Raw genomic sequence first — 40,963 nt, forward strand, 5'->3', positions numbered from 1 at the left:
GGCAGGGGGCTGCGCCCGGGGCACGGCGTCGCAAAACGCTTGGGAAGAGGTCGCAATAGTTCATATGGCGCTTCAGCGATCCGGCGCGCGCCCGCGTCGCAAATGGCGTCGCTTGCCGATGCGGCGAGCGTGGCGCCACGATGCGCGAAATGGCAGGTAATTTAGCAAATCCGCACGTAGATGCCCCCACATTGAAGCTTAGGTTGAAGCTTAAGGACCTATGGAGGGCGCATGGAAGGATTTGGTACGTCCGTATCCGGCTGCTAGAATGACCCTACCTTTGCGCTCCCGTCAGACGGGAGCACGACCGACACGAGCGCTTCCGCGCATGCGGTGCGCACCGTTAAGGAGATGTAACCTATGGTGCACCTTAAACGCAGCCTCTTCGCCATTCCCACCTTGGGACTCGGTCTCGCGCTCACTGCGGGCCTGTGCCCCGCACCGGCGGTGGCAGAGACTTCGGCCGAGCTACAGCAGCAGCTCGATAGCGTGTCGGAGCAGCTGTATTCCCTGTACTCTGCGGCTGAGCAGGCCGGTAACGACCTCGCTACCGTTACCTCGAACCTGAACGACACCAAGGCGCAGATCGAGCAGACCACCGCGGATATCGCCGAGGAGGAGGCCCAGCTCGCCGCCTATCAGGATGAGCTGGGCGAGCTCGTGAGCACCCAGTACAAATCGGGTGGCAGCACGAGCATCGTCACGCTGCTTCTCAGTTCGGGAAGCTTCACCGACCTCATTTCCAACCTGCACTACGCCGACAAGGCCGCCCAGCACAAGCAGGGCGTCATCACGGCCGCGCGCGAGCTCAAGGACTCCCTCGAGCAGAATCGTCAGGCGCTCGAGGAGCAGAAATCCGAGCAGGAGAAGCTCGTTGCCGATCAGCAGGTGAAGACCGAGGCCGCCCAGGCTGCGGCCAATGAGGCCCAGGGGTACTACAACCAGCTCTCCGATGAGCTGAAGGAGCAGATCGCTGCCGAGGAGGAGGCGGCCCGTCAGGCTGCCGAGGCCCGTGCGGCCGAGCTCGCCGCGCAGCAGGCTGCCCAGCAGGCGGCTGAGCAGCAGGAGCAGCAGGCCTCCGGCGGCGATGCATCCGGCGCGACCGACAGCGGCGACACGTCCACCACGACGGAGGAGGACACCTCATCCGACACGTCTGACGAGGTCGAGCAGCCGAGCCATGACACAGGCGCCAGCGATGATGACGTGGACGACACGCCTGCCGGCGGCGGCTCGAATGTGAGCCCGAGCGGTCCCACCGCATCGGCGAGCAACCTCGTGGCCCGCGCCCAGTCGGTTATCGGCTCGGGCTATTCCTACACCGGCTACAACTGGACCGGCTCCACGAGCTCCTCGTGGTTCACATGCTCCGGTCTCGTCGACTACGCGCTCGGCCTGCCGTCATGGTCCAACAGCCCCGAGTCGCTCTACGGCAAGGTGGCCTATATCACGACCGACGTCAGCCAGCTGCAGTACGGCGACCTCGTGTTCTTCGCGTCCGGCGGTCGCTGGTGCGGCCATGTGGGCATCTACATCGGCGGCGGCGAGATGATCGACTCGATTCCGGGCTCCGGCGTCGGTTACCGTACGCTCGACTACATCGGCGGCTTCATCGGCGGCGGCCCCATCGTCTAGCGGGTTGCACGCGCAGGGCTGCTCATGCGGGTATGCGCCCGCGCACTGAACGGTTCGACGGCCCCAGGGCATTGCGCTCTGGGGCCGTCTGGTATTGAGGGAGGGCGATTGCTGTGGCCCGCAAGGAGAAGGTGGCCAAGACGAATGCGATGCGCGAGCTCGAGCGCGCCGGCATCCCGTTCGAGGTGCGTACCTACGAGGTGGATGAAAACGACCTGTCGGGCATCCATGTGTCCGAGCAGCTGGGTGAAGATCCCGGCCAGGGGTTCAAGACGCTTGTGACCCAGGCGCCCGACGGCACGCACGTGGTGTGCTGCATTCCGGTGGCCGCAGAGCTCGACCTCAAGGCCGCGGCGCGCGCCGCCGGCTGCAAGGCGCTCTCGATGCTGCATGTCCGCGACCTGCTTCCCGCGACGGGCTATATCCGCGGCGGCTGCTCGCCGGTGGGCATGAAGAAGAAGTTCCCGACGCTGATCGATGAGCGTTGCATGCACTACGACCAGATCTTTATCTCCGGTGGTAAGCGGGGCATACAATTGATGCTCGCCCCGCGCGACCTGATCGACCACACGGGGGCGACCGTTGCCTCCATCTGTGCGGAAAGGGCGTGAGATGCGCATGACTGACGAGGAGTACCCGAGCCGTCCCGCCGGCGCTCACTTCAAGGCGGCTCCCGATACGGTCCCGGCGCCCGTTCCGACGCCTGCCCATGCGGCGACCCCGGCGTCCGAAGGCGAGGCACCGCTCGCGACCGCGTCTTCGTCGGCCGCAGCGGCGCCGGCCCATGCGGCGGCTGCCGGCGCGCACGCGGCGACGCCCGATCCCGTCGAGGTGCCGTCTTTCGCCCGCGCTACGGCCCCCGTGTCCGATGCGGCGCCGGCACCGGTTGCCCCGTCTGCGCCTGCTGCTTCGAATCCGCAGGCAGGTGCTCCTACCCGGCTTCCCGCGCCAGATGAGACCACGGCGTTTCTCATCTCTGCCGGCGTGGACCCGGCGCGCTTGGCCGCACCCGGCCGCCAGGCGCCGGTCCCGCACCCGTCGGCGGACGAGACGGCGGCCTTCATGGTCGCCGCCCAGTATGACTCCGTGTCGTTTGCGGGCTATACGTCCGTGCGCCCCGACGAGACCGCGCAGTTCGCGCTGACCGAGGCCCAGGCGACCGACGGGTGGGACGCCGACCCCTTCGACGCGGCGCCGGTGGCACCCATCGAGACCGAGCGCGAGGAGGCATTCGTCCCCGCCGCCATCACGGTCGATGACGCTGAGCAGATCGGGCAGATCGAGGAGGTCGAGGAGCTCGAGGAAGCGAGCGCCGAGGACGTCGGCAAGTCGGCCGCGCTCATGAGCGGTCTGGTCATCGTGAGCCGCATCACCGGCTTCTTCCGCACCTGGGCGCAAGCCTATGGCATGGGCACGACGCTCGTGGCGAGCGCCTTCACGGTGGCGAACAACCTGCCCAACGCCCTCTACGAGCTCGTGATGGGTGGCATGCTCGTCACGGCGTTTCTTCCGGTCTACGTTTCGACGAAGAAGAAGGCGGGCCGCGCCGGCGCGTGCGCCTACGCGTCGAACCTGCTGTCGCTCGTGACGCTGCTCATGGGCGCGCTGTCGGTCATATCGTTTATCTTCGCCGGGCAGATCATTTGGACGCAGGCGTTCAACGCGTCGTCGGAGTTCGACTTCGACCTCGCCACGTACTTCTTCCGGTTCTTCGCCATCGAGATCGTGCTGTACGCGCTCTCGTCGGTCATATCGAGCATCCTGAACGCCGAGCGCGACTACTTCTGGTCGACGGCGGCGCCCATCGCCAACAACATCGTCATCACGGTGGCGTTTTTCCTCTACGGCATGCTTGCCGATACGAACCCGACCGCAGCCATCCTCGTGCTGGCCATCTCGAACCCGCTCGGCGTACTCGTGCAGGTGCTCATGCAGGTGCCCTCGCTGAAGCGGCACGGCGTGCATCTGACCCCGCGCATCGACATCCACGACCCGCTCATCCGCGAGACGCTCTCCATCGGTATCCCGACGCTCGTCGTGACCGTCGTGTCGTTTGCCACGACCTCGGTGCAGAGCAGCTGCGCGCTGTCGGTCAACCCGAGCGGCGCCTCGATCACCTATTACGCGCGCATCTGGTACATCCTGCCGTACTCGGTGTTCGCGATCCCCATCACGACGGCCATGTTCACCGAGCTCTCGTCGTTCGTGGCGGGCGGCAAGCTCAAGGAGTTCGTGCGCGGCCTTGCGAACGGCTCGGGCCAGATCCTGTTCCTGCTCATCCCGTTCGCGCTCTACCTCATCGTCTTCTCGCCCTGCCTGTCGAACATCCTGCGCGGCGGCCAGATGTCGGCCGAGGACGTGGATATCCTGGCGACCTACATCGCCTGGTTGTCCATCTCGCTGCCCGGATACGGCCTGTGCACCTATCTGCAGAAGGCGTGCTCGAGCCTGCGCAAGATGAAGCTGTTCGCCGTGGCCGAATGCATCGCCGGCGCCATCCAGATCGCCATCTGCCTCGTGTTCACGCCGATTTTCGGCTTCAACGTCGTCGGCTTCAGCTCGACGTTCTTCTTCGTGTCGATTGACGCGGTGACCCTGTTGTTCCTGCGCCATGAGCTCGGGCACATCGGCTTCAAGTCGATGGCGGTCTCGGGCGTCCGCGCGCTGGCCCTCGGTGCCGCCGGCGCCGCCGTGGGCGCAGCGATCCTGTTCGCCCTGCAGACGTTCGCGGGCCCGCTGGGGGGTGGCGGCATGCTGCGCGCACTGCTGTACGCCTTCGCCGGCGGCATCCCCGCGCTCATCGTCACCTTCGGCATCGCCATCAAGCTGAACCTGCCCGAGGTGTCGTTCATCCGCTCGATGCTCGGGCGCTTTCTGCCCGCCCGCGGCTAGATTGAGGAGTTGATCGTCCATGAACCGCAGCCCTGAGGAGCGCCGCGTCGCCGAGATCATGGCCGAGCGTACCGGCACGTGCGCCGATGACTGGTACCTGGTCTATCGCGCCCGCCACGGCATGCTCGTGGCGCTCGAAGCCGTCCGCGAGGAGCTGGGGGAGGGCCACGTGGTGACGCAGCTGCTCACCTGCTGCACCGCCGTCGATCCCATCCTGGCCGCGGGTCTCGAGCCGGTCTATGCGGAGATCTCGCGCTGTGCCGCCTCGATCTGCCCGGAGAAGCTCGAGATGCCCGCGAGGACCCGGGCGGTCATGCTGCAGCACACCTACGGCATCGTGGACGAGCGCGACAGCGCCCTGCTTGCCGAGAAGGCGCATGCCGCGGGGGCGCTTGTGATCGAGGACTGCGCCCACGGTCTGGGGCGCATGGCGCGCACGGCGGGTGGGCGCGCCGTGGCCGATATCTCGGTGCATTCGTTCGGCGTCGAGAAGATGCTGCATACGCAGTTCGGCGGTGCGATCTGGGTGAACCCGGACGCTTCGTTTGCCTCGGTGCGCTCGCGCATCCGACAGCGCATGGAGGCGCTGCCCGTCGCAGGCTCTCACCTGACGTCGCTTACGCGCACGTTCGTGTTCTGGAACCGCGTGTACAACCACCTGCCGCACGGCATGGCGCGCGCCCTGCGCCAGACGCTCACGGCCGTGGGGCTGTTCGAGCCCGCGGTCTCAGACGAGGAGCGCCGCGGCGCGGTCTCGCATGAGCCCCTGCGCCCGAGCTCCGAGATCTGCCAGCGCGTGATCGATGCGTTCGCGGCGCTCGATGGCGATATGCGCACGCGCGCCGAGGCGACGGCGACCTACGCCGCCGAGCTTGCGGACGTGCCCGGCGTCGAGCTGTTCAGCAGCGGCTGCACCGATCCCGCCCAGCCCCTGCTGAAGTTCCCCATCCTCGTCGGCGACCGGCAGACGGCCGACCGCATCACCGAAGAGGTGTGCGCGGCGGGTTACTACACCTCCACGTGGTACCGCCCCTACTTAGGCCCGGGCGTGCTCGACGAGGCGGCTTACCGGGTGCCCGCCGACACGCGCTCGATTCCCTCGTGCATGAGGATCATCGACACGGTGGCGACCCTGCCGACCGATCAGGGCGAGGCGGGTGCGCGCGCGGTGGCCGCCATCGTGCGCCGCGTGGTCTCTTCATAGATTGGCGCGCCCAGGCGTCGCCCGCACGGGCTTGCGATACCATTGACTGCTGGTATATGAGAGGTGGGGGTACCGCGTGCGGGCACGGATGCGCCCGGTTGCCGGCGGGTCCCCTGAGGCCGGATACGAGAGATGAGGAGCGCGACGCGATGCAGGTTCACGAGCTCTCGCGCACGGAATATGAGATCGGCATCGGCGGTCTCGACGTCAACGTGCCCATCGAGCAGCTGCCGGTGTGGCAGGACTATGAGGCGACGATCCCCGGACGCTCGCCATGGGGCTTCGCCGTCATCTGCGAGGGCGACGATATGCTCGCGTTCGTGTCGTTCGTGCAGTACGAGACGCACGGCTACCGCTATCTGCGCGCGCACCACGGGCCGGTGTGGACGGTCGAGCCGACGCCCGAGCTGGAAGCCGCGGCGCTCGATGAGCTCGCGGCGTTCGTGCGCAAGCGCGATAGGCATCAGGTCTTCATGCGCCTGGCGGTCAAGCACGAGCTGCCCATCACGAGTCCCTGCCTGTCGACGCTGCCCTACGACACCACCGTCATCATCGACACCACGGGCGGCGATGAGGCCATTCTCTCCCGCATGAAGCAGCGCGGCCGCCGCGACGTGCGCAAGGCGCTGCGCGAGTGCGAGCTGACGTTTTCCGATGAGACCGAGCGCGCCATCGAGTCGTTCGACGAGTACTACGAGATCATGGTCGAGACCGCCGAGCGCGATGGCTTCACGCCCTCGCCCGCCGAGGACTACCGCAACATGCTGCGCATCCTCGGGCACGACCACTGCCGCCTGTTCGCCGGGCGCGACGGCGACCGCGTGATCACCTGGACCATCGCCACCATCTCCGGCACGCGCGCCACGCGCTACTACGGCGCCTCCCGCTCCGGCGCGGCGCGCAACCTCGCGACCGACCGCCTGATCTACTTTGAGTGCTGCGAGCTCGGGCGCGCCGGCATCACCGAGTACGACCAGATGGGCATCGGCAGCGAGTTCCAGCCCGCGACGATGGGCCTCAACACGTTCAAGACGAAGTTCGCCAAGGACGGCGTGCGCATGATCGCACCCGACCGCGACGTTTCCATCAAGAAGGCGTTCTACCGCGCGCTCCAGACGGCGAAGTCACTCCGCGCGCGCCTCCGCTCCGCCCGACACGACCAGTAGGGGTATCCACCATGACGGCTCACTCCCGTACCATTTCCGCATCTGAGCTCTCCGACCGCCTGGCTCCCGTGGCGCTCGGCGGCGAGATCATGTCCTATTCTTTCGCCCGCTGCTTCTATGAGGCGTACGGGGTGAAGACGATCGTCGTCTCCGCCGTCGACGTGCGCGTGACGTCGTCGAGCCGTCTCACCGACTATCGCGTGGTGCCGGCGATGGGCGAGGGCGAGGACGCCATCATGGACTACCTGCGGCACCTGGGCGCTGAGCTCGCCGCCGCGGGCAAGGTCCCCATCATCTTCGGCAGCGCCGACTGGCATGCCCGCATCCTCTCCTCCCACAAGGAGGAGCTCTCGCAGTGGTTCGCCGTGCCCTACAACGATTTCGAGCTGCTCGACGAGATTACGCAGAAGGAGCGTTTCTACGAGATCTGCGAGGAGCTCGGCATCGACTATCCCCGTACCTGGACGTTCGACTGCGCCGATTCCAACGTGGAGATCGACGCCGACGCCTTCACCTATCCGCTGATCGCGAAGCCCTCGAACTCCGCGCGCTACGACCTCATGGACTTCCCCGGCAAGGAGAAGGTCTATGAGGTGAAGAGCGCCGAGGAGCTCACGCGCGTCTTCGACCTGCTGCGCGGCGCCGGCTACGATCGCGAGCTCGTCGTGCAGGATTTCATCCCGGGCGATGACGCCGCCATCCGTTCGCTCACGACGTTTTCCGACGCCACGGGTGAGGTCCGCGTCGTGTCGGGCGGCCGCGTCGTTCTGCAGGACCACTCGCCGGCTCGCATCGGCAACCCCATGTGCATCCTGCCGGAGCGCGTGGAGCCCATCATCGAGGCGGCGAAGCGCTTCTGCGCCCATGTGGGCTACCGCGGATTCGGCAACTTCGACATCAAGTACGACGCGCGCGACGGCAAATACAAGTTCTTCGAGATCAACACCCGTCCGGGGCGCAATACCTACTACGTGGCCCAGGGCGGCGCGAACATCGCCAAGCTGCTCGTGGACGAGTACATCCTGGAGGCGAAGATTCCCTACCAGGAGGCCTACGGCGACGTGCTCTACACCTGCGTGCCCGCGCGCGTGATCGAGCGCTCCGTGCCCGACCCGGCCCTGCGCGAGCAGGTGCTGGCGATGTACCGCGCGCACAAGACGGACTACCCGTATGACTGGCGCGGCGACACGCTCGCGCACAAGCTGTGGGCTTGGGTCACCTACCTGCACCAGATCGAGAAGTTCAAGCGCTACGTGGGCGACGTGCGTCGCGAGGACGCACGTTAGGCATGGCGCGCCCGCTGTCCCCCGAGGGGCTTCCCACATCGAGCGTCACGGTGTCGCCCTTCGACACCCGCGCCGCCGCGGCCCATGTCGCGCAGGCAGGGGAGGGCGGCGCCCTCTCGATTGCCGACCAGGTGGCGCAGGTGCCCACGAGCCCGGGGTGCTACCTGTGGAAGGACGCCGAGGGCACCGTCATCTACGTGGGCAAGGCCAAGAACCTGCGCGCCCGCATGAAACAGTACGTGCAGCTGTCCGATGACCGCGAGAAGATCCCGCTCATGATGCAGATCGTGGCGAGCTTCGACTACATCGTCGTCGACTCCGAGCACGAGGCGCTCGTGCTCGAGCGCAACCTTATCGGGCAGTACCATCCCTATTTCAACGTCGACTACAAGGACGACAAGAGCTATCCCTATATCGCCGTCACGCACGCCGACCTGTTTCCCGCCATCAAGTACACGCGCGAGAAGCACAAGCCCGGCACGCGCTACTTCGGCCCCTACACCGACGCGCGCGCCGCGCGCGAGATGATCGACACGCTGCGCAAGGTCACGCCGATCTGCTCGGCGACCTGTGCGGAGTGGAAGCGCGTGCGCCGGCTGCTCGCCAAGCGCCCCGACGATGCCGACATCATCGGGCTGGTGTGCGCGCAGAAGGGCCGGCCCTGCTTCGACTATCACGTGGGCCGCGGCCCGGGCGTGTGCGCGGGCATGATCTCGCCGGACGAGTACGCCGCCAACGCGCGCCGCGTGGAGCGCTTCTTGTCCGGGCAGCGCCGCGAGCTGGTGGGCGAGCTGAAAGACGAGATGGCCGAGGCCGCCGCCGACCTCGACTTCGAGCGCGCCGGCCGCATCAAGCGGCGCCTCGAGGTGATCGATGGGCTCGACGACCGCCAGCAGGTGGTGTTCCCCACGAGCGTGGACATCGACCTTGTCGGCTTCTACCGCGAGGAGACCATCGCGGGCGCCTGCGTGTTCGTGGTGCGCGAGGGCCGCACGGTCCGCACCTGCGAGTTTATTTTGGACAAGGGCCTCGACGTGCCCGAGGAGGAGCTCACCGCCGGGTTCGTCAAGCGCTACTACGACGAGACGGCAGACATCCCCGCCGAGGTCGATGCGGCTTGCGAGCTGGAGGACGCCGAGCTCATCGGCGAGTGGCTGACCGAGAAGCGCGGGCGCAAGTGCACGCTGCACCGTCCGCAGCGCGGCGAGAAGCGCCATCTGCTCGTGACGTGCGAGCGCAACGCCCGCCATGCCCTCATGCGCTACATGATGCGCACGGGCTACGCCGACGACCGCACGAACCAGGCGCTGCTGCAGCTGGAGAGCGCGCTTGCCCTCGACGCGCCGCCGATGCGCATCGAGTGCTTCGACATTTCGACCATCCACGGTCGCTTCACGGTGGCCTCGATGGTCGTGTTCACGAACGGCAAGCCCGACAAGAGCCAGTACCGCCGCTTCAAGATCAAGACGCCGCTTACCGAGGCGAACGACTTCGTGTCCATGTCCGAGGTGCTCGGGCGCCGCTATGCGCCGGAGCGCATGGCCGACGAGCGCTTCGGCAGCCGCCCGGACCTGCTCGTGGTCGACGGCGGCAAGCCGCAGCTGACGGCGGCCATGCGGCAGCTCGAGCAACTCGGGCTCGACATCCCGGTCTGTGGCCTTGCAAAGGCCGACGAGGAGGTGTTCGTCCCCTGGGATGACACGCCGGTCGTGCTGCCGAACGGATCGGCCTCGCTCTATCTCATCAAGCAGGTGCGCGATGAGTCGCACCGCTTCGCCATCACGTTCCACCGCGAGCTGCGCGACCGCGCCATGACGGTGTCGGTGCTCGACGAGGTGGAGGGCGTAGGTCCCACGCGCAAGCGCGCCATCATGCGGCACTTCGGCTCCATGAAGAAGCTCCGCGCCGCGAGCGTGGAGGAGATCGCCGCCGTCAAGGGCGTGCCCGCGCAGGTGGCGCAAGCCGTCTACGACACGCTGCGCGCTTGGGAGGCCGAGCGCGCGCGGGCGCAGGGAGACGACGAGGCGTAGCGGGTGCGCCGAGCATGGGGCGCGCTGCCGGGGACGCGCGGGAGCAGCGGATGCCGGCGATATCCGAAAAGGAGCGCATCGGGAAGATGCCGTCGTGCCGGCGCTGCAAGCTTTTGGCGGCGGGGTTCTCGGGCGCCGCGCGCCAGCGGTCGTTTGCCGCCCGCCGGGCGCTCATGTACGCCGGTTTTAGGTCAGCCTGCGCGCGGCTTCGCGGCAAAGGCACGCGCAGACCGCAATCGGCGCAGGTAGCACGGGGCGCGCGGCTCCGCCGTTGGGCCCCGGGTTTCGGGCAGGAACCTAAAAGCGTCCTGCAGGAGCAGGTGCCGGGCGCGCACCCTCCTCGGTCCTTGCGGATAAGTCGAACAGCGATCCGTCCGACGGTTGTTCGGGTATCGAGCGAGAAGAGCGCGTGATGATATGTTTCTCCGTTACTCGCACTTCGGGTTCAAGCGCGTTTTTCGGCAGACGGGTGGGGGTATATCGAACCGAGCGCGAGAGGGTGCAGGCCGAAAAGGTTTAGACCAGTACCAGCGCGTCATCATTGCCATGGCGCTCACCCGCAACCCCTCGCTCGTCATCTGCGACGAGCCCACGACGGCGCTCGAGGCGCAAAGAGCCTGTCATATAACCCCGTCCCCGATGGAGACAGCCCGGCGCGGGTATACTGAGGTGCGTGGCCGAAGACGCCGCAGAAAGAGGGTTCCCATGAGCGACAGCACCAGCAACTCCATGACCGCAGCCGAGCTCGCCGACCGCGTGCCGGACATCGTCATCATCACGGGCCTGTCCGGCTCGGGCCGCACGCAGGCCATGCACGTGTTCGAGGACATGGGCTACTTCTGCATCGACAACCTGCCGCCCCGCCTCATCCTACAGCTCGCGGAGCTCGTGGGCATCAACGCGGGCATCGGCCGCCATCTCGCGGTGACGTGCGACCTGCGCAGCCAGGGGCTGTTCGACGAACTGCTCGATGCGATCCAGGAGCTGCGCGCCCACGAGATGAGCTGCAAGATCGTCTTCCTTGAGGCCTCCGACGAGGTCCTCATCCGCCGCTACAGCGAAAACCGCCGCCGCCATCCGCTCGCCATGGCCGGCGAGACCACGGCCGACGCCATCCAGCGCGAGCGCGTCCAGCTCGCGAGCGTCCGCGACCGCGCCGACATGATCATCGACACGAGCCGCATGCGCACCACGGCGCTGCGCACCCGCCTGCGCCATGCGTTCTCCGAGCTCACCGACCAGCAGCTCATGGAGGTGCAGGTCTTCTCGTTCGGCTTCAAGCACGGCATGCCCGTCGAGGCCGACCTCATGATTGACGTGCGCTTCCTGCCGAACCCCTTCTACGACCCCGAGATGCGCACGATGACGGGCCTGGATGAGAAGGTCGCGCGCTTCGTGTTGGACAACCCCAAGACGAAAGAGTTCCTGGACGCGTGGTTCCGCCTGCTCGACGCGGTGATGCCCGGCTACGTGGCCGAGGGCAAGCCGCAGCTGTCCATCGCCATCGGGTGCACGGGCGGCCAGCACAGAAGCGTGGCCATCGCCGAGGCCACGGCGCGCTACCTGGAGCGCCAGCAGTACCACGTGACCATCTCGCATCGCGACCTGCCGCGCGCGAACCGCACGGCGACGGGCGAGGCGCACTGAGCGGCTTCGCCTGCCATGTGGAAATGGGGCGGCTCGAGGCCCTGCGTGCCGGCAGCCGTCTACGATGCGACAATAGGGAAGAGAAGAACACGTCCGCGTGCGAGGGGAGGCGTCCATGTCGTTTACCGCAGAGGTCCGCGATGAGCTTGCGCGCTGCGCGCCGACCTGCGAGTACTGCAATCTCGCGACGCTCGCCGCGCTCACCCGCGTGTGCGGCACCCTGAGTCTCGCCGGCCGGGGACACTACCGCCTGCAGGTCGCCACCGAGACCGGCGCGGTCGCTCGGACCATGATCGGCCTTACGCACCAGATCTTGAAGCTGAAGACGGAGTTCACGGTGAGAAAGAGCGTGCTCCACCGGGTGCGCAACTACCTCATCGCCCTGCCGGATCAGCCTGACCTCGAGAAGGCGCTCGTGCTGCTCGGCATCCTCGATCGCTCCGGCGCGCTCGTGCGCGGTGTGCCCCATCATATCGTGGCGCGCGACTGCTGCCGGCTCGCCTACATCCGCGGCGCACTGATCGCGGGCGGTTTCGTGGCCGACCCGCGCGGAGACTTCCATCTCGAGATATCGGTGCAGGGCGAGGACCTTGCGCAAGGGCTCGCCGACCTCATCGGGCAGGTCGGCATCCGCGCACGCGTGAACCGCCGGCGGGGGGCGTACGCGGTCTACATCAAGAGCGCCCAGGACATCCTGCAGCTGCTCATGCTTGTGGGCGCGAAGCGCTCGGTCGCCGAGATCGAGGAGGCCCGCGTGGTGAAGTCGGTCAAAAACGACGTGAACCGCCGGGTGAACGCGGAGCTCGCGAACCAGGGGAGGAGCGCCGGCGCAGCTCAGCGCCAGCTCGAGCTCATCGACGAGGCGGAGGCGCTCGGGATTATCGACAGCATGCCCCGTGCGCTCAGCTCGTTTTGCGAGCTGCGCCGGGCACACCCCGACCTGTCGCTGCGCGATCTCGGCGAGATTGCCGACCCCCCGCTCAGCAAATCGGCCCTGTACCATCGCGTCCTGCGCATCGAGAAGCTCGTCGAAGCGGCTCGATTGAACAAATGAAGCGCTCCAATACCCTCTACGCTGGTGTTTTGAAGCGAATCAAACTCCCGAAAATTCTCAAAACACGCCGTTTGTCGTGAAACTGGAAGGGAAAAAACGGTATATTCTAAGAGGTTTGTTTGTAGGCCTCAGCGGCAGGCAAGGGAACCTGCGGGGGCCTCGCGAAAGGAGACAAGCATGGCAGTAAAGGTTGCGATTAACGGCTTTGGCCGCATCGGTCGTCTCGCGTTCCGCCAGATGTTCGGCCACGAGGGCTCCGAGATCGTCGCTATCAACGACCTCACCTCTCCCGATATGCTCGCGTACCTCCTGAAGTACGACTCCACGCAGGGCAACTACGCTCGCGACCACAAGATCACCTCTGACGAGAACTCCATCACGGTCGACGGCAAGCAGATTACCATCTACAAGGAGGCCGACGCCAAGAACCTCCCGTGGGGCGAGCTGGGTGTCGACGTCGTGCTCGAGTGCACCGGTTTCTACACCTCCAAGGCCAAGGCCCAGGCTCACATCGACGCCGGCGCCAAGAAGGTCGTCATCTCCGCTCCGGCCGGCAACGACCTGCCCACCATCGTCTACAACGTCAACCATGAGACGCTGACGGCTGAGGACAACATCATCTCCGCCGCTTCCTGCACCACCAACTGCCTCGCCCCGATGGCCAAGGGTCTGAACGACTTCGCCCCCATCGTCGCTGGCATCATGACCACCATTCACGCCTGGACCGGCGACCAGATGCCGCTCGACGGCCCGCAGCGCAAGGGCAATAAGCGCCGCAGCCGCGCCTGCGCCATCAACATCGTCCCGAACAGCACCGGCGCCGCCAAGGCCATCGGCCTGGTCCTGCCCGAGCTCAACGGCAAGCTCATCGGTGCCGCCCAGCGCGTCCCGACCCCGACTGGCTCGCTGACCAACCTCTACGCCGTCGTCGACAAGAAGGTCACCGCTGACGAGGTCAACGCCGCCATGAAGGCTTACGCCGAGACCATCCCCGACACCTTCGGCTACAACGAGGACGACATCGTTTCCACCGACATCATCGGCGAGACCCACGGCTCCATCTTCGACGCCACCCAGACCATGTGCAACGATCTGGGCAACGGCCAGACCCTGGTGCAGGTCGTCTCCTGGTACGACAATGAGAACTCCTACACCTCTCAGATGGTCCGCACCATCAAGTACTTCGAGAAGTTCGTCGGCTAACGAACGACTGAAGAGCTTCTAGCGTCTTGAATTGAGAGGGCGCGGCCTCAAGGCGAATGCCCTAGGTCGCGTCCTCTCTTTCATTCCGTACGGGCCTTTGCGCCCGCCCGGCAAGAGAAAGGTAGATTGCACATGGCTTTCACCAAGAAGACCGTCCGCGACATCGATGTCGACGGCAAGCGCGTCCTCATGCGCGTTGACTTCAACGTGCCGCTGAAGGACGGCGTCGTGACCGACGACACCCGCGTCCGCGCCGCCATCCCCACGATCCAGTACCTGAAGGATCACAACGCCAAGATCATCCTCATGAGCCACCTCGGCCGCCCGAAGGGCGACGGCCCCGAGCCCGAGCTCTCGCTCAAGCCCGCTGCCGACAAGCTCGCCGAGCTGACCGGCTTCGAGGTCAAGTTCGTCGATGACACCTATGGCGAGGCCGCCAAGGCCGCCGTCGACGCCCTCGAGCCCGGCGACATCCTCGTGCTCGAGAACGTCCGCTTCGACAAGCGCGAGAAGAAGAACGACCCCGAGATCGGCAAGATCCTCGCCTCCTACGGCGACGTCTTCGTGCTCGACGCCTTCGGCACCGCGCACCGCGCCCAGGGCTCCGTGGTGGGCCCGGCCGCGTACCTGCCCGCGGTCGCCGGCTTCCTGCTCGAGAAGGAGGTCGACACCCTGACCGGCATCTTCGCCGACCCCGAGCGCCCCTTCGTCGCCATCGTCGGCGGCTCCAAGGTGTCCTCCAAGATCGGCGTCCTCGATCACCTCATCGACTCCGCTGACACCCTCATCATCGGCGGCGGCATGGCCTACACCTTCTTCCTGGCCAAGGGCTACACCGTCGGCACCTCCCTCAAGGAGGAGGACTGGGTCGAGCGCGCCGGCGAGATGCTGAAGAAGGCCGAGGAGAAGGGCGTTAAGATCCTGCTGCCCGTCGACAACGTCGTGGCCGATCACTTCGGCGAGGACGCGGTCGGCGAGGTCGTCGACTCCGACAAGATCCCCGATGACCGCATGGGCATGGACATCGGCCCCAAGACCGAGGCTCTCTACACCGAGGCCATCAAGGGTGCCAAGACCGTGTTCTGGAACGGCCCCATGGGCGTGTTCGAGATGGATCAGTTCGCTCACGGCACCGAGGCCGTCGCCCGCGCTGTCGCCGAGTCCGACTGCACGTCCATCATCGGCGGCGGTGACTCCGTCGCCGCTATCAACAAGTTCGGCCTGGCCGACAAGATGAGCTGGATCTCCACCGGCGGTGGCGCTTCCATGGAGCTCGTCGAGGGCAAGGCCCTTCCGGGAGTGGAGGCTCTGAACGATGCCGAATAGCCGTGTCCGCCTGATTGCAGGCAACTGGAAGATGAACAACGACGTGGCCGAGGCCGCCAAGCTCGCTGACGAGCTGGCCGAGGCTTTGAACGAGGTGCCCGCAGGCGTCGAGGTCGTCGTCTGCCCGCCGACCATCGACATCACGACCGTGCACGACCGCATCCAGGCCGCGCCCGTGAAGCTCGGTGCCCAGAACGTGTACTGGGAGGAGAAGGGCGCCTACACCGGCGAGTCCTCCTGCGCGATGCTGAAGTCCGCCGGCTGCACCTACTGCATCATCGGCCACTCCGAGCGCCGCGACTACTTCCATGAGACCGACGCCGACGAGAACAAGAAGGCCAAGGCCCTCATCGCCGCCGGCATCACCCCGATCTTCTGCTGCGGCGAGTCGCTCGAGACCCGCGAGGCGGGCGAGCACGTCTCCTTCGTGTGCGCGCAGATCAAGGCCGGCCTCGAGGGCATCGAGCTCACGAGCGCCGATCAGCTGGTCATCGCCTATGAGCCCATCTGGGCCATCGGCACGGGCAAGACCGCCACGGCGGCCGACGCCCAGGAGGTCTGCGGCGCCATCCGCGCCACCCTCGTCGAGATCTTCGGCGAGCAGCTCGCCGGCGGCATCCGCGTCCTGTACGGCGGCTCCGCCAAGCCCGAGAACATCGCCGGCTTCCTCGCTGAGGAGGACGTCGACGGCGCCCTCGTGGGCGGCGCTTCGCTCAAGGCCGACGCGTTCTCCGCGATGGTCGAGAAGGCGGGGGAGTAGACTGTGACCAAGCATCTTCCTGCACTTCTGGTCATCATGGACGGCTGCGGCCTGGCGCCCGAGGGCGCCGATAACGCCGTCGCCGCCGCGAACACCCCGTTCCTCGACAGCCTGTACGAGCAGTACCCCCACACCACGCTCGGTGCGTCCGGCGAGGACGTGGGCCTGCCCGACGGCCAGATGGGCAACTCCGAGGTGGGCCACCTGAACATCGGTGCCGGCCGCATCGTGTTCCAGGAGCTCTCCCGTATCAACAACTCCATCAAGGACGGTTCCATCCAGGAGAACGAGACGCTCGCCCGTGCCATGGACGACGTCGCCAAGACGGGCAAGACCCTGCACCTGCTCGGTCTCGTCTCCCCGGGCGGCGTGCACTCCATGCAGCGCCACGGCGAGAACCTCGCCGCCATCGCCGCCATCCACGGCGTCGAGCACATCCGCTTCCACTGCTTCATGGACGGCCGCGACGTCGATCCGCATTCCGGTGCGGGTTACCTCGAGACCCTGAAGCAGAACCTCGAGGCGCTCTCCACCTACACGGGCGTCGACGCCCGCATCGCCACGGTCTCCGGCCGCTACTGGGCCATGGACCGCGACAACCGCTGGGAGCGCGTCGAGCGCGCCTACGACGTCATCACCCTTCCGTGCGATGAGGACCGCGACCCCGTCGAGGGGGTGCGCGCCTACTACGAGAAGGACGATCGCGGCGACGAGTTCGTCGAGCCGTTCGCGTGCCACAACGAGGGCGTGCACGACGGCGACGCCATGGTGTTCTTCAACTTCCGTCCGGACCGCGCCCGCGAGATGACGCGCGCCTTCACCGAGGTCGATTTCGACGGCTTCGAGCGCAAGGTCTTCGCCAAGCTCTCGCACTTCGTGTCCATGACGGAGTACGACGATACGTTCAAGAACGTCGAGGTGGCCTTCCCCAAGACGTTCCCGCAGAACGTGCTCGCCGACGTCATCGCCCAAAACGGCCTCAAGCAGCTGCACACCGCCGAGACGGAGAAGTACGCCCACGTGACGTTCTTCCTGAACGGTGGCGTGGAGGAGCCCAAGGAGGGGGAGGAGCGCGTGCTCGTGCCCTCGCCGAAGGTCGCCACCTACGATCTGCAGCCCGAGATGAGCGAGCCGGAGGTTACCGAGAAGCTCGTCGAGGCCATCAACGAGGACCGCGCCGACTTCTACATCGTCAACTACGCCAACTGCGACATGGTCGGTCACACCGGCGTGTTCGATGCCGCTGTCAAGGCGGTCGAGGCTGTTGACGACGGCCTGTCCAAGGTGATTCCCGCGATCCTCGCCAAGGGCGGTTTCGCGCTCATCACCGCCGACCACGGCAACGCCGACCACATGTTCGACGTCGACGCCGAGGGTGAGAAGCACCCGTTCACGGCGCACACGACGAACCGCGTGCCGTTCATCGTGGTCGATCCCAAGGCGAAGCTCACGGGCATCGAGGACGGTCGCCTGTCCGACATCGCCCCGACGATGCTGACCCTGGCAGGTCTCGAGCCCTCCGCCGAGATGACGGGCCGCGTGCTCGCCACCGAGGAGTAGCCTCGAGCTCCCATCCGCATCGCGAGCCGCCAGCGCGCCACGTGCCGCTGGCGGCTTCTTTTATGGCGATGGGGGAAGTACAAGCGGACCCGCCGCCGACGAGGCCCGGCATTGTCTTCATGCGAAAGGCACACGAAGAGGTACTTCGTGTGCCTTTCGCATGAAGACAATGAAGCGGTGGCTCGGCAGCGCGGCGTGCGTGCTCGGATGCGAATGCATGGCGATTGCGTGCGCTGCGCGCTTGTGTGCTACCATATCGCCTGTTCGTACGTACAACGAAGGAGTGTCCCCGTGGGTCCGTTCCAGATTATCCTGTTCATCGTGTGGGCGCTGTCCACGATTGCCCTCATCGCGCTTGTCCTGATGCATTCGGGCAAGGGCACCGGCGTGTCCGACATGATCGCCAGCTCGCTGTATAACGCCAGCGCTGCTACCGGCATCATGGAGCAGAACCTCGACAAGCTGACCGTCATCGTCGCGGTCGTCTTTGCCGCCTGCGTCGTTCTCGCCATGTTCTTCTTCCCCCAGGGCATCGTCGGCATCTAAGCGACGCGTATCGCCCAGATCGAGACGTGAAGGCCGCCTTCGGGCGGCCTTTTTGCTATGAGATGGTCTTCCTCGGACGCTTGCACCGCATGTCCCATATATTGTTGCAGACGTGTAAACAAACCATACGGATTTATGTTTCGAGTCGGTAAAGCCGCCCGGGAACGCTAGGTGAAAAAACCCGCAGCATACGCGGTATCTATACATGGGCGTGCATCATTTAGCATGGAATTGCTTTCATCCGATAAAGAAAAAAGCGAAGTTTAACCAAAATGTACGCTTTACCTTACCGAAGTTGGGTTAAGGTATTGCCTACGTTGCGGTGGCAAAGATCAGTCAGCCTGGGCCTTTGGCGCCGCACTGTGCATGGGCGGACCGCAAGGTCCGCACAGGTTCCTGTATTAAGGAGGATGGAATGGCTGAATTCCTGAACAAGCCGGTCGGTCGCCGCACCTTCGTCGGCGGCGCGCTGGCTACCGGCGTGCTCGCTGCGCTCGCCGGCTGCGGCCAGAAGGGTGGAAGCACCGCTGCCACCGGTTCTGGCGAGGGCAGTTCCGCTACCGGCGGCACCCTGCGCTACTACATCAACAACCCCGTGTGCATCGAGCCGTTCAACCTGCAGGAGGATCAGGGTACCCAGGTCGGCTTCCAGCTGTTCGACTCGCTCACCCAGTATAACTTCGAGGAGGGCAAGCTCGAGCCCCTCGCGTGCGAGAGCTACGAGGTCAACGACGACGCGACCGAGTTCACCTTCCACCTGAAGCCCGCCAAGTTCCACGACGGCACCGACGTGACATCCGCCAACTGGAAGTACGGCTGGGAGCGCATCGTCAACCCGAACACCAACACCGAGAGCCCCTCGGTCATCGGTTACCACCTGGCTATGATCGACGGCTACGACGCCCTCGCTGCCGGTGAGGCCGAGGAGATGACGGGCCTTTCCTGCCCCGATGACGAGACCTTCGTCGTCAAGCTGTCCTACTCCTACGCTGATTTCCCCTACGTCGCGTCTCACCCCGCGCTCGCTCCTATCCCGGATTGCGCCAAGGACATGACCCAGACCGAGTTCGGTCTGGCCCCCGTGGGCAACGGCCCGTTCAAGATGGACGGCGAGTGGGTCGACGGCCAGTACATCAACCTCGTTCGCTTCGATGACTACTATGGCGACAAGGCTGTTCTCGACGCCGTCAACTTCATGATCCAGAAGGACGTGGAGACCGCCTACAAGGAGTTCCAGGCCGGCAACCTCGACGTCTCCGACGTCCCCGTCGCCTCCCTCGAGACCGCCGCTAAGGAGTACGGTACCTCCGAGGACGGCTACACCATCACCCCGGGCCACCAGTTCCTGAACGGCACCGAGCCCTCCACCTACTATCTGACCTGCAACGTCGTGAACGGCCCGTTCACCGACGTGAACCTGCGTCACGCCGTGTCTTTGGCCATCAACCGTCAGGCCATCTGCGACACGCTGTTCCACGGCTCCCGTACGCCGGCTGACAACATCGTCCCGCCGGGAATCGATGGTTACGAGGAGGGCGCGTGGGAGTACTCCCGCTACGACGTGGACGCCGCCAAGGAGATTCTCGATCAGTACTATCCCGCTGACGCCGACGGTAACCGCGGCCTCGAGCTGACCATCACCTCCAACCAGGATGGTGGCCACAAGGAGGTCATGGACTCCATCATCTCCGACCTCGCCGCCGTGGGCATCACCTGCGTCGCCGACACCCCCGACTGGGCTACGGTCCTCGACCGCTACCAGAAGCTCGACTACCAGTTCGGTCGTCTGGGCTGGGTCGCCGACTACCCGATTCTCGACAACTTCCTCTATCCGCTGTTCTACACCGGCAACGGCGACAACCGCGCCGGCTACAGCAACCCCGAGGTCGACGAGGCCCTCATGGCTGCCCGCTCCACTGTCGATGACGACGAGCGCAAGGCTGCCCTGCAGGCGGTCAACAAGACCATCGGTGAGGACATGCCGGTTATCCCCATCATGTTCTACACCCACACCATGGTCGGTGGCCCCAACGTCGCGACGCTGTACCTCGATCCGCAGAAGAAGGCCGACCTGTCCAAGGCCGAGCTCGTCAGCGCGTAGCATTTCGGTGAAGACGCAATTCTAGTGATACACTGGCGATTATGTCTGTGTAGGGCGCCTGTCCTTCCGGGGCAGGCGCCCTACTATATATGTCCACCAACTAGGGGAGAAGAATCATGGGGAAATATATATTGAAGCGCGTGCTTCAATTCATCCCTGTCTTCATCGGCGTGACGATCATCCTGTTCGCCATGAAGGCAATCGTTCCCGGCGATCCTATCTCGATGATCACCGGCGGACGTTCCGTTCCCGAGCAGACGCGCCTGCAGCTCGAGGTCGAGAACAACCTGATCTACGGTAACGACAAGGGTCAGCCGATCTACGACGAGAACGGCGACACCATTCCCGTGCCGCTGCACGAGCAGTACTTCCGCTACATGAACGACCTGCTCCATGGCGACTTGGGCACCTCGTACTCCAAGAAGCGTCCGGTCACCGACATCTTCGCTGAGAAGTATCCCTACACCGTGAAGCTCGCCGCGTGCGCCATCTGCCTCGAGGCGGTCATGGGCATCGGCGCGGGCCTCATCTCGGCCGTGAAGCGCTACTCGTTCTGGGACATCCTCGTGACGCTTGTCACCTCGGTCCTCGTCGCCGTGCCGGCATTCTGGCTCGGCATGATCTTGCAGCTGATATTCGGTATCTGGCTGAAGGATCTGACCCACGGCGCGGTCGCGCTCCCCATCTCGGGCGCCGGTGGCCCCAACTCCCCTTATCAGGACTGGATGCACTACATCCTCCCGTCGTTCACGCTCGCTGCGGTCTCCACGGCCTACACCGCGCGCATCATGCGCTCGCAGCTGCTGGACGTTTTGAACCAGGACTACATCCGCACGGCGAAGGCCAAGGGTCTCTCCCGTCGCTCCATCATCATCCACCACGCGCTGAAGAACGCCCTCATCCCGGTCGTCACCTACATCGGTATCGACTTCGGTGCCATGATGGCCGGCGCGATCCTCACCGAGACGGTCTTCAACTGGCCCGGCGTCGGCTCCGAGATCTACAAGGCGATCTCGGCGCGCGACTGGCCGCTCGTCATGGGCGGCGTCACGATCATCGTCGTCGTGGTCATGGTCGTGAACCTTATCGTCGATATCAGCTACGCCTTCCTTGATCCGCGCATCAGGCTTGGCAGCAGCAAGAACGAAGGCTAGGAGGAACGTACATGAAGTACCCGGGTCTTTCCCAGCATCTTGCCGCAGAGGGTGCGCCTGCGACCTCCGCTGCCGCCGTCGCTGCCGGCAAGGAAACCGTTTCCGGCGAAGCGTCCCGCACCCTGTGGGGTGACGCCTGGAAGCGCCTGCGCAAGAACAAGCTCGCCATCATCGCGGCGATCTGGATTCTGTTCGTGGCGCTCGTAGCCATCACCGCCGACCTGTGGGCCCCGCAGCTCCTCGGCTCGCCGACCGCGGCCGACACCACGGCCATGGCGACCTCGTCGCTGCTGCCGCCTTCGCTCGAGCACCCGTTCGGCACCGACGTCACGGGCCGCGACATTCTGGTCCGCGTCATCTACGGTGCGCGCATCTCGCTCACCATCGGCCTTCTGGCCACCGCGATCTCGACCGTCATCGGTCTCGTGATGGGCGCGCTCGCCGCGTACTACGGCGGCATCTTCGACACGATCATCATGCGCGCCGCTGACATCTTCCTGGCGTTCCCGTACGTGCTGTTCGTGCTCTGCCTCATCGCCGCGCTCGGCCAGAGCATCACGAACGTGTTCGTGGCCATCGGCATCCTCGGCTGGCCCTCCATCGCGCGCGTGTTCCGAAGCGCGATCCTGTCGGTCAAGGAGAGCGACTACGTCGACGCCGCCCGCGCCATGGGCGCCTCCGACGCGCGCATCATCGCCCGCCACATCTTCCCGAACTCCGTCGCCTCCATCGTCGTGTACGCCACGATGAACATCGGTTCCGCCATTCTGACCGAGGCCTCCATCTCGTTCCTCGGCATGGGTGTGCAGCCGCCGAATCCCTCGTGGGGCATCATGATTCAGGACGGCCAGGCCTACCTGATGACCGCACCGTGGCTCATGATCATGCCCGGTCTCGCGATTCTCTCCACCGTGCTCGCGTTCACGCTGCTCGGTGACGGCCTGCGCGACGCGCTCGATGTCAAGATGAAGGATGCATAATGGCCAAGAAGAATTCGAACTACACCGACCTTAAGGAGAAGCCCATCCCCGAGGGGCGTCACCTGCTCGAGGTCGATAACCTCAAGATGTTCTTCCATACCGAGGACGGCATCGTCCACGCGGTGAACGGCGTGTCCTACACGCTCGACCGCGGCGAGACCCTCGGCGTGGTGGGCGAGTCCGGCTCCGGTAAGTCCGTGACCGCTATGACGATTATGGGCCTCATCGACATGCCCCCGGGCAAGATCGAGGGCGGCAACGTCTACTACCGTGGCGAGTCGCTGCTCGAGATGACCGAAGAACAGATGCAGCACATCCGCGGCAACGACATCGCGATGATTTTCCAGGACCCCATGACCTCGCTGAACCCGGTCTATAAGATCGGGCGTCAGGTGGGCGAGGGCCTGCGCCTGCACCGCGGCTGCTCCAAGCAGGAGGCGCAGGAGCGCGCTATCGAGCTGCTCCGTCTCGTGGGCATCCCGAACCCCGAGAAGCGCGTGAACGAGTACCCGCACCAGTTCTCCGGCGGTATGCGCCAGCGCGCCATGATCGCCATGGCGCTCGCCTGCGACCCCGACATCCTCATCGCCGACGAGCCCACCACGGCCCTCGATGTGACGATCCAGGCGCAGATCATCGAGCTCATGCAGGAGATGCAGCAGAAGAACGGCAACGCGATCATCATGATCACACACGACTTGGGCGTCGTGGCCGACATGGCCGACAAGATCATGGTCATGTACGCCGGCCGCCCGGTCGAGTTCGGCACCGCCGACGAGATCTTCTACGATTCGCGCCACCCCTACACCTGGGGTCTTATCCGCTCGATTCCCGAGCAGGCGATTGACGAGAAGAAGCCACTCAAGCCGATTCACGGCAACCCGCCGTCGCTCGTGAACCTCCCGAGCGGCTGCCCGTTCGCGCCGCGCTGCCCGTATGCGGTGGATATCTGCCACGAGAAGGAGCCCGTCCACATCACGACGGAGACCGGCCACTACTCGGCCTGCCACTTCGCCGACGATCCCGAGTTCCTGAAGTTCGCTCCCGATACGTCGCGGTCTCGCGGCCATATTGCCACGGGTACGCCCGACACCATCGAATCCAAGCCCCAGGGAGGTGAGGCATAAGATGGCCTCCAATACCACAGGCGAGCCCTTGCTCAAGGTTGAGCACCTCACCAAGGAGTTCCCCGCTGAGGCCGGCATGATTGCCGGGCGCTTCTCCAAGCGCGTCGTCTCGGCCGTGAACGACGTTTCGTTCGAGATCTACCCGGGTGAGACGTTCGGTCTCGTTGGCGAGTCCGGCTGCGGCAAGTCCACGACCGGCCGCACCATCATGCGCCTGACCAACCCCACCGCGGGCAAGGTCTACTTCGAGGGCAAAGACGTCTCGAAGATGAACAAGCATGAGCTGAAGGACCTCCGTCGTCAGATGCAGTTCATCTTCCAAGACCCCTACGCGAGCCTGAACCCGCGTATGACGATCGGCGAGATCATCTCCGAGCCCATGACCATCCACAACGTGGGCACGAAGGAAGAGCGCATGAAGACCGTGCGCGAGCTGCTCGATGTCGTCGGTCTGAACCCCGAGCACATCAACCGCTACCCGCACGAGTTCTCTGGCGGTCAGCGCCAGCGTATCGGCATCGCCCGCGCGTTCGCTCTGCGCCCGAAGCTGATCATCTGCGACGAGCCCGTCTCCGCGCTCGACGTCTCCATTCAGGCTCAGGTTCTGAACCTGCTGAAGGAGCTGCAGGACCGCTACGGTACCGCGTACCTGTTCATCGCGCACGACCTGTCCGTCGTGCAGCACATCTCCGACCGCGTGGCCGTGATGTACCTCGGCAAGATGGTCGAGCTCTCCGACTGGAAGACGCTCTACACCGAGCCGAACCACCCGTACACGCAGTCGCTGCTCTCCGCCGTGCCGGTGCCCGATCCGGACGTGCAGAAGACGCGCGAGCGCATCATCCTCGCAGGCGATCCGCCCTCGCCGATCGATCCGCCGTCCGGCTGCCGCTTCCATACTCGCTGCCCGATCGCCAAGGACATCTGCAGCAAGGAGCAGCCTGAGTTCAAGCAGGTCGCTCCCGGTCACTTCTGCGCGTGCCACTTCGCCGAGAAGTTCCCGATCAAGCAGTCCTCCATCGAGCTGTAGCGAGCAGCTTGCATTGCTTTTCATGTGGGCCGTCCCATCTGGGGCGGCCCTTTTTGATAGGGTGAGCGCTCTCGGCGCGGTCCGGCGCGCCAGGGGGCAAGTTTCCTGGGAAAGATGCGCAGCCCGGCCGTTCTTGTGCATACGCGGCACGGCATGCGGGACAATGGGCCTACATGCACACGTATTGCTTGACATCGATAGGGTGACGATATGGCTCGCTTCGATCTGATGATGAACAGAAGGGCGCTGCTCGGCGCTGCTGCCGCCGGTCTCGGTGCGCTGGCGCTCGGGGGCTGCTCGACGGGCGGCGCCGACGAGGGGTCGGACGCGGGAATCGCGTCGGTCGATGTGGTGGATGATTCGACGATCGTGGTGGGTATCGACCAGCCGGTCTGCCTCGACCCGTACTTCGCGAGCGCGCCGGCGAGCGCGCAGGCGGTCTTCCAGCTGTTCGATCCGCTCACGCGCTATGATTTCGAGACCGGGGCGCTCACGTGTCTTGCCGCTGAGAGCTATCGTGTGTCGGAGGACCAGCAGACGTTCACGTTCACGCTGCGCGACGCGACGTTCCACAACGGCGACTCGGTGCGCGCAAGCGATTTCAAGCGCGCTTGGGAGCGCCTGGTGAGCCCTGAGAGCGCCGCTGCGACGGCGTGGGGCGGGCCGTCGTGGGCGGGTCATCTGCTGGCGCTCGTGGAGGGCTACAACGAGCTCCGCTCGGGCGCGGCTTCAAGCCTTTCCGGCGTGAGCTGCCCAGACGACCGGACGCTCACGGTGAAGCTCACCCGTCCGTATGCCGAGTTCCCCTATATCGTGTCGGCGCTGGGCCTCGCCCCGGTGCCGGCGTCTGCCGAGGATGATCCCGTTGCGTTCGGGGCGGCGCCGGTCGGCAACGGCCCCTTCATGGTCGCCGCCGAGCAGGGGCATCCCGATGATGCCTTCGACCTCGTGCGCTTCGAGGAGTATCTGCCCATGCCCGCCCAAATCGAGCGGGTCCGCTTCAGCTTTCAGGAAGGCGTGTCCGAATCGTACCGTGCGTTCGAGTCCGGCGACCTGATGGTGTCGGCCTGTCCCTTCAACGAGGTCGACGCCAACGCCGCCAGCTGGAAGTCGAACGATGATGAGCGGCTGCAGCTCAATTCGAGCCGCCATATGGTGCTTGGCAGCGAACCCGTGGTGTCGTATCTCGTGTGCAACACCACCGTGGGGCCTCTGAACGATGCGGCTATCCGTCGCGCGCTGTCGATGGCGATCGATCGCGACGCGCTGTCGAAGCGGGTGTTCCGTGACGCGCGCATGCCGGCCTATGGCATCGTGCCGCCCGACATCCCCGGATACCGAGAGGAGGGATGGGCGGCTGCCGAGTACGATGTGTCGGCGGCCACCGACGCGCTCGATGCGCTGTACCCCAAGGGGGGCGATGGCGAGCGCGACTGCGCGATCTCTCTCCTCTACAGTGCAGACAGCGGTCACAAGAACGCAATGGAGCTGATCGCGGAGGACTTCGAGGCGGTGGGAGTGACCTGCGAGCTCGAGGAGGTCTCCTTCGAGGAGCTGTACGAGCGGCTCGAGGCGGGTACCTTCCAGCTTGCACGCATCGATTGGACACCGGATGTGCCCTGCATGGACAACGTGCTGTTCCCGCTGTTCCATTCGTCCGCCCAGGGCGGGTTCAACTTCTCGCGCTATGCCAACCAGCGGGTCGACGAGCTGATCGACCAGGCGCGGGCGACGGCAAGCGATACGGAGCGCATCGCGCGCCTGCGTGAGGCGGAGGACGTGATCGCTGCCGACATGCCCGTGATCCCGTACATCTTCGGTGCGCATGCCGTGGTGGGATCGCGCCAGGTCGAAAAGCTCCTCATCGATCCATATGGCTATGCGCATCTGGGGGAGGCGGAGCTTGCCTAGCGCGGCTGTCGGCAGGCATGTACGCCGGTGAGCAGGCATGATGCCGGCGGAAAGGGCACACGCCGCCTGGACGAAAACTTTTTCAAAAAAGTTGTTGCATCCGGCGTGCGCCTTGGGCTAATATATTCCTCGCCGAAAGGCACGTCGGAGTGGCGGAATTGGCAGACGCGCTAGCTTGAGGTGCTAGTGACCACATTTCGGTCATGCGGGTTCAAGTCCCGCCTCCGACACCATCGGAGATACACCCGAGCTCCTCAGGGGTTCGGGTATTTTTTTATCTATATACCAAAACTAACTATCAACCCTTGCAGCAACCATTCACACGCCCGTCCGGGCATCGCGCGGTGGGCGATTTGCGCTGCCTGCGATTGCTCCTTTGGATATACTGCACTCGTGTGCCGCGTGGCGCCGCATCGGCGGGTCTGCGGCATGTGGACGGCGCGTCATCGGAGGTGCGACGATGGAATCCATGATGGGGGAGCGTTTTGCCGAACTCGCGCGTCTCGTGGAGCTCACGAGCGACGCGGTTGCCCTCTGCGAGGCGAACGGCACGGTACTGCATGTGAACCACCAGATGGTCATCCTCGCGGCGGCTCAGCGCGACCGCCTCGTCGGCACCGACATCAAAGACATCATCTATAGCGACGATTTCGAGCGCGCCGAGGACCACCGCATGCCGTTCACGCTCGATGGCAAGGATGCCACCTGTCGCATCAAGCTGCCGGACGGCTCGTTCGTCCCCATACGCGTGCGCGCCCGCACCGTATCCCCCACGACGTTGGCTGAAGACGGCGAGCGCGACCCGGTCGGGCGCATTCTGGTGGTCATCAACAGCCTCGAGGAGCAGTACACGCGCGACCGCCAGACGCAGCGCCTGTTTGCAGAGCTTCAAGCGGTCAACAGGCGCCTGTCGGGCACGCTGTCGGTCATCATGACCGCAGCGGGTTCGAAGGATCTGCCCTCGCTGCTCGACGCGGTGCTCAACAAGCTCGTGGACGCCCTCGATGCCGACGGCTCGTCGATCTACTTCTCCGAAAGCGGCGGCTTCAAGCTGCGCGGCGTGAGTTACGGCCTCATGCACGACTACGTGCCCGAGTTCATCCCGTACGGCTCGGGTATCCCCACTTACGTGCTGCGCGAGCAGCGCCCCTGCAGCCTCGCCATCGTGCCGTCGGCATATGGCAAGGGCATCGAGGCGAGCGTGTTCTTCGACTTCGATACCCACATGAGCACGCGCCTGCGCCTGGAGAACGTGCCGCCGTACCGCACGCTCATCGCGGTGCCGGTGTTTTTCGGTACGCAGGTGCTCGGAATCCTCGAGCTCGGCTGGAAACGGCCGTGCCGTCCGCGCGCGCTCGACGCCCGCGTGCTCGAGGTCATCTGCGACTACCTGTCCATCGAGCTCGTGGGGCTGGTGAGCAGCCTGCGCGCCCAGCGCACCGAGGAGCTCACGCGCTCGCTCAACCGCATGCGCGAGCATCTGTTCGACCAGAGCGAGGACCATGCCGCCGTCTGGCGCTTCGTGTCCGACGAGGTGCGCCGCGTGCTGAAGTGCCGCACGTGCTCCGTTGAGCTTGACCCCGACACCGGGCGCTACGTGATCGACTTCGAGGGCGGCAGCCGGGTGCACCTGCCCGACACGATCGAGGACATGTTCTTCTCGACGACCGCGCCGGCCGCTCGCGTCGACCCGGGGGCGCACGCGCCGTTTTCAAACGGGGGACAAAGTTCGTGGCTCTGCTCACCTGAGGACCTCACGTCCGTACGCTTGGTGCGCGTGGACCAGACGATGAGGGCGGGGGAGTGGCTCGCCTCGCGTGGGCTGCCGAGCCAGGGCGTGTTCTTCGACATACGGGCGGATATGGCGGCCGATGGCTCGGGCGAGCCGGTCGGCCGCACCGAGGGGGTGCCCGGCATGGTGCTGCTTCTGCGCGACAGCACCCAGGAGCCCGTCGACGATATCGAGTACGACTATCTGGTGCGCTTGGCGCACGATTTCGAGATCATGATGCGCGGCGTGCGCAAGACGAACTCTGAGCGCCATATCGCCCAGACCCTGCAGGTGGGCCTGCGCAGCGACCTGGGCACCGTGCCGGGCATCACGACCGATTCGCTCTATTCATCCGCGACGCGTCAGGCGCTCGTGGGCGGCGACTTCTACACGCTCATTCGCCTGCCCGATGACCGCGCCGTCATGATTCTAGGCGACGTGTCGGGTAAGGGCATCGAGGCGGCGTCGATGTCTGCGCTCGTGAAGACCGCGCTGACGGCGTACGCCTGGGAGGGCACGAGCCCGGTTTCGATGGTCCGCTCGCTCAACGGCATGCTCATGAGCTTCTCGCGCGTCGAGACGTTCGCGACCATGTTCGTGGCGAAGATCGACCTGCGCGCCGGCGTGGCCGAGTACTGCTCGGCCGGCCATCCGCCCACGGTGCTCATCCATCCGGCGAAGGCCGATCCGGACGACCCCGAGGCCGGCAGCCCCGCCGAGATCGAGCTTCTGACCGTGCAGTCCGGTGTGGTCGGCGCGTTCGAGGCCATGGTGTATGAGGGTGGAACCTTTACCTTCGAGCCGGGTGACATCCTGTTCATGTACACCGATGGCGCCATCGAGGCGAGAAGCCCGGACCGCGAGTTCTTCGGCGAGCGGAGGCTGTTTGACGAGCTTCTGCACGCGTCGGCCAACGGGGTCGAGGGGCTGTGCGGCACGGTGCTCTCGGCGCTCGATGCGTTCAGCGACTCGGAGCTCGACGACGATATCGCGCTCGTGGCGCTGCGCTTCGATACGGTGGGGGCAAGCGATGAGCAAAAGTAGCGCGCGCTGCCGCGGACAGCGACACGCTCCTGCCGTCTGCGTGCCAGCGTCTGCGCAGGTGAATAGTCGGTACGGTCTGCGGGAACCATGAGCGTATGAATGAGTGGAACGACATAGCCGTGATCACACCGGCTCACGACATCGACATCTCGACGGTGAGCGAGCTGCGCGACAAGATCGACAACTTGATCGTGTCGGGCATCTATCGCGTGATGGTAAACTGCCAGCACGTGACGTTCATCGACTCGTCGGGTCTTGCATGCCTGATTTCCCGTTCGCGGCGCCTGAGCCGAGAGGGTGGCATGCTGTCGCTCGTCAATACCTCACCCAACGTCACGCGGTCGTTGCAGATCGCCCGCCTTATCGACGCCCTGCACGTGACGGCGGCAACGCGCCCACCGGTGCCCGTGCTCAAACCCGGGGCGATGCCGCTGTGGAGCAAGAGCATGTCGGTGCGACAGGGGGTGGAGCACCTGGGGTACTACCGGCATCGAGTCGTGGACATGATCTCGGCGCTTCCCCTGAGCGACAGCGACCGGTTCGACATGGCGCTGGCGACCGGCGAGGCGCTCTCGAACGCGTACGACCATGCGAACGGGGCGGAAGGGTGTACGTGCATGGTGATCGCCTATCCCGACCGCGTGGTGATCGAGGTGCGCGACACCGGCGATGGTTACGAGATCGCGCCCGATGAGGTGCCCGATGGCAGCGAGGAGCGCGGGCGCGGCATCAAGCTCATGCGCATGCTCGCTGACAGCGTCGAGGTGCGTCGCCGCAAGGACACGCACGGGACGCTGGTTCGTCTGATCAAGCTGTTCGCCCTTCCCGTCGCCGCGGCATAAGGCGAGCGGCGATTCGCTGTTTTCCGTTTGCAAATGAATATGGTTCGAGGCTGCGCGCTGCTCGAGGAGGTGCGTGACGGGGATGACGCTGCATACGAGAAAGGGGCCCCGAAGGACCCCTTGAGCTGTCTGGAGGCGAAGCCCGGATTCGAACCGGGGGTAAAGGCTTTGCAGGCCTCTGCCTTACCACTTGGCCACTTCGCCATCAATATGAGAAGGGCCGATTGAAGAATCGGCCCGAATCATGCGATGGAGCGGACAACGGGGCTCGAACCCGCGACCCCAACCTTGGCAAGGTTGTGCTCTACCAACTGAGCCATGTCCGCTTGCGAGGAAGTACTATACGCGAGTTTTTCGACCTGTGCAAGCGTCCTTAACTTCTTCACATTTCCGGTTGAGCTAAGCGCGGGCTGTGTAATGCGAACCGCCGCGGTCCTGTTTGGTGGGGCGCGGTGTTTGGCTGGCGGACGATTGCGACCGCAGAAGGCGCGCCGCTCCAAGTGGGGATTCCAAGAATCGCAGACCAGGCAAGTAGGCGCCGGCTGGGGAGGCCCTTCACAGAGATAGCGCGCTGAGCGGAAGAGTGATGGCAACCAACTTGTCAAAAGTCTCGCTTGGAGATCTCCTTAGAGAGACTTTTGACAAGTTGGTTGCCGCCGATGCAGCTGATCGCTCGCCGAGGGCGCCAGATCGCCGCCAGGCGTCCGCAAGGGGAAGAGGGGAGCGCGGTGCGCGCGAGGGAGGCCTCGAGGAGCGTCTGATGCGGCACAGGAGGTGTGTTGGCGCCTTCGCCGCCGCCCGTGTCGTTTTACGCACCAGATTCGGGTGCTGAGGGTATCTGAGACGCCAGCTACATCCGCTCATCACGTTCGCCAACGAGAGCGCTCTCCGAGTGGCGAGCAGCGTGGGGTCTCCATACATGAAAAGGGGTCCCGAAGGACCCCTTGAGCGTTCTGGAGGCGAAGCCCGGATTCGAACCGGGGGTAAAGGCTTTGCAGGCCTCTGCCTTACCACTTGGCCACTTCGCCGATATGAAAAGAGCCGATTAGAAAACCGGCTCCTGACATGCAATGGAGCGGACAACGGGGCTCGAACCCGCGACCCCAACCTTGGCAAGGTTGTGCTCTACCAACTGAGCCATGTCCGCTTGCGAAAAAGTAATATACGCGAATCGGGTGAGGTGTGCAAGAGATTTTGAAAAAAAGTTTGAAGTCGGTCGTGAGGGCACTACAGTATCCACCATGGGTACTGCGAGATTGCTGCACGGGAGGGTAGAGCTTGTTTAGGATTCTTCTCCTTGTCGTCTTGGTGTTTTTGCTTGCACGGGGCGTAGGCTGGCTGATCAGAAAGCGGCTGGATGCGCATAGCCCCGCGCGTGTGGTCACGAAGCTCATCGCGGAGGGGTATCTCAACGAGTCCTCCTTCTTCGCAGCGGCAAACGAGAAGGTTCGAACGGGCAGGCCGTCGCGCGCGCAGCGCCAGCTGATTCGGGACGCACGGGTGCGACGCCGTGACGCGTATCTCGCGCATTGCACGCCGTCGCCCTATCAGTACCTCATCATCTTCCTTTTGGCATCGGTCCTCGGGCTTGTGCTCGAGACCATCTATACGTTTGTGGCGTTCGGCGTCGTGGAGAGTCGCGTGGGACTCGTGTGGGGACCGTTCTCGCCGCTGTACGGTTTGGGGGCGGTGCTGCTCACGGTATGCCTGTGGCAGGTGAGGAGCCGACCGGGCTGGCAGGTGTTCTTGATATCGGCTACGCTCGGCGGCACGCTCGAGCAGTGCGCCGGCTGGAGCCTGGACCATTTCGCGCATCTGCAGTCGTGGACCTATCTCGGCCTACCTGATCACATCACGCAGTGGATCGCATGGCGCTTCCTGTTCATGTGGGGCGTGATCGGCCTTGTGTGGTGCCGCCTCATCATGCCGGAGCTCATCTACCGCATCGGCGAGCCCTCGACGCGCGGCCAGGCGGTGGTTGCGACATTTCTGACGATCTTCACGTTGCTCGACATCGCCTTGACGCTCGGGTGCTTCTGGCGGGCGGGACAGCGCCATCAGGGGGTTCCGCCGCAGAACCCATTCGAGGTCTATATCGATACGCACTTCGACGACCGTTTTATGGCCGAGACGTTTGAGAACATGCGCATCGGCGAAGATATCCCACCGGCGCCTCGATAGGGATGACCTGCACAAACGTCCCCATTTTCAGCAACCGGAAAAGTTTTTTGAAAAAGTGCTTTACACGGTCGCCGGGCTTATGTATATTATTCCTCGCGCTGAAGAGCGCACCACCTGAACGGGCGTTTAGCTCAGGGGGAGAGCGCTTCCCTGACACGGAAGAGGTCACAAGTTCAAATCTTGTAACGCCCACCACGAAAGATAAGGTCAGAGCATTTGCGCTCTGACCTTTTTTCATTATGTCCAAATAGCTGTCCAAACTTTTGTCCAAATTCATTCGGATTTGTCGGACGATTTGGAATGTCAAGTTTATGCATGGACTAGTGCAAGACGCTTCCTCCTGATGCAGAAGAGAAATACAAAAACACTATAAATCATGGGTAAGACGACTTTCATTCTATTTGGGGCAGATTGTCTTCGGCTTATGGGTCTTAGCCATGCTGATACAATTTCGAATAGGAATTAGTTGAAGTGCTGCCTCTGAGATGAGGTGCAGCTTTAATTAAATCGGGGGAGCTCACGCATGGCCGGTCAGGTTGACGTAAAGAAGCAGATAGACACCGTTTTCAGTATTGCCAACACCCTGCGTGGAACGTATCAGGCGGATAAATATCGTGACGTCATCATTCCCATGACCATCCTCCGTCGCCTCGAATGCGCCCTTGCGAGCACCAAGGATGCGGTCTGCGAGCTCTATGAGAAGGACCCTGGGACGCCAGAGCAGATCCTGCGCCGCAAGGCAGGGTACGACTTCTACAACACGAGTCGTTGGTCGCTTGCCAAGCTGCTCGGTGATCCCGCTCAGCTGCACAAGAACCTTAGAACTTATATAGACGCTTTCTCGCCCAACATCAAGCAGATCTTCGCGGACCTCGAGTTCGACAAGGAGATTACCAAGATGCACAAGGGCTCCAAGCTTACGGGCGTCGTCCGCAAGTTCTCGGAGCTCGACCTGGATCCAGGTGCGGTCAGCAACGTGGCCATGGGATACATGTTCGAGGAGATCATCCGCCGCTTCTCGGAGAACGCGGAGGCGGGCGACCACTACACCCCTCGCGAGGTCGTTCGCCTCCTCACGCGGCTCGCCCTCGCGGAGGGCTGCGAGGACCTGAGCGAGCCGGGGAAGGTCATCAAGGTGGGCGACTTTGCGTGCGGAACGGGCGGCATGCTCTCCTGTGCGAAGGAGCTCCTGGACGAGATCTGCCCGGATGCGGACGTCTACCTCTACGGGCAGGAGATCATTCCCGACACGCACGCCATCTGCCTCGCTGACATGCTCATCAAGGGCCAGCGCGCGGAGAACATCCGCCAGGCGGACACCATGAAGGAGGACTGCTTTCCCAACGACAAGATGCGCCTCGTGCTCATGAATCCGCCCTTCGGTCAGCCGTGGGGAGGAAAGGACGCAGGCGACGGCGTGGAAAAGGCTGTCAAGGACGAGTACGCGAAGCTCGACAGCAGGTTCCCGGCAGGCCTCCCCGCCAAGAGTGACATGCAGCTCCTGTTCATGCAGCACGTCATGTATAAGCTCGACGACGAACATGGGCGCGCCTGCGTGATCTCCAACGGCTCGCCTCTCTTCTCCGGCGGGACCTCGTCGGGTGAGTCCCAGATTCGCCGGTGGCTCCTGGAGAACGACTACGTGGAGGCCATCGTCGGGATGCCGGGGGACCTCTTCTACAACACGGGAATCGCCATCTACGTGTGGGTGCTCTCGAAGAACAAGGCCCCATGCAGGCGCGGGCTCGTCCAGCTCATCGACGCCACCTCCGAGTGGGTGCCCATGCGCCGCTCGCTTGGCAACAAGCGCAAGCAGGTCTCGGGCGAGCAAATCGAGGAGATCGTCAAGCTCTACACGGACTTCCAGGAGGGCGAGAAGTGCTGCATCCTCCCCAACGAGGAGTTCCTCTATCACGAGTACGCGGTGTACCAGCCCCTTCAGCGAAGCTACCAGATAACACCCGAGCGTATCGACGACCTTGCCGCGCGAAAGTTCAAGGACGACTTCCACAACCCGGCAAAGCTCGAGGAGCTCTCGCTCATCGACGAGGCTGACATGAGCTCCAGGCAGAGAAAGCAGCTCGAGGGCCTGCGCGCTGCCGAGCCGGTCTTCGAGCGGATGCTCGCGCTCTTGAGGGACAATGTCATGAAAGAGCCGACTCAGGACTACAAGGCCTTCGGCAAGATGGTGAGTGACCTTCTCTTCACCCTTCCGGACTACAGGGACGGCGAGACTCCCGCCCAGAGGAAGAGCGTCGTGGACAAGGTGGTGGACGCCATGTCCGAGATGGACAAGACGGCGCCCCTGCGCTACAGGCGTGATGGGTCCGTGGAGTACGACCCTTCCACCAAGGACACGGAGATCGTAAGGCTCTCCGAGGACGTCGAGGAGTACTTCGAGCGCGAGGTCTATCCCTATGTTCCCGACGCGAAGTGGTTCGACGAGGAGACCGACAAGGCGGTGAAGACGGGGGCGGAGATTCCGTTCACGCGCTACTTTTACGCGTACGTGTCACCTGAGCCCTCGGACAAGCTGCTCGCCGAGTTCAGCCGCCTGGAGATTGAGCTGCAGGATCAGCTCAAGGAGTTGATGGCATGATGGCGGAGGGGATGAGGCCGAGCGGTGTCGAATGGATCGGGGATATTCCGGTCTCTTGGAAGATGGGGCGCCTTAGATATCTGGCATCCTTTGAATCCGGTGCAACACCGAGCAAGGACATCTCCGACTTCTGGGACGGCGAGATTCCCTGGGTTTCCTCACAAGAGGTCAAGACAGACGTTCTGACCGATACTTCTCTTCATATTTCCGTTAAGGCTGTTGAGAGCTGTTCCACAAGACTGCTTCCCGAAGGGACTGTTGTTATGGTGGCTCGCTCCGGCATCCTTCAGCACACACTTCCAGTCGCGTTGCTTGCATGCCCAATGACAGTCAATCAGGATATCAAGGCGCTGACTTTCAATGACCAAGTGCTGGGCAAGTTCTTTCTTTACTTTGTCAAGGGAAATAACGACAACCTTTTGAAGGTTCTTCTTAAGGATAAGTCCACGGTCGACAATATCAGTTTCGATTATCTTCTCTCCCTCAGGGTTCCGGTGCCGCCCATTGAGGAACAAGAGCGTATAACGAAGTATCTGGATACATTCTGCAAGAGCGTTGAGTTCTGCATCGGCTCAATCGAACGGCAGATCGACTTGCTGGAACGGTATCGCTCCTCCGTAATTCACGAGGCCGTAACCAAGGGCCTTGATTCAAATGTACCCATGAAGCCAAGTGGCGCGGAATGGGTCCATTCCGTGCCGGAGTCCTGGCGGGTTGAACCTTTGAAATACCACTGCTCGATGTTCAAGGGCCTCCCGATACTAAAGACCGACCTTGTTGAGGAGGGCGTGCCCGTCATAAGCTACGGGCAGATTCACTCGAAGGACAACACGGGAGCCCATTTGGATGACAGCCTGCTGAGGTTCATCCCGGCGAACAGAGTGTCGGGAAGCGAATCGTCAAAGCTCCAGAGGGGCGACGTCGTATTCGCCGACACGTCGGAGGACGTCGAGGGGATAGGCAACGCTGCGCTGATTGATACGGACGACGTCGTCTACGCCGGCTATCATACCGTGACCTGCCGTTCCGACCAAACGAGCCTGAGCGGCCGTTATCTCGCCTATCTGGCCAGAACCGATGCCTGGCGCTATCAGCTCAGAAATCTCGCGATGGGCGTCAAGGTGTTTAGCATTACCCAGGCTATTCTCAGAAAAGCCGAGGTTCTCCTTCCGCCTCGCGATGAACAGGAGCGCATAACGGATTTCCTCGACGATCGATGCTCAGCCATCGACGCCGTCATCAACACAAAGCGCAAGCAGCTCGACGTTCTCAAGAAGCGCCGGCAATCCCTCATCTACGAGTATGTTGCCGGCAAGCGCCGTGTCGGTACGAAAGGATAGCTATGGCTGGGCAAGGTGTCTCTATAGAGTACGACTCCATGGCTCCTCGCAGGAGCCCTCTTACGGAGCGTGACTTTCAGAACATCATCATCGACCAGCTCGTGCATGAGAACGGGTATGTGCGCAGGCTCGCGAAGAGGAGCTACGACCCGATTCTCGCCATGGACTCGGAGCTGCTGATTGACTTTCTCGAGCGGACGCAGCCAGAGGCGATCGCTCGCCTGCAAGCAATCTATGACGGGGGTTGGCGGGAGACCGTGATCGCCAGGATTGCCAACGAGGTCGCCGAGCGCGGCCTAGTGAGGGCCATCTGGAACGGGGTCTCGTTCGATTCCGGAGTCGAGCTCAGTCTCGTGCACCCGCGCCCCTCCGCAGGCTTCGACCTCGCGGCGGCGGAGCTCTACGAGCAGAACGTCCTCTCCTGCATGGACGAGGTCTACCACAAGGAGGATGAGCGGATAGACCTCGTCATCTTCCTGAACGGCCTCGCAATCTTCACCCTGGAGCTCAAGTGCGAGAGCTCGGGTACCGGTTGGAGTTACCGGGACGCCATCAGGCAGTATAAGTTCGAACGAGACTGCAAGACGCGCCTGCTCATGCCCAAGGTCGGCGCGCTTGCGCACTTCGCCGTAGACCTGTCTGAGGTCTGGGTGTGCGCCGAGCTCAGGGGTGGGGACTCGAAGTTCCTCCCGTTCAACAAGGGCGTGCGCGAGGAGGGGGCGGCACACGAGACGCGCGCGGGCAACCCCGTGGAGGAGGGGAAGATCCCCACCTCCTACCTCTGGGAGGAGGTGCTCAAGCGGGACTCGGTCTTCTCGCTCATCTACGACTTCGTGTACTACGCGCGCGACCGGAAGTCCAGGAAGAAGAGGGACGAGAGGCCCATATTCCCTCGATACCAGCAGATGCGTGCCGTCACGCGCATCGCGGGGGACATCGCGAGGAACGGGACGCTCAGAGACTACCTCGTGGAGCACAGCGCCGGATCAGGTAAGACGAACACGATCTGCTGGCTTGCGCACAAGCTCGCGGGACTCTACGCCGAGGGTGAGGATGACCTGCTCTTCTCAAAGGTCCTTATTGTCACCGATCGCATCGTCGTTGACCGCCAGCTCCAAGCGGCGGTGACCGACATGGCGAAAGCGCCTGGGACGGTCCGCGTGATCGACTCCGAGGGAAGGGCCGACGAGAACGGGGAGACGAGCAAGTCGGGCAAGCTCTCAAAGGCGCTTGCAGGCAATTACCGCATCGTTGTGTGCACCATGGCGACGTTTCTCAACTTGGAGCGAGGCTTCTTCGATGGAACGGGCTTTCGCTTCGCCGTCCTCATCGACGAGGCCCATGGATCGACCTCAGGTGAGACAATGGCGGCGGTCAATGGTGCGCTGTCGGACATTGATCTCCAGGAACCCTCGGCCATCGACCGCGTCTCCCAGCTCGTCTCGGAGGACATTGCCCGTTCTGGCAGACAGCGCAACGTCTCTATCATTGGCTTTACGGCAACTCCGACCGGGCGGACGCTAGACATGTTCGGCACGCTCAACAAGGAGGGCAAGAAGGAGGCCTTTGACCTCTACTCCATGCGGCAGGCGATCGAGGAGGGGTTCATCCTCGACGTCACCTCCAACTACACGACCTACGACTCGTTCTGCCGCGTCGTCAAGTCCATCCCGGACGACCCTGAGCTCGAGACCGCCTCCGCGAAGCGGCAGCTAGCGCACCTCATTTCCGTGAACGACGGGACCGTCGAGGGAAACCTCCGCGTCATCGTCAACCACTTCACGTGCTGCGTGCAGGGGGACCTTGGCGGCAGGGCGAAGGCGATGATTGTGACGTCGAGCCGCGAGGCGGCGGTTCGCTATCGCTTGGCGTATGAGGCGCTCCGACGGGACAACATGGGTAAGCTCGGGCACGTTCGGGCTCTCGTTGCGTTCTCGGGAGAGATTTGGGTCGATGGGGAGCGCTACACGGAGGTTCTGATGAACGGGGGCCTCGCCGAGAGCAAGCTGCCCGACGTGTTCGCGCAGGACGGGTACCGCCTGCTCATCGTCGCCGACAAGTATCAGACCGGCTTCGACGAGCCGCTCCTCTCTGCGATGTACGTCGCCAAGAAGCTCCACGGGCTCTCCGCCGTTCAGACGCTCTCGCGTCTTAACCGCATATGTCCGCCGTATGAGAAGCGTCCCTACGTGCTCGATTTTGCTAACAGCTACGAGGACATTGCGGCGGCGTTCGCGCCCTACTACGAGACCACCGTGCTCGAGAACCCCATGACGATCTCCGACCTACGCGAGACCGAGCGCAACCTGGAGGAGACGGGGGTGCTCGACGCGGACGATGTGCGCGAGTTCTACCGTCTTCTCGCCAAGGGGAAGCAGTCCAACTCGGACAAGGAGCGGATGTGGTCTCTTCTTGCGCGCGCAGCGTCCTCGGTCAAGGCGATGGACGGTGAAGATGCCGAGGTCACTCGGAGAATCATCCGCCACTTTTGCCGGCAGTACTCGTTCCTCATCATGGCGTCGCCCTTTATGGACGAGTACATGCACATGGAGTACCGCTTCTGCCAATATCTGATTCACGAGATTAGCGTGACTCACGGCGGCGGGGAGGGGCTCGACATTTCCGACAAGGTCGAATTCGCCGATTTCACGGTGGAGAAGTCTGGCGAGTATTTCGGTAAGGCGCTCGAGGCCTCGCCGACCGTGACGATAGCGAGGGGCATCGGCACTGCGCTCACCAAGGACCAGATGGAGACGCTCTCGAGAATCGTGGCGGAGTGGAACGCGAGGTATGGCAAGAGCTTCGACACGGACGTCGCAGCGAGCTCGCTCTTGACGCTGAGAGGCACTCTGAGCGCCAACGAGAAGGTGCGGAGGAGCGCCCGCGTCAACTCAAAGAGGGACTTCGCCAACACCGTGGAGGACCAGGCGGAGGAGGCCATCGTGGAGAACTACGACAAGAACAGGGAGTGGTACAGCTTCCTGCTTAGCCAGCCGCAGGTGGGGCGGGATCTCCTCCATCTGCTGGTGGACGGCCTCTACGACGGGATCCGGCGAGAAGAGGAAGATGGGCGCTGATTGGTCCGCCGGATGGATTAGAAGGAGTTTGGGAGTAATGGGCAATCTGAATCAGAGCGCGTCCTCGACGGCAACGGGACAAGTCGGGGTTGTGAACAACGAAGGGGGCGTCACCGTCAACTTGAGCCCCAGCTTTAAACTATCTGGCTTTGCGGGAGGCTTCCTTGCTCCAAGAAGAGCGAAAAAGGCTGCTGAAGCGATGGCCGCGATGAACAAAGCAATAGCTGAATCGATGGCCACATACATGTCCTTTTCACCGACGGTATCGCCGGAGAGGGCGTATCTTATGGCTGTAACCGGCCTGATGTTTACAGAGAGGCAGGCGGATAATCTTCTCGCCGTGTTGAATCGTGTAGCAGGGTCCATAGACGGGGAGGCTGACCCGGACAACTTATCAGATGCAACGCGAGACAAAATAATAGAGGGTTCGCGCGAGGCCGATGAGCAAGAAGTGCGCGAAATATGGGCAAAGCTGATACTTGGTGAGCTTGAGTCTCCCGGGCTTTACTCCAAGAGAAGCATGGACATTCTTGCTAACATGGAACGGAAGGATGCCGAGGATTTTCAGGCCCTATGCTCTATTTGCGTTTATCCTTTGGGAGGAGAGGGTGATCCGAACTCGCTTTTGGTAGTCGAAAATATCAGCAGCGGATTAATCAATGGCGGAGTAATGTCCTTGCTTGATAGAACGAACCTTGAATCAATGGGCTTGGTTGCCACTTCGATAGTTTCAAATAGGCATGTCCCTGCAGGTGGGTTTGTCGGGCTGGCAACAAAGGATGGTCCGGTTTTTATCGTTAACGGCGGGGAACGGGAAAAGGAGGTCGCTTTTTCACCAGTGCTTACAAACGAGGGGAAAGAACTGGCCCGCCTTTGTGAAGATTACATTGGGTCATCGAAGAATCTGCGCGAGCAGATATCGATTAAGGCGGAAAAAAGCGGACTGAAGGTAGGGGACTTAAGCGATTTTGCCCGCGTTGACGTTAAGATAACTGACGTGTCGCATTGAGTCGTTTTTGTCCTTCCAAGTGTGTCTTCCAAGGTCCTCGCTATAGTGGAAAGCGCATCATAAAAGGTGCGTATGGCGGCCAGAGGCTCTTCATGGTTCTGCCGGTACCAATCTGCAACGGCAGTCATGGCTGCGGACGACTAGCGCTCTTCCGGGGCACTATGTCTCGTATCTCGTAAACCCCCGCATGCTTAATCGTGCCCCAACATAGCGCTGCCTGACGTCTTGCGGGGGCATGCCCGCCGCCGCGGCCGCGATGACCTCGGCGTCCCTCGCGTCGTTCCTGGCCACGCCCGGGACAGCTCGCGCGCCTTCTTCTCGCGCTTCCCGGTGAGGCAGGCGACCTCGCAGCCGGCCGCACGGGCGCGCCTGACCACGGTGGATTGGCTACACTAGGTTGGACAGTTTCACGAGGGCCTATGGAAGGAGGCTCGATGGCCGATCCAAAGCACCCGAGGCATTTCACCGACGATTTCAAGAGGCAGATT

At 63.5% G+C, this 40,963-nt stretch carries 27 protein-coding genes and 6 tRNA genes; 29 read left to right on the forward strand and 4 right to left on the reverse strand.

Going from position 1 to position 40,963, the window contains the following annotated elements; all coding sequences use genetic code 11:
• Positions 1 to 360 precede the first annotated feature (360 nt).
• The 23 genes from H6A21_RS07400 to H6A21_RS07510 all read left to right on the forward strand — a co-directional run bounded on the left by H6A21_RS07400 (position 361) and on the right by H6A21_RS07510 (position 30,269).
• Complete coding sequence (locus tag H6A21_RS07400) at positions 361 to 1,635, forward strand: coiled-coil domain-containing protein (RefSeq protein ID WP_204562094.1); 1,275 nt, start codon at positions 361 to 363, stop codon at positions 1,633 to 1,635.
• 113 nt (positions 1,636 to 1,748) lie between these two features.
• A complete protein-coding gene (ybaK, locus tag H6A21_RS07405; RefSeq protein ID WP_204562099.1) occupies positions 1,749 to 2,246 on the forward strand; it encodes a Cys-tRNA(Pro) deacylase in 498 nt (165 codons plus the stop codon).
• A gap of 1 nt (position 2,247) precedes the next feature.
• The gene (locus H6A21_RS07410) at positions 2,248 to 4,527 is read left to right on the forward strand and encodes a murein biosynthesis integral membrane protein MurJ (protein ID WP_204562100.1); all 2,280 of its coding nucleotides are present in this window, start codon (positions 2,248 to 2,250) and stop codon (positions 4,525 to 4,527) included.
• 19 nt (positions 4,528 to 4,546) lie between these two features.
• The gene (locus H6A21_RS07415) at positions 4,547 to 5,731 is read left to right on the forward strand and encodes a DegT/DnrJ/EryC1/StrS family aminotransferase (protein ID WP_204562102.1); all 1,185 of its coding nucleotides are present in this window, start codon (positions 4,547 to 4,549) and stop codon (positions 5,729 to 5,731) included.
• Positions 5,732 to 5,880: 149 nt separating this feature from the next.
• The gene (locus H6A21_RS07420) at positions 5,881 to 6,897 is read left to right on the forward strand and encodes a lipid II:glycine glycyltransferase FemX (RefSeq protein ID WP_239462735.1); all 1,017 of its coding nucleotides are present in this window, start codon (positions 5,881 to 5,883) and stop codon (positions 6,895 to 6,897) included.
• 11 nt (positions 6,898 to 6,908) lie between these two features.
• A complete protein-coding gene (locus tag H6A21_RS07425) occupies positions 6,909 to 8,183 on the forward strand; it encodes a hypothetical protein (RefSeq protein WP_204562105.1) in 1,275 nt (424 codons plus the stop codon).
• A gap of 2 nt (positions 8,184 to 8,185) precedes the next feature.
• Entirely contained in the window at positions 8,186 to 10,213 is a 2,028-nt protein-coding gene (gene uvrC / locus H6A21_RS07430) for an excinuclease ABC subunit UvrC (protein ID WP_204562107.1), read from the forward strand.
• Between the two features lie 705 nt (positions 10,214 to 10,918).
• Positions 10,919 to 11,860, forward strand: coding sequence for an RNase adapter RapZ (rapZ, locus tag H6A21_RS07435; protein ID WP_204562109.1), 942 nt, complete (start codon positions 10,919 to 10,921; stop codon positions 11,858 to 11,860).
• A 115-nt stretch (positions 11,861 to 11,975) separates the two neighbouring features.
• Positions 11,976 to 12,914, forward strand: coding sequence for a DNA-binding protein WhiA (gene whiA / locus H6A21_RS07440; protein WP_204562111.1), 939 nt, complete (start codon positions 11,976 to 11,978; stop codon positions 12,912 to 12,914).
• 177 nt (positions 12,915 to 13,091) lie between these two features.
• Entirely contained in the window at positions 13,092 to 14,117 is a 1,026-nt protein-coding gene (gene gap / locus H6A21_RS07445; RefSeq protein ID WP_204562117.1) for a type I glyceraldehyde-3-phosphate dehydrogenase, read from the forward strand.
• A 132-nt stretch (positions 14,118 to 14,249) separates the two neighbouring features.
• Positions 14,250 to 15,443 (forward strand): phosphoglycerate kinase, encoded by a 1,194-nt coding sequence (locus H6A21_RS07450; protein WP_204562119.1) that lies wholly within the window; start codon positions 14,250 to 14,252, stop codon positions 15,441 to 15,443.
• Positions 15,433 to 16,203, forward strand: coding sequence for a triose-phosphate isomerase (tpiA, locus tag H6A21_RS07455; RefSeq protein ID WP_204562120.1), 771 nt, complete (start codon positions 15,433 to 15,435; stop codon positions 16,201 to 16,203). Before H6A21_RS07450 ends, tpiA begins: the two co-directional genes overlap by 11 nt.
• Before the next feature lie 3 nt (positions 16,204 to 16,206).
• Positions 16,207 to 17,763, forward strand: a complete 1,557-nt coding sequence (gene gpmI, locus H6A21_RS07460) for a 2,3-bisphosphoglycerate-independent phosphoglycerate mutase (RefSeq protein WP_342636082.1) — start codon at positions 16,207 to 16,209, stop codon at positions 17,761 to 17,763.
• Positions 17,764 to 18,054: 291 nt separating this feature from the next.
• Positions 18,055 to 18,309: a preprotein translocase subunit SecG gene (secG, locus tag H6A21_RS07465; RefSeq protein ID WP_204562130.1), complete on the forward strand. Its 255-nt coding sequence runs from the start codon at positions 18,055 to 18,057 to the stop codon at positions 18,307 to 18,309.
• A gap of 415 nt (positions 18,310 to 18,724) precedes the next feature.
• Entirely contained in the window at positions 18,725 to 20,410 is a 1,686-nt protein-coding gene (locus H6A21_RS07470; protein ID WP_204562132.1) for a peptide ABC transporter substrate-binding protein, read from the forward strand.
• 116 nt (positions 20,411 to 20,526) lie between these two features.
• Positions 20,527 to 21,564 (forward strand): ABC transporter permease, encoded by a 1,038-nt coding sequence (locus tag H6A21_RS07475; protein ID WP_204562134.1) that lies wholly within the window; start codon positions 20,527 to 20,529, stop codon positions 21,562 to 21,564.
• A gap of 11 nt (positions 21,565 to 21,575) precedes the next feature.
• Entirely contained in the window at positions 21,576 to 22,544 is a 969-nt protein-coding gene (locus H6A21_RS07480; protein ID WP_204562135.1) for an ABC transporter permease, read from the forward strand.
• A complete protein-coding gene (locus H6A21_RS07485; protein WP_204562136.1) occupies positions 22,544 to 23,671 on the forward strand; it encodes an ABC transporter ATP-binding protein in 1,128 nt (375 codons plus the stop codon). The genes H6A21_RS07480 and H6A21_RS07485 overlap by 1 nt, the downstream gene beginning before the upstream one ends.
• Position 23,672: 1 nt before the next feature.
• Entirely contained in the window at positions 23,673 to 24,701 is a 1,029-nt protein-coding gene (locus H6A21_RS07490) for an ABC transporter ATP-binding protein (RefSeq protein ID WP_204562137.1), read from the forward strand.
• Positions 24,702 to 24,911: 210 nt separating this feature from the next.
• Positions 24,912 to 26,612 (forward strand): ABC transporter substrate-binding protein, encoded by a 1,701-nt coding sequence (locus tag H6A21_RS07495; RefSeq protein WP_204562138.1) that lies wholly within the window; start codon positions 24,912 to 24,914, stop codon positions 26,610 to 26,612.
• Positions 26,613 to 26,755: 143 nt separating this feature from the next.
• Positions 26,756 to 26,845, forward strand: a tRNA-Leu gene (locus tag H6A21_RS07500).
• A gap of 227 nt (positions 26,846 to 27,072) precedes the next feature.
• The gene (locus H6A21_RS07505) at positions 27,073 to 29,427 is read left to right on the forward strand and encodes a GAF domain-containing SpoIIE family protein phosphatase (protein WP_204562139.1); all 2,355 of its coding nucleotides are present in this window, start codon (positions 27,073 to 27,075) and stop codon (positions 29,425 to 29,427) included.
• Positions 29,428 to 29,522: 95 nt separating this feature from the next.
• Positions 29,523 to 30,269 carry an anti-sigma factor antagonist gene (locus tag H6A21_RS07510; RefSeq protein ID WP_204562140.1) on the forward strand — a complete coding sequence of 249 codons (747 nt, stop codon included), beginning with the start codon at positions 29,523 to 29,525 and terminating at the stop codon, positions 30,267 to 30,269.
• A gap of 130 nt (positions 30,270 to 30,399) precedes the next feature.
• On the opposite strand, the gene H6A21_RS07515 is transcribed toward H6A21_RS07510, so the two are convergent.
• From H6A21_RS07515 to H6A21_RS07530, 4 genes are all read right to left on the reverse strand, one after another.
• Positions 30,400 to 30,473, reverse strand: a tRNA-Cys gene (locus tag H6A21_RS07515).
• Positions 30,474 to 30,519: 46 nt separating this feature from the next.
• Positions 30,520 to 30,595 (reverse strand) — tRNA-Gly (locus H6A21_RS07520).
• A gap of 628 nt (positions 30,596 to 31,223) precedes the next feature.
• Positions 31,224 to 31,297: transfer RNA gene (locus tag H6A21_RS07525), tRNA-Cys, on the reverse strand.
• Between the two features lie 43 nt (positions 31,298 to 31,340).
• Positions 31,341 to 31,416 (reverse strand) — tRNA-Gly (locus tag H6A21_RS07530).
• A 131-nt stretch (positions 31,417 to 31,547) separates the two neighbouring features.
• On the opposite strand from H6A21_RS07530, the gene H6A21_RS07535 reads away from it, so the two are divergent.
• The 6 genes from H6A21_RS07535 (at position 31,548) to H6A21_RS07560 (ending at position 40,475) form a co-directional block, all read left to right on the forward strand.
• Positions 31,548 to 32,450: a putative ABC transporter permease gene (locus tag H6A21_RS07535; protein ID WP_204562141.1), complete on the forward strand. Its 903-nt coding sequence runs from the start codon at positions 31,548 to 31,550 to the stop codon at positions 32,448 to 32,450.
• A gap of 120 nt (positions 32,451 to 32,570) precedes the next feature.
• Positions 32,571 to 32,645: transfer RNA gene (locus H6A21_RS07540), tRNA-Val, on the forward strand.
• Positions 32,646 to 32,973: 328 nt separating this feature from the next.
• A complete protein-coding gene (locus H6A21_RS07545) occupies positions 32,974 to 35,049 on the forward strand; it encodes a type I restriction-modification system subunit M (protein WP_204562142.1) in 2,076 nt (691 codons plus the stop codon).
• Positions 35,046 to 36,389: a restriction endonuclease subunit S gene (locus H6A21_RS07550; protein WP_204562143.1), complete on the forward strand. Its 1,344-nt coding sequence runs from the start codon at positions 35,046 to 35,048 to the stop codon at positions 36,387 to 36,389. The genes H6A21_RS07545 and H6A21_RS07550 overlap by 4 nt, the downstream gene beginning before the upstream one ends.
• Before the next feature lie 2 nt (positions 36,390 to 36,391).
• The gene (locus tag H6A21_RS07555; protein ID WP_204562144.1) at positions 36,392 to 39,466 is read left to right on the forward strand and encodes a DEAD/DEAH box helicase family protein; all 3,075 of its coding nucleotides are present in this window, start codon (positions 36,392 to 36,394) and stop codon (positions 39,464 to 39,466) included.
• 37 nt (positions 39,467 to 39,503) lie between these two features.
• On the forward strand, positions 39,504 to 40,475 hold the full coding sequence (locus H6A21_RS07560) for a DUF2806 domain-containing protein (protein WP_204562145.1): 972 nt from the start codon (positions 39,504 to 39,506) through the stop codon (positions 40,473 to 40,475).
• Positions 40,476 to 40,963: the final 488 nt, after the last annotated feature.

The organism is Collinsella tanakaei (genome assembly GCF_016902615.1).
Lineage (GTDB): Bacteria > Actinomycetota > Coriobacteriia > Coriobacteriales > Coriobacteriaceae > Collinsella > Collinsella tanakaei_A.

What these genes read in the sequence shown, in the direction of transcription:
- H6A21_RS07400 (WP_204562094.1), top strand. Translation starts at nt 361, where the DNA reads ATGGTGCACCTTAAACGCAGCCTCTTCGCCATTCCCACCTTGGGACTC.
- H6A21_RS07410 (WP_204562100.1), top strand. Translation starts at nt 2,248, where the DNA reads ATGCGCATGACTGACGAGGAGTACCCGAGCCGTCCCGCCGGCGCTCAC.
- H6A21_RS07415 (WP_204562102.1), top strand. Translation starts at nt 4,547, where the DNA reads ATGAACCGCAGCCCTGAGGAGCGCCGCGTCGCCGAGATCATGGCCGAG.
- H6A21_RS07420 (WP_239462735.1), top strand. Translation starts at nt 5,881, where the DNA reads ATGCAGGTTCACGAGCTCTCGCGCACGGAATATGAGATCGGCATCGGC.
- H6A21_RS07425 (WP_204562105.1), top strand. Translation starts at nt 6,909, where the DNA reads ATGACGGCTCACTCCCGTACCATTTCCGCATCTGAGCTCTCCGACCGC.
- uvrC (WP_204562107.1), top strand. Translation starts at nt 8,186, where the DNA reads ATGGCGCGCCCGCTGTCCCCCGAGGGGCTTCCCACATCGAGCGTCACG.
- rapZ (WP_204562109.1), top strand. Translation starts at nt 10,919, where the DNA reads ATGAGCGACAGCACCAGCAACTCCATGACCGCAGCCGAGCTCGCCGAC.
- whiA (WP_204562111.1), top strand. Translation starts at nt 11,976, where the DNA reads ATGTCGTTTACCGCAGAGGTCCGCGATGAGCTTGCGCGCTGCGCGCCG.
- gap (WP_204562117.1), top strand. Translation starts at nt 13,092, where the DNA reads ATGGCAGTAAAGGTTGCGATTAACGGCTTTGGCCGCATCGGTCGTCTC.
- H6A21_RS07450 (WP_204562119.1), top strand. Translation starts at nt 14,250, where the DNA reads ATGGCTTTCACCAAGAAGACCGTCCGCGACATCGATGTCGACGGCAAG.
- tpiA (WP_204562120.1), top strand. Translation starts at nt 15,433, where the DNA reads ATGCCGAATAGCCGTGTCCGCCTGATTGCAGGCAACTGGAAGATGAAC.
- H6A21_RS07470 (WP_204562132.1), top strand. Translation starts at nt 18,725, where the DNA reads ATGGCTGAATTCCTGAACAAGCCGGTCGGTCGCCGCACCTTCGTCGGC.
- H6A21_RS07475 (WP_204562134.1), top strand. Translation starts at nt 20,527, where the DNA reads ATGGGGAAATATATATTGAAGCGCGTGCTTCAATTCATCCCTGTCTTC.
- H6A21_RS07480 (WP_204562135.1), top strand. Translation starts at nt 21,576, where the DNA reads ATGAAGTACCCGGGTCTTTCCCAGCATCTTGCCGCAGAGGGTGCGCCT.
- H6A21_RS07485 (WP_204562136.1), top strand. Translation starts at nt 22,544, where the DNA reads ATGGCCAAGAAGAATTCGAACTACACCGACCTTAAGGAGAAGCCCATC.
- H6A21_RS07490 (WP_204562137.1), top strand. Translation starts at nt 23,673, where the DNA reads ATGGCCTCCAATACCACAGGCGAGCCCTTGCTCAAGGTTGAGCACCTC.
- H6A21_RS07495 (WP_204562138.1), top strand. Translation starts at nt 24,912, where the DNA reads ATGGCTCGCTTCGATCTGATGATGAACAGAAGGGCGCTGCTCGGCGCT.
- H6A21_RS07505 (WP_204562139.1), top strand. Translation starts at nt 27,073, where the DNA reads ATGGAATCCATGATGGGGGAGCGTTTTGCCGAACTCGCGCGTCTCGTG.
- H6A21_RS07510 (WP_204562140.1), top strand. Translation starts at nt 29,523, where the DNA reads ATGAATGAGTGGAACGACATAGCCGTGATCACACCGGCTCACGACATC.
- H6A21_RS07545 (WP_204562142.1), top strand. Translation starts at nt 32,974, where the DNA reads ATGGCCGGTCAGGTTGACGTAAAGAAGCAGATAGACACCGTTTTCAGT.
- H6A21_RS07550 (WP_204562143.1), top strand. Translation starts at nt 35,046, where the DNA reads ATGATGGCGGAGGGGATGAGGCCGAGCGGTGTCGAATGGATCGGGGAT.
- H6A21_RS07555 (WP_204562144.1), top strand. Translation starts at nt 36,392, where the DNA reads ATGGCTGGGCAAGGTGTCTCTATAGAGTACGACTCCATGGCTCCTCGC.
- H6A21_RS07560 (WP_204562145.1), top strand. Translation starts at nt 39,504, where the DNA reads ATGGGCAATCTGAATCAGAGCGCGTCCTCGACGGCAACGGGACAAGTC.